Here is a 57,671-nt window from a genome sequence, read left to right as displayed (position 1 = left end):
CTGTGTAACCATTTATTGTAATTTGATTTTCTAAATTAACTGCTGAAACATTGGCATTCTTATAATTCTCATTTATAATTTGAGCAAATCGATTTATATCAACAGTTTCTGTACTCTCGTATCTTGGTGCCACTTCTTCTCCAAGACTTTCTACGCTTCTTAAGTACGGTAATGCAGTAGTAAACACATCTTCTACATTTTCCGTTTTACCACTACTAGTAGAAAAATAATAAGCGCCTTTTACTATTTCATTATTATATGTAAGCACCATTCCCTGTGTTTCATTCACTATAGTTTCTACTAGATTCCACTTGTTTTCTCCCTCTGAACCAAACTGTTTTATCTTCTCATCCTTTTGGGTATATACCTGACAATGAACTGTATCACATAAGTCTGCTCCTTTACCATTAGCACATCCTCTTGAAAATTCTTTTGTATGGGCTATAGTATATGTCCTTGCAGCTATTGCTTGTGCCTTCAATGCTTCTTTATTAAAATTTAATGGCATTTCACTACACACAACCCCTTTGATATACTCTTCTAAAGGTATACTAATAACTTTATTCTCCTTTGTTATATATACTTCTACCTCTTCTATATTTATTTTTAAAGGTATATTATCCCCTGACTTTTCCACTTCATTATTTGTATTTATAGTTGTTATCGTTTCATGTACTTCATTACTTTCAACAATCTCTTTATTACCTCCCAATATTAACTTATATGATAAAATAAGAAACCCCATTAATAATATTGAATATATAGCTACACTCATAATTGGCCTTAGCACTTTGACTACTTTGTCATAATTAATATTCATTCTAACATTTCTATAGTATTTCACTTTACTTCCTCCTTAATAAAATTAACTTATCTATAGTATTTAACATAGTTATATCTATTAGATTAAATACCATAATATTCCTATAATAAAAATAGAAAACTCAGCCCTTTACTTTAGAGCCGAGTTTTCTTATTACCCCTTGTTATATTTAAAATTATATTCTAATTATATCTGCACCTAATGCAGTAAGTTTATCTTCTATTGAAACATATCCTCTATCGATATGGTATATCTCATCTATTATTGTGTCCCCTTTAGCTCCTAATCCTGCTAAAACTAGACCTGCACCTGCTCTTAAATCTGGAGCTATAACCTCCGCACCTGTTAATTGTCCAACCCCATCAATCGTAGCTACTTTTCCATTTATTGAAATATTTGCTCCCATTCTTCTAAGTTGTGATACTTGCATAAATCTATTTTCGAAGACTGTTTCCTTTACGCTACTTTGTCCTTGAGCAATACATAACAAACTTAACATTTGAGATTGCATATCTGTTGGAAATCCTGGATGTGGTAATGTTATAATATTTATTGGTTTCAAATCTACATCTCCATCTACAATAACTTTGTTTCCTATAACCTCTATTTTTACACCCATTTCTCTTAACTTAAATATTGCTGGCCTTAAGTAATTTTCATCTACTCCATTTATTATTATCTTCCCTTTAGTAATAGGTGCTGCAACCATCATAGTTCCAGCTTCTATCCTATCAAATATAGGGCTATGATTTGCTCCATTTAATTTATTTACACCCTTTATACATATAGTGCTAGTACCTGCTCCTATAATTTCAGCTCCCATCTTATTTAAAAAGTTAGCTAAATCTACTATTTCAGGTTCTCTTGCAGCATTTTCTATATAGGTATTTCCTTCCGCAAGCGTGGCTGACATCATTAAATTCTCCGTAGCACCTACTGATGGATAATCTAAGAAAACTGCACTTCCAATAAATTTTTTTGTACTAACTTCTACATATCCACTCTCTTCTTTTATTGTTGCTCCTAATGCCTTTAATCCTTTTAAATATAAATCTATAGGTCTAGCCCCAATCTTACATCCTCCAGGAAGGGAGATTCTTGCTTTTCCAAATCGAGCTACTAAAGGTCCTATAATTAAAAAAGCTGCTCTCATCTTGCCTATTAAATTATTATCTATCCCTTTATCATCTAAGTTCTTAGCATCAATTCTTATTTTGTTATTATCTTTATCTATATTTACCTCTGCCGAAATTGATTTCAATACATCACATAATACATATACATCTTCTAGCATTGGTACATTATTTATTATTGATTCACTATCTGCTAATATAGTTGAAGCGAGTATAGGTAATACAGCATTCTTAGCTGAACTTATGTTTACATCACCTACTAATCTATTGTTACCCTTTATATAAAACTTACACATGTTAATCCTCCATTTAAAATGCTACTGGTTTAGTACGTTACTGTTATTTCAGGGGTTCCCATTATTAAATAGCATCCAGAAGAATATTTAACTATAGCACAGTTAAAATCTATAGCTTTTCCTAATATTATTTTTTCATCATATATATTTGTATTGCTTATAATACTATACCCATTACTAATTTTTACTTTATCAATATTTTGTGCTTTATATAATTTTAGTTGATTTAAAACAGTATCTTTTACTTCTTCTATAGTATTACTTAAGATTTTACTTTTTACACATAGCGAATACTCTACACTACTATTAATCGGAGATAAAATTTCTGAAATTCTACCACTTAACTGTTCTTCTTCATCAATATCTAAATTTAGTCCACAAATAGAAATACTTAATACAACCTCATATCCTTGCTTATATGGAAGTATTATGATTTTACCGTTATAATCTTTATTATTAAAGCTTATTTTAAAGCTATTACTGTCTTCATTTTTAAATTCAACTTGTCCCATAATATTTTCTATATTTTTAATTATATTATTATATATATTCTCTGGCTTTTCCTCACTATAGAAGCTTCCTTCAACCATATATTCTTCAGTAGAAACATCTACATTCTTCAAGACTTCTTTAAACATATCAACATTATCATTCCCATAGGAAATTTTATTATTAAAATTTATAACAGTTAGTGCTAACATAGTGATAATTAATAACTTCTTATATAATTTCATATATACCCCACCTCATTAAAGAATAAATTCAACTATCCTAAATTATTGACTTAATAATTGTTTTTATTCCCTTTTCCCATATTTTGTATTGAGGTTTTGTATACTTATCTTTATCTATATTACTAATATATATTTTTTCCCAAAATATGTTCACGAAAGTGTTATACGAAATTTAAAAAGATGATTTATATATTTCATAAATCACCTTTTTCTTATTATCATATTTAAACTTTATCTTTAAATCCTATATTCCTAGTATCATTAAAGCCCAACAATGATAAAATCTTTATCTTTATATATAATTTCAAACTTATTACAATGATTTATAAGCCACTTTCCATGATCATCTGAGAGATACATATCTTTATCCATTAATTCCTCCTTCACTATTTCTCCTTGTTCATTTTTTATAATCCAATTAAATTTAATATTAAAACATCTCATATCTTCTGATTTTTCTTTTTCAGTTATAGTTATATCCTTTACTTCAGCTCTGCAATTTTCATCACAAAGATATTTTATTCTAGCCCCAAAAGTTCTATTGATTTCATATAAATTATATGCCTCACCTGTCATAAGTTCTGCAATAGTCTTAGCCTTCTTTGAGAGCTTACTTTTGGGATTAACTCCATTAGCATTGTATTCATTCCACATTTCTAAATCTTCAGTATCCACTACATAATGCTTTTCAACAAACCTCTTTATAGTCTCCTCTGCATTATCTTTTGGAGAACTGCACCCACCTAGAACTAATGTAACTAAAATAATACACATAATCAAATAAATCCTATATAATCTTCTATTCATAATTAACCCCTCCTGAATTATTAAAATTTAAAAACTTTTCTTGTATATATTAAGAAGTACAGTGCTAAATCCATCGTAAATATTCCCCAAAAAATTTCATATGATAAATATGACATTGATCCGTAAGCTTGGCTCCTTAATATAACTAAACATATAACGAAATTTAATATGGTAATGATTATAGCTTGAATTTTAAATTTAATTGTTCTAGGAATTAAAATTAAGTTTATAAATGTCCATATAAAAAATATGATGGATGATATAAAGAATATCATATAACTAAATTTAGACATAATTCTAACGTTATACCAATCAATATTTATAATACCTTTATATGAAAGTCTTATTACTATTTCTAAAATAATAAATATTAAATTACATACATAAGTAAGTTTAAGTAAAAATAAATATCTAGTGTTGCTAAAAATACTCGAAAGCTCCTCTTTAAAATCAGAATTATTTCCAACCTCATTTCTTACTATTTCAAAAGCCCTATCTTCTGATTCCCCATTTTCTATTAAGGTGATAACTTCTGTTACAATGTAGTTTTTTAATTCTTCTTTTAACTCCTTAACATCTTTCGTATTTTCAAATGCAGAACTAAAAAGTTTTCTAAGGTGTCTATTTATTCTCCTATTTATTTTAGGGCTTAAACTATTCATCTTTCATCCACCCCTCTCTAAACTTTAAACTAAGCTGAGTTATTTTATCAAAATCACCGTTTAATTTATCTAATTTACTCTTTCCTTCATCAGTAATTGAGTAATGTCTTCTTTTGATACCATTTTCACCTTCAATTACATTTGATAAAATAAGTTTTTGTTTTTCTAATCGTTTTAAAGCAATATACATGGTTCCCGTTTGAAGTTCAAAATCATCTTTAGCAGCTGTATTAACTAGTTTCATAATATTATAACCATAGATATTATTGTTAAATTTAATTATAGATAAAATTAATATATCTATGAAGCCCTTTAACAGCTCTTTATCCATCTCCATTTTTAACCTCCATTTACTTTATATGTATTTTATTATTATATGTAGTATTACTATATGTTGCAACACTATATATGAAATTTCATTGTAACTTTATCCATTTTTTAATTTAATTCCAAATAAACTTCTGTAAAATAAAAAAGCATAGAAAAATGGCCTTGTAAACCATTCTTCTATACTTTTTAAAACTTGTATGTATATTTTTATTCTTACTATGACCACTCTACCGTATCACAAAGTATACTTACATTATTTTTTCTTACTTTTAGTACCCCATTTGAAGTCTTTATCTCATGTTTTTTTCCATCAACTTCTTCAAACATTGTTATAGTTGGTACGAGCCCAGCAATAACAGCACAATGATCTGGAAGAATTCCCATTCTGCCCTCTGTAGTTTCACAATTTAAGCTAACTACATCACCCTTAAAAACTTCACTTTCAGGGGTAATAATTATAAGGTTAAATGTTTTTTTCATAATCTATCACATCCAACTTAGCATTATTTAATAGCCTTAGATTTTTCTATTACGTCTTCTATTGATCCTGCAAATAAAAATGCTGACTCTGGCAATTCGTCATGCTTTCCTTCTAAAATCTCTTTAAAACCTCTTACTGTATCTTTAATTGGTACATATCTACCTTTAAATCCAGTAAACTGCTCTCCAACGGTAAAAGGTTGTGATAAGAATCTTTGCACTCTTCTCGCTCTTTTAACTAATACTTTATCCTCATCTGATAATTCATCTACCCCAAGTATAGCTATTATATCCTGAAGTTCTTTATATCTTTCAAGAATGTATTTTACTTGAGTCGCTACCTGATAATGCTCTTCTCCTACAATTCTAGGGTCAAGCATTCTAGATGATGATTCTAATGGATCTACCGCTGGGTATATACCAAGTTCAACTATAGATCTTGATAGAACTGTAGTTGCATCAAGATGTGAGAATGTAGTAGCTGGTGCTGGGTCTGTAAGATCATCTGCAGGCACATATACGGCCTGAACTGAAGTAATTGATCCACTTCTTGTTGATGTTATACGTTCCTGTAAAGCACCCATTTCTGTTGCTAACGTTGGCTGATATCCTACTGCACTTGGTATTCTTCCAAGTAAAGCTGACACCTCTGAACCCGCCTGAGTAAATCTAAATATATTATCTATAAATAATAATACATCTTGACCTTGATCTCTAAAATACTCAGACATTGTAAGTCCCGTTAACGCAACTCTCATTCTCGCACCTGGAGATTCATTCATCTGCCCAAAAACTAAAGCAGTCTTATTTATAACTCCAGATTCTATCATTTCATTATATAAATCATTTCCTTCTCTTGTACGTTCTCCAACTCCAGTAAATACAGATAATCCACCATGCTCTCTAGCTATATTATTAATAAGCTCTTGTATTAGCACAGTTTTTCCAACTCCTGCTCCCCCAAAAAGACCAATTTTACCACCTTTTTGGTATGGGGCTATTAAATCTATTACCTTTATTCCTGTTTCAAACATCTCAGGTTCTACAGACTGCTCTTCAAAAGTTGGAGCAGATCTATGTATGGTATAATATTTATCTGTTTCAACAGGCCCTTTTTCATCCTTAGTTTGGCCTAACACATTAAAAAGTCTTCCAAGAACTTCTTGTCCTACAGGCACCTCAATAGGTCTACCTGTATCTATAGCCTTAACTCCACGTTTAAGACCTTCTGTAGATTCCATAGATATAGTTCTAACTATGTCATCTCCTATGTGTTGTTCAACTTCAGCTATTATAACTCTTCCATCCATCTTAATTTGAATAGCATTGTAGATATTCGGTAATGAATCTCCATCAAACTTTATATCTATTACGGGTCCAATAATTTGAACTACTTTACCAATACGTTGTGACATATTAACTAGCTACATTAAATTGTACATTTATACAAATTAAATGTAACGCCTCCCCTCTATATATATTTTTATAATATAACCTTTGCGTTGGACATTAGAGACTTTACATTATCTCTGAGCCTCAGATCCTCCAACAATTTCAGAAATTTCTTGTGTGATAGCACCCTGTCTAATCCTATTATATCTCAATTTTAAACCAGCTATTAAATCATCCGCATTTCGAGTTGCACTATTCATAGTTTCCATTCTATTGCTTTGTTCTGATGCTTTAGAATTCATCATTGCATTTAGTATCATTGCATTACAATAAGACGGCACTATGGATTCTATTAACTCTTCTTTATTTCCTTCTATATCAAACTCATCTTCGCTGATACTATTTTCGTTACTAGAACTAAACTCTAGGGGTAGTATTTTATATTCTCTAGGCTCTTTAATTATAGGATTCTTTAACCAGGTATACACTATACTTACTTCTCCAAACTCACCCTTAGAAAACATATCAAATCCATATTGAAATATTTTCTTTGCTTCACTTGTAGTTGGCAAGTCAGATAACTTCACATTGTAATCTACAATGTCAAAACCATACCTTTTACATAATGCCTTACCTTTTTCTCCTAGAACCAATAATTTATAATCACTTAAATTATTCTTAGTTATATCTTTCAACTTACTTATAACATTATTATTATAGGCACCACACATACCCATATCTGAGGTTATAACTATAATTAGCTTTTGTTTGCTTCCATTGACTTGCATATACCTATTTTCTTTGGGTAGCGCTGGGATTATTTCATCCATAATATCTTTATAGCTTTTAAAATAAGTCTTATTTGTATATAGTGCTACCCTTATTTTCTTTAATTTTGATGTTGCTACTAAGGCCATAGCCTTGGTAAGTTTTTTTGTACTTTCTATAGATTTTATTCTCTTCTTAAGTACAACTAATCCTGCAACGCCCATATTTTCACCTCCTATAATTTTAGGTGATTTTCTTAAATCTCAGCTAAAAATACTTTCTTAAATTCATCTATAGCAATATTTAATTTTTCTTCTATTTCTGAATCTAACGCTTCTCGTTCTTTTATTAGATTAGGAATTTCTCTACTATGAGTATATACAAAATCTAAAAACTCTTTTTCAAAAGTTCTAATTTTATTAACTGGGATATCACTTAAGAAATTATTTACTGCACAGTATATTATTATTACCTGTCTATCTACATCCATAGGGACATATTGATCTTGCTTTAATATTTCTATAAGTCTTTTTCCCTTTTCAAGTCTCTTTATAGTTTCCTTATCAAGATCTGACCCAAACTGAGTAAAGTTTACAAGTTCTCTATACTGAGCAAGTTCTATTCTTAGTGTTGAAGCTACTTGTTTCATAGCTTTGATTTGTGCATTTCCACCAACCCTTGATACTGATATTCCTGCATTTACCGCTGGTCTTTGCCCTGCATGGAATAAATCTGCCTCTAAGAAAATTTGACCATCTGTTATAGATATTACATTAGTAGGAATATATGCTGTAACATCGCCTGCCAAAGTTTCTATTATCGGAAGTGCAGTAAGTGATCCTCCACCTAAAGTATCCGAAAGTTTTGCAGCTCTTTCTAAAAGTCTTGAGTGAAGATAGAAAACATCACCTGGATACGCTTCTCTTCCTGGTGGTCTTCGAAGTAATAATGACATTGTTCTATAAGCAACTGCGTGCTTCGACAAGTCATCATACACTATTAATGTATCTCCACCCTTATACATGAAATATTCAGCCATAGAACATCCTGAGAAAGGTGCCAAATACTGAAGTGATGCTGATTGTGATGCTGTTGCAGCTACAACTATTGTATAATCCATAGCTCCTGCTGATGTTAATGTATTAACTATATTCGCAACAGTAGACTGTTTTTGTCCTATAGCTACATAAATACATGTTACATTTTTACCCTTTTGGTTTATAATTGCATCTATGGCTAGGGCACTCTTCCCTGTTTGTCTATCTCCTACAATTAACTCTCTTTGTCCTTTTCCAATTGGTATCATTGAATCTATAGATTTTATACCTGTTTGCATTGGAGTCTTCACCGATTGTCTTTCTATAACACCGGGTGCTTCTACTTCTACAGGTCTATATTCAGATGCAGTTATAACACCTTTTCCATCAATAGGATTCCCTAATGAATCTACAACTCTTCCTATAAGTTCCTCACCAACTGGTACTTCTACAACTCTTCCTGTTCTTTTTACTAAATCGCCTTCTCTTATTCCTTCTTCGGAACCCAGTAGCACACATCCAACATTATCTTGTTCTAGATTTAGAGCGATTCCATATACATTTTTAGGGAACTCTAAAAGTTCTCCTTCTAGACAATTATCTAACCCATAAATTCTAGCTATACCATCACCTATTTGGATAATAGTTCCTGAATCTATTGTGTTGATGTGGCTTTCGTACCTATCTAACTCTCTTTTTATAATAGACGTTATTTCACCTGGTTTAATATGCATGATTCCACCTCTATTTCTATGACAATTTATAGCATATTATTGCATATCGCTTCTAACATATCTTAATTTACCTTTTACTGTTCCATCAGTAATATCATTTCCTATTTGAACTAATACTCCACCTATTATATTTTTATTTATTTCTTCTTTTATTACTATTTTTCTGTTATAGAATTTTTCAAGCCCCTTAATCAATTTAACCTTTTCTTCTTCAGTTAATGGAACTACTGTAGTAATTTTAGCTTCTAAAATCTTATCTTTTTCTTGTAACTCTAAAATATAATTTTCTTGTTTTTTAGATTCACCCACCATTATATAGTCATTTATAAGCTTATCTATAACACTTTTCCCCATTACATCATTTCCTATAGCAATTGTTATATCATCCTTAGCATCAGCTGCTATAACTTGCTTTATAACAATATCTCTATCATAGAAATCCTGTAACCAAACTCTTAATCTTTCTCTTTCTTTTTCTTCTAGTGGCTTATCTACAGTAAGCGTTGCAACTAACTCTTTATTAAGTTCTTTGAAATTGTATCGATTCACAACGTTACCTTCCGATATATCTTTAAACTCCATTAGTTTATTTTTGATACTACCATCAATGACTTCATTCCCAACAGTTAATAGAATTCCACCTAATAAGGACTCATCAATCTGCTCTTCTAAAATTATTGTTTTCTCATATCTTTTTTCTAGTTTCTGCTTTATACCCACTCTTTGATTTTCATCAAGCGGAATTACAGATTTTATTTTAGCTATAACGGTATTATTATTTTCTAAATATATTAACCTGAACTGGGTATATTTTTCTTTCAGATAAAGAATTCTCCCTTTTTCAATGAGCAATAATAAAAAATTTAATAGTTCATCTTCTATACTTCCCTTGAATAGTTCCTTGAAAATTCTCTTTTTATTATACTTATTGATTTGTGGGTTTTTAATGATTTTAATAAGACCTTCATTACTCTCTATCTCATTAACTATTTCTTTTAAATCTTCTAACACAAGTTCTACATTTCCCGCTTCAACACATGTATTGTAAAGAGCAAGAGCATACCGCCTATCTAAAAATTCATACATTTTTAAATACCTACCTTAGTTATAAATTCATCTATTAATTCTTTATGCTTACTTTCATTAATTTCATTTTCCAAGGTTTTCTCTGCAAGTTTCATTGATAAATCTATAATTTCTTGTTTAATTTCTTGACTAGCCTTAGCTCTTTCTCTTGATATGTCTTTCATAGCCTTTTCTTTAATAGTATTTGCTTCTTTATGTGATTCCTCAATTACTTCTGCATAGACCTTATCAGCCTTCTGCTTAAAGTTTTCTACTAATTTCAAGCCATCATTTCTATACCTTATTACATCCTCTTTATATTGCTCTTTTAATAACTTGGCACGCTCTTCTTGTTCCCTAGCCATATTAAAAGATTTTTCAACCTCTTCTTTTCTAGAGTTTATAACTGCTAAAGTTTTATTAAACACAAATTTTCTTAGTATAAAATAAAATATAAAGAAATTGATGGTCGCTGCCAAAATCATAACTGGATTAATATTCATACATTACGTCCCATCCTTCACCTTTTAACTTAATTAATAAATATGAATTTATACTTTTCTTCATAATACCTTTACTAATCAATTAAGATACGGAACTACACCTTCCTTCTCTTATTTTCTACTAAGTAAACTAACCCTTTACTCCAAATAATATTAATAATAGACCTAGTAAAAATCCATAGATAGCTGTAGCCTCTGATAAAGCTCCACCCACTATTAAAGCACTCATTATTTTACTACTAGCCTCTGGTTGTTTTGCTATACCCTCTACTGCCTTTCCTGTGGCATTTCCTGTTCCAATTCCTCCACCTATAACGCCGATAGCTGCAATCCCCGCTCCAATTGCTGACATTCCTGCTACAAAAGCTGCTGAATCCATTTATAATTCCTCCTTATTTTTTTATTTAACTGATTCTTTTATATACTATCTCACTGTTTCCTATATACATCTGTACATCTTACTTTAATATTTCTGTTATTGTTATAACCTTTTTTCAAATGCAAATAACTTTTAATGTTCTGCTGTAATTTTAATATTTATCATAGTTAACATTACAAAAATAACCATCTGTATTGTTCCATCAAATATATCAAAATACAAGTGGAATGGTATTGGTAGCCCTATTGCTGCAATAAAATTAAGTCCAGTAAGCGCCTCATATAAAAGTTCCATAATGATTGTTGCCGCAAATATATTTCCAAAAAGTCTTAGACTTAATGATATTGGAAGCATAACTCTTTCCATTATATTTATAGGAAGTAGTATGGCCACCGGAGATGCATACCCCTTAAAGTAACCCCAGACACCTAATTTCTTAATTGTATATCCTTGAACTACTAAGAAGGTTGTAATTGCAATTCCTAAAGTCACATTGTAATCAGATGTAGGTGGCTTTATTCCAAATAGCCCTACCATGTTTAATAGAAACAGATAAACTGCTAATGACCCAATATAAGGAATAAACCCATTTGTTCCTTTACCCATATTGTCTTCTACTATACGAGTTAAAAACTCTATTCCCAATTCTATGACACTTTGCACTTTCCCTGGTATTTTTTTAACTTTCTTACTGTACAGAAGCGATAATCCTAATGTAATAACTATCAGTACCCATTGAATTAATATACTTGATGTAATATGAAGTTCATATCCAAAAATATTAAGAGCAAACAAAGGTACTAATTCTTCCATATAATCACACCCTTTCATGCTTTCCTAAACTAACCCCGTAGCATAAAACAGCTAATATCTGTGCTGTATATCCTGAAATAAAAATAAAAAAACTCACCTCACTTTTAACAATGATAGCGAGAGATGTTCCACATACAATTACCATCTTACATATATATGATAGAATAACTAGTAACCCTTTAAAACTATTGTCTCTCATGAGTTGCATCTCTATTGTATATGAGTTTATTATAAGGTTAATAAAACCACATATTATTCCCAATAGAAAAAACAATGAACTCACTCCAAATGGCCATAATAAAATTAAAGAAATTATAATACCAATAACTAAATCATAAAAGCCAATAGTTTTTATAAGATTTACACATTCTTTGTTCATCTATACACCCCTCTTTATTTACATATCAGTATTATACTCCTCTAACTAAATCTTCTAAAACTTAATTTTAACCTAAATTTGGGCAAATAAGTTCTAAAAAGATTACTATGAAATATTAGTACAACCTACCTTCGCTTTGCTACATTTTCCTCACAATTATAACAAAAGGAATAATTCCTAAAAGAATTATTCAATTTTCGATTAAAACTGAAAATTTACAATTAATTGTTAAAAGATTTTTAAATTCCTTTTTATAGTGTATCTTAAAAGATTTCTTAGCAGAACAGACTTTAGCAGATGTTATATACCCATTAAATACCTCAAGTTACATTTAATGTGTAAATATGTATATACATACACACCTTTAGACATATTTTTTTTAATTAATTTATGCAAGTAAAACTTACTATGTTATCCAACATTGTCTAATATTGATTAACCTTTTAATCAGTTATTCAAAAGTCTAACTAATAAGAGCCATCACCCTCTATTGAATCATCATTTTTTATCCAATAATCTACGTATACCTCTCTAAACTCAGTCTTAGTATCTCTTATTACAACTTTTTCTATACCAGAATTTATTATGAACCTTTTGCATAATGAACATGGTGCTGTATTCTTAACATATTCACCATTAGTCATTTCCTTTCCTACTAAATATAATGTACTTCCTATCATATCCTGTCTCCTTGCTGATATGATAGCATTTTGCTCAGCATGAACTGATCGACATAATTCATATCTAGTTCCCCTTGGAACATTTAATGTTTCTCTTCTGCAGTTTCCAATATCTGAACAGTTAACTCTTCCTCTAGGTGCTCCAGTATATCCAGTTGCTATAATTTCATCATTTTTAACAATAATAGCAGCAAAATTTCTTCTTAGACATGTACCTCGCCCTAAAACTGTTTCACAAATATCGAGATAATAATTATTTTTATTTATTCTATCCATAATGTATTCCACTCCTTCATTTTTGATACACAATAACTTTATATGTAATTGTAATAAATAATCACTAAAAGTTTTAAGTGTAAACTTAAATATAACTCATATATATAATATATCAACAAGTATTGTTATTTTATATAAACTAGGTTAACTCTGAGCAACTCTTCTATAAATATTATAATATCTTAATTAATCCCGTATTTAAATAGCATATAATTAAGAATGAGTTCTTATTTAATAATTTTTATACAAAATAGTAATTATCTATTGATAATTATTATTTTGTAGTGTATAATAAGTTCATAAGATAAATACAACAAAGACAAAATAAAATAAATATATAAAAGAATATAGGAGGATTTAATTATGAAAAAATTTGTATGTACAGTTTGCGGTTATATTCACGAGGGAGATGCTGCTCCAAATGCTTGCCCAGTATGTAAGGCCGGTGCAGATAAGTTCGTAGAAAAATCAGATGAAAACTTAGCTTGGGCTGATGAACACAGAATAGGTATTGCTAAAGATATTGATGCTGAAGTAATCGAAGGATTAAGAGCTAATTTTACTGGAGAATGTACAGAAGTTGGAATGTACTTAGCGATGAGCCGACAAGCTGACAGAGAAGGATTCCCAGAAATTGCTGAAGCTTACAAGAGAATAGCATTTGAAGAAGCAGAACACGCTGCTAAATTTGCTGAATTATTAGGGGAAGTGGTTTGTGCAGATACAAAAACTAACCTACAAATGAGAGTTGATGCTGAGCATGGTGCTTGTCAAGGTAAAAAAGATCTTGCTACATTAGCTAAAAAATTAAACCTAGATGCAATCCATGATACAGTTCATGAAATGTGCAAAGATGAAGCTAGACACGGCGCTGCTTTTAACGGTTTATTAAAAAGATACTTCACTAAATAATTAATCATAAATATAATAAGTTTTTGCTATACTTATTAAAAAAGGGTCTTAGTTTACACTAAGGCTCTTTTATTTGTTAATTCTTCAATTTATATACATTATAAATTGAAAAAGGTTATGACCGAGATAGTTTACTCAGTCATAACCTAAATATATTTTATATTATACTACTTAGTTCCAAATAAACGATCTCCAGCATCTCCAAGACCAGGAACTATATACCCACTTTCATTTAACTTCTCATCTATTGATGCTAAATATATATCTACATCTGAATGAGCTTCCATAACAGCTTTTATTCCTTCTGGCGCTCCTACAAGACACATAAGTCTTATATTTTTAGCTCCTCTTTTCTTAAGAGCGTTAATTGCATCTATAGCTGAACCTCCAGTTGCAAGCATTGGGTCAGTTACTATAATATCTCTCTCTTCTATATCTTGAGGTAATTTACAGAAATATTCTACCGGCATTAAAGTTTCTTCATCTCTATACATACCGATATGACCAACTTTAGCTGCTGGTATAAGTTTAAGTATTCCATCAACCATTCCAAGTCCAGCTCTTAGTATTGGAACTATAGCTACCTTTTTACCTGCAAGCATCTTGCATTTTGTAACGCATATCGGAGTTTCAATTTCTACATCTTCTACCTGCATATTTCTTGTAACTTCATATGCCATTAACATTGCAACTTCTTCAACTAACTCTCTAAAATATTTAGACCCTGTGTTTTTATCTCTCATGAACGCTAACTTATGTAATATTAATGGATGATTGATTTCTGTAACTTTACTCATATATTTTTCTCCTCCTAAGATTATCTACTATATTTTTCTTCTATTTGTATAATTTTGTTAACTCTATTTTCATGTCTTCCACCTTCAAAGTTTGCCCCTAAAAATGCATCAACTATATCTAATGCAAGTCCTGGCCCCACAACTCTTTCTCCCATAGCTAGGATGTTTGCATCGTTGTGTTCTCTAGTCGCATGTGCACTGAAGGTATCACTACAAAGTGCAGCTCTAACCCCTGGTATTTTATTTGCAGCTATACTGATTCCAATTCCTGTGCCACATATTAAAATCCCAAGATCACATTCTTTAGCAACTACTGCCTCTCCTACCTTTTGTCCATATTCTGGATAATCGCAAGACTCCTCTGTGTATGTACCATAATCTTTAACTTCGATGTTTTTTCCTTCTAAGTGTCTAATTACATCCTTCTTTAATCTTAATCCACCATGGTCGCTTCCTATTGCTATTCTCATTTTTATCCCTCCTGATTATACTTCTAGGATATCAAATCCTGCACTCTTTTTTAATCTATTCATTATTGCCATTCCAACTCCGATTTCTTCGAAGGCCTCACAAAGTATTACGTCAACATCTAAAGTATCAAAACTTCTTAGCACTCTAAATAGATTTTTTCCTACATCATCCATATGACATCTTTCTCCAAGTGAAACTACAGTTCCATCTTTATAGCATTCTTTAGTTTCATCTGTAGCAATAATACCAACATGTTTACCTTGTTTAATATAATTTAATACTATTTCATTAATTTTTGCAACAACTTTATTTATATCACCTTGAACTATTTTCACTGGTGACTTAGGTGCATAGTGTCTATATTTCATACCCGGAGCCTTAGGTTTAAAGTCATCCTTTGGTTTAGATAATATACATGGGTCTATATAAACCTCTTTATCTATTTCTTTTAACATTTCAAGAGTTATTGCTCCCGGTCTTAATATACAAATCGGAGTTGTAGTACAATCTACTATTGTAGATTCCATACCAACCATACTATTTTCTCCCCCTAGTATACAATCAATCTTCCCATACAAATCCTCAACACAACTATCCATATCTGTAGGACTAGGTCTGCCTGAAATATTTGCTGAAGGTGCAGCTATGGGTACTCCTGCAGCTTTTATAAGACTTATTGCAATATTATTTTGTGGCATCCTTATTCCCACCGTATCTAAATTTGCACTAGTTACATCTGGAACTAAATCTGTCTTCTCAAGTATTATTGTTATCGGCCCTGGCCAGAACTTCTTCATTACTTTCCGTGCTACTGATGATACATTTTTAACATAACAATCTATGTCATAATCAGCAACGTGAATTATAAGTGGATTATCTTGAGGTCTACCCTTTGCTATAAATATCTTAGTTACAGCCTTTGAATCTAAAGCATTTGCCCCTAATCCATATACTGTTTCTGTAGGAAATGCTACAAGACCACCCTTTTTTATAATACAGCCTGCTTCATTAATAACATTTTCATCTAAAGTTTTCTCACTTAACATCACAACTTTTGTTTCCATATTGTTCTTCCACCTACTTTAATACTATCTTAAAATAAATTTATCATTACAAATCCAAATATAATCCCAAGTATAATCCACATTGCATTTGTATAACTACTATGCAATTCATTGCTTTCAGGAAGCATTTGTCCAAAGGCTACATAAATCATGATTCCACTAGCAAAAGCAATACTATATCCTAAAAATACTCCAGATATAGAATTAAGAAGTATACCTATCCACGCTCCTATTACTGTAGGAAATGCAACTAAAAAGCTATACCATAAAATCTTTAATGGTTTTTTACCCGCTGCTATTAATGGTGCTGCCATAGCTATTCCTTCCGGAATATCATGAATTGATATAAGTACACTCATCTTTATTCCCAGTCCTGAGCCCTTTACAAATCCAAAACCCATTATAATTCCCTCTGGGAAATTATGCATCATAAGTCCTAACGCCATTAAAATAGCTACTTTTGTATGATTTGCCATACCTGAACTTATACCATTATTATTACCAACTTTAATCATACAATCTATGAAATATATAACCAGTATTCCAACAATTATAACTAAGAGACTTCTAACAAAACCTATCTTATTAATTGATTCCGGTATAAGTTCTAAGAAAATTATAGATATAATTATACCTGTAGCTATAGATAATAAGATTCCTAGTAATCTGTTTGTAGGATTTCTCAATGATACACCAATAAAAGCTCCTACCATAGTTCCTATAAGAGATACCACAGCAGAAAATATCCCTATTACAAATATTGTACTATTCATAACTCCTCCATAAAAATATTACTTCATAGAAATATATTTATGAATTATGTATTTTATTCGATTTTCTATACTCTTTTATATTCTCTATAGCATTTTCTGTAAACACAGCTCCTACACAGTATTTAAAAAGCATATCAAGTAAAAGATACTTTTTAACTCCGCCTCTTTTTACTATAAAATAATAGCAATCTCCATCATTAGGCATTTTTATTTTTGCATAATGTCTACCTATTCCTTGATACTTTTCTATTACTTTATTGGTAACAACCCTCATTCTCTTATTTCTAAACCGAGACTTTGTTATAATAAGTATTTCAAAATATCTTTCTTGTAGTATTGTGTGAACCATTGCTACATTATTATAGGAAATATTATATCTAATTCTTCCACCAACAGTAGCTATGGTTATCTTGTTTTCATTTAGTTCAAACTTAAGATACTCTTCATTATATCTTATCAACACTGCTGATAATATTAATATCTCTATAACACAAAGATATCCAATAAAAAATACATTAAATTTTTTAGTTAAAGATAATACTATGGGCAATAACAGAAAAATAAAGCCCATAGATAGCATAAACCTTTTATAAGATTTTCTCTGCTTCTTTAAGACTTTATCTATATCCATGTAATACCCCTCCACCTTACAACATTTTAACCTTAAATACCATTACCCATTGCCTTCATCTTCTCAGCTTGGTCTGTAGTTATTAATCCATCTAGCATTTCATCTATATCTCCATCTAAAAATGCTTCTAGCTTATAAAGAGTTAATCCTATTCTATGGTCTGAAACTCTTCCTTGTGGATAGTTATATGTTCTTATTCTTTCACTTCTATCTCCAGTACCTACTTGGCTTTTTCTATCGTCAGCTATCCCTTTAGCTCTCTCCGCCTCTGCAGCTTCAAATAGTCTTGATCTTAATATTTTTAGAGCCTTTTCTTTATTTTTAAGCTGTGATTTCTCATCTTGGCATGATACTACAAGTCCTGATGGTAAATGAGTCATTCTTACTGCAGAATCCGTTGTATTAACGCATTGTCCACCGTTTCCTGAAGCTCTAAATACATCTACCTTTATATCATTCATATTTATATCTAAGTCTACATCTTCAACTTCTGGAAGTACTGCAACTGTAGCTGTTGATGTATGAATTCTACCACTAGATTCTGTATCTGGAACTCTTTGAACTCTATGTACACCACTCTCATATTTAAGCTTACTATATGCTTTATCACCTTTAACCATGAATACAACTTCTTTAAATCCACCGATATCAGTTTCATTAGAGCTCATCATTTCAACTTTCCATCTATTACGTTCTGCATATCTTGTATACATTCTAAATAAGTTAGCTGCAAACAGAGCTGCTTCGTCTCCACCTGCTCCACCTCTTATTTCTATAAATACGTTTTTATCATCATTAGGATCTTTCGGTAATAATAATATCCTTATTTCCTCTTTAGCTCTTTCACAAGTTTCTGTTAATGCCTTAATATCTTCTTGAATCATCTCTCTCATTTCTCTATCTGATTCATCATTTAACATTTCTTTATTTTCTGCAAGTGAGTTTTCTGCATCTCTATATTCTCTGTATTTATTAACTATTATCTCAAGTTCAGCATGCTCTTTACAAAGCTTTTGCCATTCTTTCTGATTAGTCATTACACTTGGGTCACCAATCATATTTGATAATTCATCATATTTGTTTTCTAAAAAATCTAATCTCTCTAACATATATATAACACTCTCCGTAATTTAATCGTAAATCTCTATTTTTTAACATCATTCAATTATACCATAAAAATATGATTTATGGTAACTTTCCTATAACTACACGATGATTTTCACTCAAATCTTTTAAGCTGTATATATCTTGAAATCCTTGTTCTTTCATAATAATTTTTACCTCACGCTCTTGGTCATGTCCTATTTCAAAGCACATATAACCATTTTCATTTAGTAATACTTTCCCATCTCTACATATTCTTCTATAAAAATTTAGTCCATCATTTCCACCCGATAGAGCAATGTGTGGTTCATAATCCTTTACATCATCCATGAGAGTTGGAATCACCACTTCCCTAATATATGGTGGATTGGACACTATCATATTAAACTTTAATCCTTCTTGCTTAGCTTTTATAAATAAATCGCTTTTATTTATTTTTACTCTTTCATGTAAACCTAAAGTTTTAGTATTCTTCTCTGTAACTTCTAGTGCTACTGAACTTATATCATATAGCCATAACTTACTATCCTTAACATAACTAGCAATTGAAAGTCCTATGGCTCCACTTCCACAGCACATATCACATATATCACTTAAATTATTTTCTTTTATAATAGAAATGCATTCTTCTACTAAAATTTCTGTATCTGGACGTGGTATTAATACACCTGATTTTACATAAAAATTAATACCCATGAACTCTACTTGATTTAAAATATATGCCATAGGCATTTTCTCTTTTCTTTTACTTATAAGCCAAAAAAACTTTTCTTCAGTTTCTTCATGTAAAACTTCTGTTCTATTCATAATTATATACAATTTTTCTACTTTTAAAACTTTACATAATAATAGTTGTGTATCTATAATGTATGACTCTATATTTGAATTTTTTAATATTTGATAGCCTTTAATTAATGCTTCGTTTATATTCATATTATTCCTCTTTTACTTTAATTCATTCTATACCTTCCGCAGCCTTCAATGATGTTATAGCTACTTCTAGCATAGATTCATCCGGCTCATTAGTAGTTATCTTTTGCAAAAGTAATCCTGGCCATGCAATAAATCTAGATATCTTACTATCACTTTTCCCAAGCCACTTTATAACTTCATATGTTATTCCAGAAACTAATGGTAATAATAGTATTCTTGATATTATTCTCTGTCCTATTGACTGCCACCCTGTAAAAGAAAATATAATTATACTTATAACCATAACTAGGAAAAGAAAATTAGTTCCACACCTTGGATGAAATCTTCCAAATTTCTGTGCATTTTCAGGTGTTAATTCAACTCCACTTTCATAACAAAATATGGTTTTATGTTCAGCTCCATGATATTGATAAACTCTTTTAATATCTTCAAGTTTTCCTACAAAGAAAATGTATGATAAGAATATTATAACCCTTATTACACCTTCTATTATATTTAAAATTAAAGGATTTGAGGTCACAACTTTTTTCATTATACTAGTTAATACTGTTGGTAAAATAAAAAATAGTAATACCGAAAACACTAGGGAAATTACTAATGATATTCCCATTAGTACGCTACTTCCTTTATCTTTAAATTTCTTATCAAACCATTTATCAAATTTAGACTCAGGCTCATCTTCATCTTCAAAAAATGACGCAGAATACTCTAAGCTCTTCATACCTATTATTAAAGATTCTATCAAAGATATAAATCCTCTTATAATAGGAAGTCCCAAAAATTTGTTCTTCTTTACTAAACTTATACTCGCTTCTTTTTTTACCTCAATCACTCCATTTGGCAGTCTCACGGCAGTTGCAAGCCCTTTAGAGCCCCTCATCATTACTCCTTCAATGACCGCCTGACCCCCTACTGTTGTATTTTTTTTCATTTCATCACCTACTTCTCATTTTATTTTTAAAGTCACCACTTCATTACTATCTATTTATCACATATTTCAATTTTTACAGATTACCAAATCCTCGTTCCTTCTATTACAATTTAATTCTTTACCTTTAAATTAAACAATAACTTTAAATACATATACACCCTACATTATGTATGAATTAAAACTCATATTATAATAAAAAATCCCCTTTATATTTAAAGTAACATTGAGGACAAAGTGATTCATACTCCACATTATCTTCTTTATCAATAGCTACTTGATCTCCCTCAAATACAAACTCTCCATTAATTTTTCTTCCATTTAATATAGCCTTTTTACCACATTTACAAATTGTTTTAAGTTCTTCTAAGCTATGAGCTATTAGAAGAAGTCTTTTACTACCTTCAAACCCCTCCATTTGAAAATCTGTTCTTAGTCCATAGCATATTACTGGTATATCTAATATTACTGCAATCTTAAACATTTCATCAATCTGCTGCTTTGTAAAAAATTGAACCTCATCTGCCAATATGCAGTGAACATAACCATTATCTTTTATGAAATCTTGCACAGAAGTAAATATATTTTCACTTTTACCAAAACTTAAATCTACTTCTTTTGTAAATCCTAATCTAGATACAATTTTATTTCCACCTTTTGTATCTGTTTTAGGCTTTATAATTATAGTCTTCATTCCTCTTTCTTCATAATTATAAGCCACTTGAAGAAGATTTGTAGACTTTCCACAATTCATTGCTCCGTATCTAAAATATAATTTACTCATAGTAATATTCCTCCAAAGTCTATTGATTAATTATATACTCCTATTTTATTAGAAAATCTATGATTAATCAAATTAATATTATGTGTAATTTCTTATTTTCTTTATCTAGTCTATTTATATTTAAAATACTAAAGCATCTTCTATTAAAGACTTTTTACATTGACAATTAACTTTACATATTGTATTTATTAAAACTTAATTTTTTTCATTTATATTCCTATTGATTAATATAGATTTTATTATTGACCCATATTATCAACTATGCTATAATCTAGTAGTTGATAATACGGGTATATATGTAATATCGAAAGAGGTGAAATGTAATGCAAGAAGGAATACATCCAAACTTTAACAATGAAGCTGTTGTTAAATGTGCATGTGGAAATACTTTTGTAACTGGTTCTGTTAAATCAGAATTAAAAGTTGATATTTGTTCAAAATGTCATCCATTCTTCACAGGTAAGCAAAAGAATGTTGATGTTGGTGGAAGAGTTGATAAGTTCATGAAAAAATTCAACCTTAAAAGCGAATAATCATATATATTTTTACTTAGGAGAAGTTTACTTCTCCTATTTTTTATGTTAAACATTAGCTTTATAAAAAAGGAAGTACCAGATTAAAATGGTACTTCCTTTTTTATATTCATTTTAACTATAGGGTAGTTTATATATCATATATGCCTACCTTAATAATTCTTGATTCTTTGATACAACCGCATAAAACTCATCATTATTTTCTGTTTTAGATAATAATCCTAAAAGCTTTTCTGTAACTACTTGAGGATTGCCCGCCTTATACATAGTCTTTCTTATGTTGTAACTAACTTCTAACTGAGATTTTGTAATCAATAAATCTTCCCTACGAGTTCCAGATTTATAAATATCTATTGCTGGGAATATCCTTCTCTCTTGTAGTAATCTATCAAGATGAACTTCCATATTACCAGTACCCTTAAATTCTTCAAAAATCATGTCATCCATTCTACTCCCAGTCTCAACTAGTGCTGTAGCAAGAATAGTTAAACTTCCACCCTCTTCAACATTCCTAGCTGCACCAAAGAATTTCTTAGGCATAAGTAATGCACCAGTATCTAATCCTCCTGATAAGGTTCTACCAGTTCTTGTTATTGTTAAATTATACGCCCTTGCAAGTCTTGTCAAACTATCTAAAAGTATTATAACATCTTGTCCTTGTTCCACCATTCTCTTAGCTCTCTCAAGTACCATATAAGCAACCTTAGCATGGTGTTCTGGTTCTTCATCAAAGGTAGAGTAAATCACATCGCCCTCTATAGATCTCTGCATATCAGTAACTTCCTCTGGTCTTTCATCGATTAGAAGTACTATAACCTTAACTTCAGGATGATTTGCCGCAATGCTATGAGCAATTTTTTTTAGGATAGATGTCTTTCCAGCCTTTGGAGGTGCAACTATTACTCCTCTTTGACCCTTACCAATTGGCACTAATATATCCATTATACGAGTTGATAGATCCTTAGAATTCTCAGTTTCAAGCTTTAATCTTTCTGTAGGATATATAGGTGTTAACCTTTCAAAAGGAACTCTTCCTACAGCCTTTTCAGGATTTTCTCCATTAATCTTTATAACCTGTAGTAGAGCTTTATACTTCTCCCCATCCTTAGACATTCTCACTCTACCTTCAACCTCATCACCAGTCTTAAGATTAAATCTCCTAACCTGAGATATAGAAACATATATATCATCATTACCACTCAAGTAATTATTCATTCTCAGTAGTCCAAAATTTGCATTATCACTAAGTTCAAATACACCTTTTGCCGTTTCAGATTCACTTATTAAACTCTTTAACCTTTCACGCTTCTCTTCCATGGCTTCAATTCTTTCTTTCAATGTAAGTTCCTTGCTTACTTCTGTATCTGTAGGTTTATTATCAGATTCATCATATAAAGAATTCTCACGATCTACTATATTATCTTCATCTTTATCTTCATTCTCAGACCATACTACTGTATTCTCTGTTTCTTTCTTAGTAATTTTCTCTTGAAGTATAACCCCTGACTTTTCAATCTGAGCAGGCTCCATTCTCATATCTTTAGACTTCTTATCTATTTCATATGATTCTTCTTCAGTTTTTTCTAGTGATACCCTTTTAATTTCATCAATTAATTCGCTCTTTTTAAATTTTGTAACGTTTTTTATTCCTAATTCCTTTGCAATACCTTTCAATTCTATAACATTCATGCTATGTAAATCTTCATTATTCAAAGGATCACCTCCTAATCAATATCTATGTTGTATTTGTATTTATATATTATGGGAATATTTATAGATGTGTAATTTGACTTGCAATTTTACTATATGAAACTTTTAATGAAACTTTCAACTAAAAAACGACTTAATTCTTTTACATAAGTTACAGTACTTTAATTAGCTTAGGCGAGGATACTATCTTCTACCTTTTACTGATATAAGTATACACTAAATAATAGAAAAATCTATGATAAAGCTTAAAAATGTTTCGCTTACTCTAGTTAATGATATATAATATTCAAATGGTAAATTTAAATAACTTTTGTTATTATTACCATATTATTCGAATTATATACTAACCTATAAGGCTTTATCTAATTTATATTTACGTATTTTATATTGAAGAGTTTGTCTTGGTACATCTAAAAACCTACTTGCACTACTTACATTGTAATTATAAATTAATAATGCTTCCTTTATATATTCAATTTCCATCATTTCCATCTTTTTTCTTAAAGATGTATTTTCTTTCACACCATCTAAACCTAAATTATCTACTTCAACAAACCCTTCTCTTTTAAAGTTTAAAGCTCCTTCAATTATATGTTCAAGCTCTCTTACATTTCCATCGTAATTTTTTTTCATTAATACGTTAAGAGCTTCATTACTTATTCCTTTAACCATTGTCCCAAGTTTATAATTTAGCCTATCTATAAAACTTGTTATTAGCAATGGTATATCTTCCCTACGAGAATTTAACACAGGCATATTAACTCTTATTACATTAAGTCTATAATATAAATCCTTTCTTAATCTATTACTCTTCACTAAAAAATCTGGTTCTTCATTAACCGATGCTACTATCCTTACATCTGTTTTTCTAGTATTAGTTTCTCCAACCCGCCTAAATTCTCCTTCCTGAAGCACTCTAAGAATTTTACTTTGGAACGCTATGTCCATAGAATTAAGTTCATCTAAATAAAGAGTTCCACCCTTTGCAAGTTCAAACAATCCCTCTGATTCTATAGCTCCCGTAAATCCACCTTTTCCTACGCCAAAAAATATACTTTCCAATAGATTTTCAGGAATTGCAGCACAGTTTTGAGCTATAAAAGGTTTTTTTCTTCTTATGGACCCATTGTGTATCGATTGTACTACTAACTCCTTACCTGTACCTGTAGCTCCATATATAAAAATTGGAGATGCAGAGTTACAAATCTTCATTCCCAACTCTTTAACTCTCTTTATTTCGTCACTACACCCAATAATATCCTCAAAGCTATACACACATCTTCCCCTCCTAAACTTTAATAAAAGCTATGCACCATATAACTTGTGCATAGCTTTTATGTTAGCAATATATATTTTTACTTCATCTTATAATTTACTATACTAGTTAAAAACAAATCACTACTTATTATTATTCCTTTACCACTATATTGGCTATAAGTTTGGTATTTATAATATGATCTTTTGCTACAATCACATCATAATCAACATTTATTTTCCCACCATTATCATTTACATCTATATGCACCTTATTTGTTTTAACCCTAAGACACAATCCACCATGAGGTGTATTATACAGAATAGATGAACTACTTCCATTCTTAAACTCCATATTAGTATTTACGTCTCCCTCTCTAATAAGATTAAAATAATTTTTTCCTATTTTAAAAGTTGTTAATGTATCTCCCAATCCTGAAAGTTCTGTTTCTTCATATGTCGCAATATACTCATCATCTTCTTTAGAAAATGTTCCTGGACTAACAATTTCTATACACTCATTTTCATCATGATTTTGTATGCTACTTACACTAATTATAGCGTCTCGCTCCATAACACATACCCCTATTCCACCTTAAAATATATCATTAATTATATGTAACATTTATTATTTTAAGGTTATAATCTAAAAATTACATCCTATATGTAGGCTTAAACTTATCTCACATAAACCTTGTAGATTATATGACTCTATTATAAAGTTATCCTACAATATACTTATTTATTTCATCATCAGTTGCGCAAGTTTCTTCTATTACACCATGGTCTTGACTTCCAAATGTTGAGTACTTTACGATAGCCTTAGGTTCATCTTTTCCTTTGCTGTATCTTATAGCAATCTTCCCGGCAATAGAAATAACTTCATCTGTAGCTTCTCCTACAATTACAACCATAGATCCATTAAAGTCCTGCACTAAAAATATTGTATCGTTTTTTCTAAGAAGATCTTTAATTGTTTCTCCTTCATCTTGAGTTCTTGTAGAAATAACCTTAGCATTAGGAGTAACCCTAAAATGACGTCCAACTTTAAGTAATTCAAGTTCTCTCTCTTCTGGTTGTTGGTTATGGTCTAAAAGTTCCTTCAGTCTAATGGAGTAATTTGGTTCTGTTAATTTACATCCACCCGCTGGCGATGGATATTCTGTTATCCCCCATTCCTTAGCAAGTTCCATTTGAACCTTTCTAGATCTTCCTTGGATATTTAAAAGTTTTTCTCTGTCTACAAGTCCATTTTCCTCCATCTCTGTTGGAACAAGGTTCTTAGCACAAAGAGGACGAAGTACTTTATGTCCAATTCCACTTTCATTCTTCACTCTATCTAAAGCACTTCTATTCTGAGACATAGGTCTTTGATTTAAAACTTCTCCCGTAATTATAAAGTCTGCATTTAACTTCTCTAAAAGTTCTCCACAATATTTCATCATCATAGCGTGACAATCTATACATGGGTTCATATTCTTTCCATAACCATTTTTAGGATTCTTAACCATTTCAAAGTGGTCTATACTAAAATCTATAACCTCTAAAGGAACATCTATTTGTTTTGTCATTCTTTTTGCATTTTCTTCGTTAAAAAAGTGAGATTTAAAGCATATTGCAATAACCTCTATCCCTTGATCTTTAACTAACTTTGCTGCAAGAATACTATCTAATCCACCTGAAACCATGGCTAACGCTCTTGTCATAAAATTTCTCCACCTAACTTTTTAGTATTTATATTATAATCTTTTGTATACATGATCTAATTATATTCTCTTGATTCCATTATCCCGATTTTCAATATAACGCACACTTAATTTTACTCTTTTTTTGAATCAGTATCAACTTGTAATCAATGGTTAATAATAATCGTTATATACTAACCTCTCTCAATAGCAAACTCAATCAAGTTATCAATTAATTCATTATATGGTAGACCTGTAGCTTCCCACATCTTAGGATACATACTTATACTTGTAAATCCCGGAATAGTATTAACCTCATTTAAGTATACCTCACCAGTTTCCTTGTCTACAAGAAAATCTACTCTAGCCATGCCTGCACAATCTAATTTTTTATAAATCTTAACTGCTAGTTCTCTAATTGTATTCATTTCTTTGTCTCTTAGATTTGCTGGTATTAAAAGCTTAGATGTTGCATCTTTATATTTAGCTTCATAATCATAGAATTCTTTAGTCGGAATTATCTCCCCAGCAATAGAAGCCTTAGGATCATCATTTCCTAGTACTGCAACCTCAATCTCTCTAGCATTTAATCCTTCTTCTACAAGAACCTTTCTATCATGCTTTAATGCTTCTATGAGTCCATCTTTAAGATTCTGTCTATCATGAGCCTTTGTTATTCCGACAGATGAACCACTATTAGCTGGCTTTACAAAACAAGGATATCCAAGATTATCCTCAATTTCTTTTATAAATCCTTCTGGTTTTATACCATATTCAAAAGTGTTAACTACTACATAAGGAGCTTGCTTTATTCCCTCATGCTCAAGTAAATATTTTGTATATACCTTATCCATACAAACAGCTGAACTCATTACAGAAGGTCCAACGCATGGCAACTTTAAGAGTTTACAGAATCCTTGCATAGTTCCATCTTCACCATACATACCATGAAGAACCGGAAATACTACGTCTACCTGCTTGTTTAAAAGTATATCTATTCCACCATCTACTTTATTTTCAACATCTTGTTCCCATTTTCCACTAGCTATATTATCAAAGTTTCCCTTGTACTGAAACCAATTGCCATCCTTAGTTATCCCAATTGGAAATATATTGTATTTATCTTTGTTTATATGATTTAAAACAGATGTGGCAGATACCCTAGACACTTCATGTTCTGTTGATTGTCCACCAAATAGTATTGCTATATTCTTTTTCATTATTATCACTCCTAACAATAATTTTATCCTTTGTACAATCTATTCATCTTTAAAATGAATAGTGAACATAAATAAATTATACTCTTTATATTTTATCTATGTTCACTACTATATTCAATATTAATTTAATATTTTAAATAAATTTCATTATATCTATATCCATAACCATATTCTACCGTAGTTTTCAATAACTTAACACATCTACAAAAGTATATATTCCTATTTAAATAAAGTTTTTAATACATCTACTATTTTAAACTTAATAACTATATTGTCATCTTCGCTATTATCAACTATATTACTATCATCTTTTTTATCGACTTCTTTATTTGTATCATGTTCAATCTCTTCACTCTCTTCACTCTCTTCAACCTCTTCAACCTCTTCAACCTCATTATTTATATCATTATCAACCATATTATATTCGTCATCATCAAGCACTCTCTTCATTTCCTCTTCAGTCTCTTCATAGGCAACATCACCTCTAGTAATATCTACAAAACATATAGGTGGAAACATTACACACCACCAGTTTTGACCTTCTCCAGTTCCTATTATTATTCTATAAGCTTCATACTCACCTTGTGGTAATGTTATATTTCCATAAGTCTTAACGGGAAAATATTCTTTAGTTAAAGTAGACTCTATACAGTAATTATAACTATTGTCTTCTACAACTTTGTTTGCTATTTCTATAATTTTTTTATCTTCCCTTTTTAATATCCTTCTAGATTCTTCTATATCTTTACTATCCTTTAGTAAAGGTTGTACATACTTTAAAACAGCATCTCTCACCTTAAGCTTTAGGGCTTGATCCTCTTCACTATCACTGTTTGCAATGACATGAAATCTAATTAACTTACTTGAAATTTCTTCTATGGTAATTTCCTTTTCATTGCTCTGAGCGGTTGCAGTATTAGTCACTCCCACTACCCCTACTTCAAAAACAAGTATAAACATAATAAAAATGGTAACAACAATAGATATAAATCTCTTCATGTTTTCTTCCTCCTAAAACTTAAATTTGAATCATATCTTAATTGTTACCACTTGGACAAGTTCTATTCACTTTTTAAAATATATTTTTGTTAAATTTATATTATTAACATTTATCTAATATAAATTTAACTCCCACTCCTAATTTGTAATTCTGCACAATTTATGTTTAAATCCAAGATTACATAATTGCTAAATTGTTTTCAACCTACTAATTAGAGATTCCAACTGTTCTTATATTATTATTCACGCTAATAGATATTTCAGCATCATTAAGAACCTCCATCCAATTATCTTCTACCTCCTTCCATATTCCTCTATGGTATCTCCTAACATTACTCCCTACTTGTAATAAATCTATATTCAATTCATCTATAACAAACCTATATGTTTCCTCCAGCTCCTTCTCCATAGATATATTAAACTCTTCTTCAATTTTATTTATAGCATCACTATCTAACACCTCTGAATCTGTATAATACCCTTTTAAGGAACCTTCTGCATCTACTTTATAATTTAAGTGTAGCTTATTGTTTTCATAACTTATATCTAAATCTGTATTTACACTTTTTATATAATAGTCTACAGGATGACCATTTTCATTTATTGACTTTCTACAAGATCCAATATCTCCTTTTAATATTTGAATATCCGTAACCTGATTATTATTTAAATAATCCTTAATAGAAGAATCTTCAATTATTGCAACTCCTGTAAGCTCTATATCATCTTCACCCTTTAATGAAAACACTGGTAAAACACCTGCATTATATGTCTTTATCATATCAATATACTTAGTCAATGTTACCGGTGAAACAACTCCATTTTTACTACTATTACCCATAAGAGCCGTTATATAACTATCTATATTCGCTTCCATAGTAGGTTTTAACTGAATATAATCTTTTGATTTTCCTTTTACTACCGCCATTATAATAGTTCTATTGAGGTTTGGCTCTCTTTGAATATAATCAGTTATTTCCTGTATTAACGTTGGATACTTAAATAATTCCTCACTAAGAAGTAATAGCTTACTATGGCCAAAATGTAGGCTCCTACTACTTTTAGCTAAAGCCTTAAAGTAAGTATCTGTCATAGAATATCCATTAACAGTTATAGAAAGTTCTTCTGCTGAACCGTTTTGTTTTTCCATATTCCTTATATCCGGAAATCCATAGGTTACCTGTAGAATATTAAACTCTTTATAGTTTCCTTTTATATCAGAGTTTTCATTCTGTGAACCTATTAACTCATTCTTATGTTCAATATCAGCTCCTACATCTATCCCTATAGTTGATACAAAAGCCTTTCTATCAATCTCTACGTTATCCCAACATCCAGTAAGGAGTAATGAAAATAGTAATACTGGAATAAGTTTCACTATCTTATTCTTCATTCCTACCCCTCCTATTTCTTCTAATAAAACTTATGACTAAAGTCATTGCTATAACTACTATAATTGTTCCAATGAATCCACTCCTTAAATAGCTAAATTTTAAATTCCTAACCTCTAAAATATTCTCAGGAAACATAGTTGCTAAATATACTATAGGTACGTATATCATAGATGCTGTTCTAATGTCACCTATTTTAAATACATCCTTCAGTATAGAGGATGCAAAGTAATAAATATTTGCGAAGGATGTAAAGTAAAATATAACCCATAATGCCATAACAAGACTATCCCACTTTTCTAAAATTCCACTTCTTGAACTTATGGATTGAAGCATAGTTATTGTTGGAAATATACTATCTGAAGTTTGTGTTGGTGACAAGGTTGCAGATACTAAAACAAAAATTATACAATAAAATACCCCCACAAAACTGCTACTTATCTTTAATATTTTACCCACCTTATTTCTCTCTCTAACATAAGGAATTAATATAAAAGCAATTGAGAATCCATTAAATAAAAACAACATTTCAAAACTAGACATAACATAGTTTTTAAATGATGATGTACCTATTGGTAATAAATTTTTGAAATCTGCTTCTGGTAAAGTTAGTAATAGTATTATAGCTAGAGGTATAAACATTACCCAAAATGCAATTTCATTAAAATGTACTACATTAGCTAGACCGCCTCGACTTAGATACATTCCTATAAATATAAATGTTATTATAATAACTTCAGTTGGTGTATTCACCAAAAGATACATGGTTATAACTTCACAAAAAACCCTAAGTGAAAGGGAGAGTACAACTATTATAACCATTGAATATACGAAAGAAATCACTCTTCCTAGAATCCCTCCATAAATATCTGTAAGTATAAATGTTACATCTTTATAGTTATTCAATTTTATTAATTTGTGTATACAAAGAAGAATAATACAAATTGCAATGCCTGTAATAATCGCAGATATCCACCCATCTGGTCCAACATATGTGGATACTATAGCCGGTGCATAAAAAATCCCTACCCCGATCATTGAAACAGAAAGACTTGCAAACAATGCAAATTCTTCGATAAAACCTTTTTTTTCCATAATATACCCTCCGCTAGGATAATTCTTTCTACTTCTGTCTTACATTATTTCTTGGCTTTAAAAACTTAGGTCTTTCCTTGAAGTTCTTAAGAGGCATTCTCACATATAAATCTTTCAAGTCACTGGAAATTAAATCTACCGCAGGTGCAAGGTATGGTATTCCAAAGCTTTTTATTCTAGTTAAGTGAATTAATAAGAATATTACGCCTAACATTATTCCATATAACCCAAATACGGCAGAAAGAATAATAATCATTATTCTAAAGTAACTAAATGCCGATGTTATTGTATAGTTTGGCATTAAGAATGTAGTTATAGCTGTAACCCCTAAAACAATAATCATTATAGGACTTACAAGTCCCGCGGTAACTGCAGATTGCCCCATAATAAGACCTCCTACGATACCAATTGTCGAGCCTACAGGCTTAGGAAGTTTAATAATAGCTTCAATTAAAAATATTAAACTAGCCTCCATAAGCAATACTTCTACATAAGCAGCAAATGGTACACCTTCCCTAGATGCAGCTATAGCATATGCAAGCTTTGTCGGTATAAGATCCGAATGAAACGTAGTCACCGCCACATATAAAGCAGGTAAAATTAAAGATGTCATTACTCCAATCACTCTAATAAACCTTACAATTGTTCCACTTATCCAACTTGTATAATAATCATCTGGTGATTGAAAAAAGTCCACAAGTACTGATGGAACAATTAAAACAAAAGGTGATCCATCTACTATTATTCCTACTCTCCCCTCATATAAAGCTGCTGCTACTACATCTGGTCTTTCAGTGCTCTGAACCTGGGGAAATGGAGTTTTTTCATTATCTTCTATAAGCTGTTCTATATATCCACTATCTAAAATAGCATCTATATTTATTCTATCTAATCTAGTTTTAAGTTCTTCTAAAACATTAGTATTTACAATATCATCTATATAAACTATTGCCATATCAGTTTTTGACCTAACCCCACATTGTCTTGCTTCAATTTTTAGACCAACATCTCTAACTCTTCTTCTAATAAGAGCAGTATTAAACCTTATGGTCTCTGTAAACCCTTCTCTTGAACCTCTTATTACAGTCTCTCCTGAAGGTTCACTTACTCCACGATTTGGCCAGCTTCTATTTGCTACCGTTAACGCTCCTGATAGATTATCTATTAAAACCAAGCTTTCTCCAGACAAAATCGAGTTAACACCATCACTTAGCTTATCAATTTCTTTCATATCAGATATAGCTATAATCTTATCCTTTATTTCTTTAGGGTTAGTAACCTTTCCTCCCATATTCATCATAGGTTCAAGTAGGAAATCATTTAATAGTTCTTTATCTGCCATCCCATCTATATAAACTACACCACAAAGAATTTCACCAAATTTAAATTCTCTAAATACTATATCTGATGTGTCATTAAATAGTTCTTTAAGGTAATTCATGTTTTCTTTTGTGCTATGGGAAATATTTTCACGTACTTTTCCCTTCATATAATCAGCTCCTTCCCTCATATTTTCCACTAGGCTAAAGCCATATCCATCTTACAATATACATACCTACGGTAATTACCATCATAGCTATGCCTATACCTAAACTTTGCTTTTTCGCTTTTTTCTTATCTTCTCTTGAAAAATACCTAACATCTCCAATTACAAGCATATACCCTGTTATTAAAACTAGAATGATCAAGTAAATATCAAATCTCTCTATTAAAGTTTTTAGCATAATTATCCCCCTTAAATCTTAATTTAGAAATCAATGTAGCTTTTACACCTTAACTCCAATTTAGTTTTACCTTCTAATATGAATTATATGCATTGAAGAGTTTTGCCCATACAGATTAAATAAACCGACTTTATCAAAAAATAAGAACACGAACCAATTCGGCTCGTGCTCTTATTAAATATTTTAAATAGTCTTCGTAACAAAAACTTCTCTATAATTTGCCTTTAACTTTTCTGCACAACTTTCTGCTACATTTATATTTTGAAAGAAACCAAATACTGTAGGTCCACTTCCACTCATCATAGCTCCTATTGCACCCTCACTACGCATAAACTTCTTTATATCCTTAATTTCTTTATGCTCTTTTATTGTAACAAGTTCAAGTAAATTCATCATATTATTAGCTACATATTTTAAATCAGCCCTCTTCATTGCTTGTATAAGTTCATCGACATCAGGGTGTTCATCGACCTTATCTAACTTAAAGTTTTTATAAGTCTGAACTGTAGATACTCCAAAATTGGGTTTAACTACAACTAATATCTTATCATTAAAAGGCTCCAATGCAGTTATAACTTCTCCAATTCCTTCACAGAGAGCTGTTCCCCCCTTAATACAATAAGGTACATCTGCTCCAATTTTAACTCCTAATTCCATAAGCTCTTCATCTGCAACCTCTTTTTTGTATAAATCCCTCATAGCCTTTAGCGCTGCTGCTGCATCTGTACTTCCACCTGCCATACCAGCTTCTACAGGAATATTCTTTTCTATATGAACCCTTATAGCCTTCTCTACATTATAGGTATCACAAAATAAATCTATAGCTTTATAAACTAAATTCCTACTATCTGTTGGCACAAATTCCTTATTACTAGTAATATGTATACCCTGATCTTCAGGTTCAAAAGTCAACTCATCATATATATCAACGGTTTGCATAATCATTCTTAAAAGATGGTATCCATCTTCTCTTTTTCCTATTACATCAAGAGCTATATTTATCTTTCCATAAGCCTTTATCTTCATAATTCATACACCTCACTACAAATGAGAATAATCCTTTTAATAATCTTCGTCAAGAAATTTATCCTATCAATATTAAAAAATAATAAAAAGGACCGTCTCAAATTTGATTTAAAACATAACCAAATTTGAGACAATCCCATTAAACTACAGCTCTACCTGGTATAATTAATTTTTGTGATGGCTTAACATCTTCACCATCACTTAGTTCATTAATAGCCACAATTTCATCCATTGTGGTTAGATATTTCTTTGCAATACTCCAAAGTGTGTCCTCAGGTTGAACTGCATATATTATTATACTTGCTTTTTTAGCTGGTATTTGCCCTTCATTGATAGACATATTAACTACAAATTTATTTTTAATAGTATAATATACCTTGCAGTGAACTTTAACAACAGCCCTTATTGAAATATTTCCAGCCTCCAAGCTTCCTTCTATCATCTCCAAAGAAACACTAGTAGAAGCGTGCATATTTGGTTTTGTACCTGCTATATCAACTTTACAACTAAATGGAATATCTTCATCCAAAGTAACTAAATATCTTTCTTCATCCTCAGTTGAATATAATACACAAACCTTTAATAATCCTTCCACTTCTACTTTATCATCCTTAACACTCTTATCTGTTATACATACAGTTCCTGTAGTCATTATAACCTTACTAGCTTTTAATTCATCATCTTTAACATCTATATCACCTTTTACTAGACACTCATTATATCCATGACCTTGTATAACATTGATGTTATTTTCCTTAACATCCATATTTAATAATTTTGTAGGACAATAGCCATCTTGTATTACTTCTACTTCCTCTTTATACATTACATGAGTTGTAGCCTTTAAAATAAACTCTACATCTATTATTCTATTCTCACCCATATCATCTTGTCTAACATCATACTCAAAGGATTGAACACAAAAATCAGTAAAGTATTCCATGTTTGGCTTCAACTCATCAACAGTAACCTCTTTATATAGAGGTACATTTTCTGAAACACAGAATAAATCTCTTCCATTCTTACCCTTATATAAAATAGAAACATTAGCCATTGCCTCTATCTTAAGACCACCATCATATACTCTAACATCTTTTTTACCAATTGATATATTATATTTTACAACCTTTAAACATTCATTTTTATCCATATCAATTTTAACTTCAGTTTTTCCAAGTAACTCAGTCTCAATTGGCTCCATAACCTTATCTACGGTCATTGGATTTTTTAAGAATTGAATATCCTTACCTTCATGTACATCCTTAACTATCTCAAAAGAGTTTATGTTGTATCCATTACATTTACAAACAATAAACCCTTGAATAGCGATCTTCCTTTCATTGATAATAACACAATCCATATGTTCAATGCTTAATTCTACATCACAGTACATATTGGGTTGAGCACCAATCATATCAATAGACTCAGACATATTGCCATTATATATAACAGAATGGGCTTCAGTAGCTCCTCCATCCTTCGCCATATAAAGAATTGTATATTGAAGTTGACCTTCTAAATTAACTTTATCTGTTCCAACTTCTTTGTTAGTTATCATAGGTTTCACATCTAACATTAGTATATCATCAACATCCGGTAGCGTATCAGGTATAACATACTCTTCCTTTACAAACATCTTTGTGTCATTTTGAGCAATAGATTGTTCATATTCTATATAGTCCTTTATTAAATCCAAATCCATAACTTTCCCTCCTAAAAATACCTACTAATAATTTATATATGAGAAGGTCATGAAATATAACTATTTATTTTATTTTATTTTTATTTTTCTTTTATACTTTGTCATACTTGGCTACAACTTAAGATATCTAAATTAGAATTAAATATTAGTCTCACTTAACTCTAATCTAAGTTTTCTACTTTAAATAAAATAAAAGAGACATCCTTATTAAGAATGTCTCTTTATATTATCCGGCAAAAACTAGTTGCACAGTCTTTGTTAGTACATCACTATAGCTATAACTAACAGTCCGTTGCGAACTACTATCTAACCTAATCACAAATATGCTGTCATAAGTTTTTTCCAAAACTCCATCATTTACTACAATTTTACGTCTTCCACCATTTGCCTTTAATGTCACTTTTTCGCCAACATGACCTTCGATATCTTTTTTTATCGTCGTCAATACATTTCCTATTTTCACAGTAGACACCCTCTTTCTAATATTCCCATAAAGGCTTCCAACTATATTTTAACAGGAAGAAGCATTTATGTCAAGCAAACCAACTATTTTACAATATTTTATTAACCTTTGTCAATGTTAAATATTCATTAATTTTTTATGTATTTATTTGATTGAGTGATATTATGTCAGTTATTCGTATATAATGAATGTAACACAACTTGACATTAGTATGTGTATTAATTTTTAGAATATTCACATATACCCCCTAATTCTATAATTTTATTATAGCTTTTTCTTTAAACAACTAAAAAAGCTAAATAAACTTTATCTAGCCTTTTTATCTTACATTAAATTATTATTTTACATACTGTGACTTAGGATACCCCTTTCTATACTTACCTCTAGTTTGTAATCCTCCAACACCTTTTATTCCTGTAATTGTATTTTGTATTGCATCTTCTATATTTACTATATCATCTATATTTGTGTATGCTACCTTCTCACAAATCAAAACTGGATCTAAACAATGAATAAGTACTCTATTTGGAGAAGATGCAAAATTAGCACCCGCGTCTAGTAGTGCCTCATAATTAGATTGACATGCTCCAGCAAAAATAACTAAATCATCATAATTAGATTTATAATTTCTAAGCAAAGATACACACTCAACAAAATATTTTGAATTTCTATAATTATTTAAATCCATATAATTAGAAATATCTTTTGACATACCATCATGTCCTGTAATAACCACAATATCAGGATTAAGCTCCTTTACTAAATCCAAGATTACTAATGGTTGTTCTTTCTCAGCTACTACCCTTCCAACTGCTTCAATTGATAGTTGTTTATAAGTTTTTAAACATATTTCTAGGTATTGAGGATCTCCATCTATGTGAAGTATCTTACCTGGCCTACCAAAAAATAATTCATTGTTCTTTAAGGAATTGCCCTTTCTATCCTTTGGGGATATATCTATATCTACTAGCCTCAACGCTCCTGCACTAGATCCCACTGTCGTTCTAGATAAAAGAACCTTCTTTAGTGCTGTATTTACCTTCTTATTAAACACCTTATCTTTTTCACCTACAGAGCCTTCATCTATTATCTCTAAATCCTCTTCTACACTATCAGCTTCAATTCTTATATTTAAACCTTTCAATAAATATTTTTTAACACCATTCTCATCTATTTCTATTTGTGTAATTTTAAATATAATATCTTTATCGTATGACTTTCTAACTACTTTATCTCCTATATTCATTTTCTTCTCTCCTTAAAGACTTCGTATTATATACTATGAAGAAATATAAGTAATTGTGAAATGTACATAATAAATCTCATCATCGTAATTAGTAGATATTATTTAATCCCTCACTTAACACTTTGATTTTTATATTACATTTACATATTAAAACTAAAATAAATATTATTGATATTTTTTTAACAATTTCTATTGCATTTAATTAATATTGTACTATAATATAATTAGTTAAATAAATAACAAACTTTAGGGGGAGTATATACAATGACTATGAAAACTAATAATGTAGAAAATATGGATAAAACTAATACTACATCAGAATTAACCGAGGTTATTTACACACCTATTAAAGCAAATTCAATGGATACAGAAATTAACTGCCTAGTTGAAAACGCCAGAAAATCTTACGATAGTTTTATTATGTTTGATCAAAACTCCATAGACAATATCGTTAAAAAAATGACAATGTCAGCCTTAAATAACCATAGAGAGTTAGCAAAAATGGCTATAGAAGAAACCAACATGGGCGTATATGAAGATAAAATAACTAAAAACATCTTTGCTTCTGAATATGTATATAACAGCATTAAAGACTTAAAAACTGTTGGGATCATAAACGAAGAGGAAAATTACATGGAAGTTGCAGAGCCAATTGGTGTTGTTGCTGGAGTAACTCCAACTACAAACCCTACCTCTACTACAATATTTAAAGCATTAATTGCAATAAAAACAAAGAATCCTATAATATTTAGCTTTCATCCTAAAGCACAAAAATGTAGCATAGCTGCTGCAAAACTTCTTTTAGATGCAGCTATAGAAGCTGGAGCACCAAATCACTGCATACAATGGATAAGTAATCCATCTGTTGAAGCTTCTCAAAAGCTTATGTTCCACCCTGGAGTTGATATGATTCTCGCTACTGGTGGTCCTGGCATGGTAAAATCTGCTTACTCTACAGGTAAACCAGCTCTTGGAGTTGGTGCTGGTAATGTACCTTGTTACATTGAAAAAACTGCTAATATAAAAAGATCTGTAAATGATCTAGTACTTTCAAAATCCTTTGATAATGGAACCATATGTGCTTCTGAGCAAGCTGTAATCATTGACAAAGAAATCAGTGATGAAGTTATCTCTCTTTTAAAAATTCATAATTGCTACTTTTTAAATAAAGAGGAAATGACTAAACTTCAAAAAGTTGCCATAGATGAAAAAAGACAAACTATGAATCCAGAAATAGTTGGTCAAAATGCAGAAAAGATTGCTACTATGGCTGGAATTACTGTACCTAAAGGCACAAAAATTCTTATATGTGAGCCAGGTGGAATAGGTCCTAATTATCCCCTTTCAAGAGAAAAATTAAGTCCCATTCTTTCTATGTTCATAGTAGGTAGTACAGATGATGGAATTAAATGTGCAGAAAATATGATTTCTTTTGGAGGTCTTGGACATTCTGCAGTGCTTCACTCCACTGATGAAAATGTCATTAAAGAATTTTCTAAAAAAGTTAAGGTCGGTAGAATAATAATTAATTCCCCTTCCTCCCAAGGTGCTATAGGTGATATTTATAACGTTAATATGCCATCCCTAACCCTTGGTTGTGGAACTATGGGTAGAAACTCAACTACTCAAAATGTTAGTGCAAATAATTTAATAAATATAAAAAGAGTAGCCAAGAGGAGGGTTAATATGCAATGGTTTAGGGTTCCAGAAAGAATCTTTTTTGAACCAGGCTCCCTATGCTACCTTGAAAAACTTCACGGAAAAAAAGCCTTTATCGTAGCTGATAAGTTTATGGATAAACTCGGATATGTATCTAAGGTAATGAACTACCTTAAAAAAGCTAATTTTGACATCAATGTATTTCTTGATGTAGAACCAGATCCATCCACTGAAACTATTATGAATGGAACTGAACAAATGCGAAGATTTGAGCCTGATGTTATAATCGCTCTGGGTGGTGGTTCAGTCATTGACGCTGCTAAAGGAATGTGGCTCTTCTATGAAAATTCTGATATAGACTTCAATGGACTAAAACTAAGATTTATGGATATCAGAAAGAGAGCCTTTAAATTCCCTCACCTTGGAAAGAAATCTAAACTTGTAGCTATTCCAACTACATCAGGTACTGGTTCAGAGGTTACTGCCTTTGCAGTTATAACTGATAAGGAAAATAATATAAAGTATCCTCTAGCCGACTATGAACTAACACCAGACATCGCAATAATAGATCCTAATCTAGTAATGACAGTTCCACCATCTGTTACAGCAGATACAGGTCTTGATGTGTTAACTCACGCAATTGAAGCTTATGTGTCTGTAATGGCATCAGATTATACAGATGCTCTAGCTCTTAAATCTATGGAGCTTGTATTCAATTATCTCCCACTTGCCTACAAGGATGGAAGTAATTCCTTGGCAAGAGAAAAGATGCATAATGCCTCTTGCATGGCTGGTATGGCATTTACTAATGCTTTCTTAGGTATTAATCATAGTATAGCTCATAAACTGGGGTCAGAGTTTCACATTCCTCATGGAAGAGCAAATGCTATAATGCTACCACATGTCATAAAATATAATGGAAGCACTCCTAGCAAGCTAGTTGCCTTTCCTAAATATGACCATTATAAAGCACCTGAAAAATTCATGGAAATAGCTAAATTTTTAGGTTTAGATTACTCAAGCTGTGAGGCATCTGTAGATAGTCTAATTGAAGCTGTTAGAAATCTTATGGTTGAAGTTAATATTCCAACTACCCTAAGTGAGTGTGGTGTTACTAAGGATCATTTAGACTCTGTATTATACGAATTGGCTGATGAAGCATTTGAGGATCAATGTACCACTGCTAATCCACGCCTTCCACTGGTTTCTGAAATAGCTGACTTGATAAAAGGTGCATTCTAACATTTAAATAACTTCAAAATAAAAAGTTGTGGATAATAGTACTTCCACAACTTTTATTTAATGTATTCTTAATTTAATACATCCTCTCTTAAATCAATAACTTTTCTATAAAATAAGCATACCATTTATTAGAATTTATGTTTATTAAATATTGTAAAATTCCTTAAACTTATCCATAAACTCTTCAAACTTACGCTGTTCCTCTATTAGCTCTTCTATCTTCTTATTAAACGTATTTTGCAACCAATTAACCTCATTATAATAATACCTGTTGCATATTCTCCAATAGCGTTGAGGAAACATAAGAAATGCATATAATACGTTATACTCATCGTCTTTAAGATTAGAAACTTTATTATAATTATCAATAATAAGTTTAGCTACTTCAAAATTCCAATCCCGTCTTTTTAATACTTTTATCATAAAATTGGATAAATCAAAAGCTCTAACTTCTCGTTTACAATAATCGAAATCTATTACACTAACATTATCCTCATCTTCAATTATTATGTTGTGATAAGTAAAGTCATGGTGACAAAAGCTCTTTTCATCTTCTGTCTGCTTACAAATTTCATAGTAATTTGATTTATTTAATGTATCTAATGCCCTTTTCCCTAGTGTTTTATAATAATCCATAGATTTTATATAATTTAAATCAAACTCTGTTTTATGATTCTTCTTTTTTCTAACCATTTCTTTCATCTTATCAAACGACTTTATACGCTTCTCCATCAAATGTGGCCATCTTCCCAAATCTGACTTTAACTTGCTATTCTCAGATGGTTCATATCCCTTTGATGCAACATGGAACTTCGCTAATGTTTTAGCTGCTAGTATTAAATCATCGTCTTCATGAAAATCGCATTCTCTTCCATCTATCCATTCTGATAATGTATATATGTCCTCATTAACTAAAGCATACGGCTTTTCCTCTGTATTTAGATAATATCTATCTATATTCTCGAAGCCATTATTATACAGATGTTCTTTAGCCCCACACACAAAGAGTAACTTTTGAGTGCCATAGCTTATTTTTTTCAAACACCTAACGCCTTTATTTGTTTTCAACTGATATACACCTTTATTAGGTTTAATACTTTCAATTTTGATATCAAATTGGCGTTCAATTTCAAACTCTCTCATCATAATTTCGCACCCCCTCTATAACTTATATGTATTTACAGTATAATTTAGAATACTTCATAACATATTTGAGTTTAGCTGAATAGTATAAATTAGAATAATCTATTTAGAAGGAGTATTAATATGAAAATAGGTATTGATATTAGAGCGGCTAAATGGTATAGAGGTACTGGAATCGGCACCTATACCTATGAGCTCATAGATGCTATTAATAATCTCGATCAGCTTAATCAATATACTTTATTTAATGATGATAATCAAAGCAACATAAATTTTAACTCCAATTTTAAAATAAGTTATATAAACAGCAATCCCACTAATAACTTTTGGGAAAATGTGAATCTTCCTAATATATTACAGGATAAAAGCTTAGACATATACCACGTTCCTCAAAATGGTGTAGGCTTACCCACAAAGCATACTATGCCCTTTGTCATTACTCTTCATGATACCATTCCACTTCATATGCCTGAAACAGTAGGCGAAACTTATCTTAATATCTTTAATCATCAAATGGAATCTATTATAGATCGATGTGATGGTATAATTACAGTTTCCGAATTTTCAAAAAAAGATATTGCTAGAGATTTTAACTTTCCTGAAGAGAAAATATATGTTACTTATTTGGCTAGTGAAAGTATTTATAAGCCCTTAAATAAAATGTCCTGTAGTACTATATTAAAAAAATATTACTCATTACCTGATAATTATATTTTATATGTAGGAGGCTTTAGTCCTAGGAAAAATATCTCAGGTCTTATTCAAGCCTTTAGCAAAGTTCATACTAAACTACCTTCCGATATAAAACTAGTAATTGCAGGTACTAAAGGTAAATCATTCAGTATTTATAAATCTTTATCTGAAAAACTAAATATAGCTGAAAAAGTTATCTTTCCTGGATTTATATTAATGGAACACATGCCCTATTTATATAATAATGCTTCATTACTAGTTTACCCGTCATTTTATGAAGGTTTCGGACTACCACCTCTTGAAGCCATGGCCTGTGGTACTCCTGTAGTTTCATCTAATGCTACATCTATTCCTGAAATTTTAGGGGATAGCGCCTTGCTTTGTTCTCCATATAATATTGATGAACTTACTGAAAGCATCTTAACCGCCCTGTTAGATAGCAATGTTAGATCTACTCTTATAGAAAAAGGATTCGAAAAGTGCAATTCCTTGACATGGGAGAACACTGCAATAGAAACCTTAAAAAGTTACAATGATATTGTGTTATAAAAAGTTAAATCTTTATATCCTAAATAAAAAGGAAGATACTCAAAGCGACTTTAAGTATCTTCCTTTTGCTACTTACTAGGGGGGACTAGAAAATAGCACCTACATAAACGTTTCTGAAATTTTCTATCATTTCTTCTCTTTCTTCTATATCTTTAACCTTTTTCTCTATTTTATACAGGTAACTTTCATATTTCCAAAGTTTTTTTCTATAAAAATAATCTTTTGAAATAGAATAGAATCCTTCTGGAAAACATAACATACCGTAAAGTATTTTATACTCGTCCTGCGATAAAGGAATTTTCCTATTATACTCATCTACTATTCCCTTCAACACTTGAAAATCATAGCAACTATATTTTGTAACCTTATTTATAAAGTTGCAAATATCATGAACTCTTAAATCTATTATTGAATAATCAAAATCTATGAAATAAGAATTAGAGTCATTTATAATGATATTGTGATATGCTAAATCATGATGACAAAGAATAAAGTTATCTTTATCATTACATAACTGTAAATATGGAGATTTCTCTATTATACTTATACTCTTTTCCATAGCCTTAAGAAAATAATCTACATATTTAAGGAACACTTCCTGAAACTCACTTCTATTTTCATAGCTTAATGCTCTTTCTTTAAAGATTTCTAGTTCCTTTAGCTTACCTTTATAGTTATCAATAAGGCTAAACCCCTTATATCTTTCGCATTTATCTGAAAAACTTATACCCTTCGATGCTTTATGCATGTCTGCTAGCCCATTAACTGCTATAGCTATATCTAAAGAATTATTGTACTCACATTCTCGCCCTTCTATTAAGTCCATAACTACATAGGTACTTTTTTTCCACTGTGTTATGATATGTCCATCCTTATTCAAAACAAAATCCATTATTCTATTAAATCCATTATTTTTCAAATAATCTATTCCACTTCTTATAAAATTTATATCTTCATCGGTATAATTCACTTTCTTTAAAATCTTATTTCCCTTATCTGTTACTAGCACAAATACCTTTCTTAGAGGTATGACATCCATTACTATGAAATGATAATTATCCAATAAATTTATATCTAAATCATATCTACTTAGCCATTCTTTGTGAGAAAATCTTGTTTCCATACCAAGTCACCTCCTTATATCAAGGATTTCTCATCTTCTCTAATTCCGTTTAATAGTCTTCTTATATATTCTTCTTCATTCCAATTTTTTTTACTTTTCTTGTATTTGTCATATATCTTCATAAATTCATAAGGATATGATAAAAGTGCCTTAATGAATATTTTACTATTTTCACCTAAATTCTCTATACTACAAAATGTATCTATACATCTTTCAAAATCAACATAAAATCCCTTTCGCTTGAGCTTTGATAAGAAATGATAACAATCCATTTCAACCATGTTATAAGCTACATCGTCAAAATTTACAATCTCTATAGTTTCGCCTTTTCCTAAATTATCAAAATCTACATCAATTAAACATATCTCCACATTTCTCATACTTCTTGCAACTAAATCCATATATCCATTGCTCATTATTATATCAATAACTTTTTCTCCTCTAGCTAAGATTTCATCACCCTTTTCCAGAATAATTTCCTCCACTCTATCTACAGGTCCATTTTCTTTTATCTTTTCTAAACTTCTTTTAAATTTTTTTATTTGAATTTTATCATCTTCAACAATCTTACAGGTATGATTATTTATTCTTTTCCTCAAATACCCATTAAATCCACAAGACAATTCATGAACTTTTCTTATTGTATGAATCTGCTCTATAACTTTTTCTTCTAAAATCCTTCTGTTTAAAGTCTCATTGCTCTTTAACATAAAATCAACTTTCTTTACACCCATAGTACTTAAATACTGCTGAAAACTATCATAAAAAAATCTATTCATTTTTCCACCTCTACTTATGTTTGCTTTTTTCTGACTTATTCATTTTCTTAAGTATCTCTTCTCTCTCCATTTCTAATTCCATCATTTTTTTTCTTCTTTTTTTAATTTTCTTTAACTCTTTAATCTGAACCTCCATATCCTCAAGTTTTTTATCATAATCACCTAAAGTTTTTAAATCATCATTATTATCCATATAATCCATATCCTTTTGATTTTCATTCTTATTCACACAATCCCCTCCTTAGAGATTATTTAACTTAAAACTTCTAAATTTATTTATAAACTCTTGTCTATCATCTATGTCATCTGCATATAACTTTAACTTTTTAAGGAAAAATTCATCTCCCCATGATTTCTCTTCCCAATAATATTGAATACCCCGTTGCCAATAATCTTGAGGAAACTCCATAAACCCTGCCATAATTTCAATGTCATCTTGCTCTAGTTCATGAACTGAAATATATGACTTTAATATAATTCTCATCCTATCCTCACCCCATCTGCCATATTTCATAGACCTAACTAGTAGACTAGCTAAGTCATGCAAATGAGTATCTAATATGCAATAATCGAAATCAATAACATCAACAGTTTGATTATCACACATCAGAACATTATGATGAGCATAGTCATGGTGGCAAAAGCCTCCATGATTTATCTCTTTTAACATTTGATTTTCATAATTACTATTACAAAGATTTTCAATTGCTCTATCACATCTTTTAAGCTCTTCATCCATAAGCCCTAAATAATATATATCTACTTCATTCTTGTGAACCTTTATTGCTATTCTATCCTTAAAATCTAATATTTCACCTCGTCTAGTTCTATATACCTCTATCCATTTAAACCAACCTACCCTTGGCTTCATATCACCTGTTACTAGAAACCCTTCACTGGCTTTGTGAAGTTCCCCTAATTTTCTTGCTGCAATGGCTAGTTCAATTGGATTATCGTAAGAACACTCTCTACCTTTAATCCATAGTGTTAAATATCCAAAACATTTACCAATTTTTACATAATCTCTGCCCTCTGTTGTTTTTATTATGTTTAGTACATATTCAAATCCATTACTATTTAGATGCTTAATAGCTCCTAATATAAATAGGAAATGTGGAAGTTCATATTTAACTATTTTTAAACAATATATCTGTTCACTTGTCTCTATTCTGTAGACTCCTTTTATTTTTTCGACTGAAGTTGCTATAATATTATACTCTCGTCCTAAAATACCTATTATTTCTAAATCTTTCAAAAAAACCTCCTCCAAGAACCTTCTATATGTAATATATGATAATTACAATAAATGTGTGTTTAGTTTTCAACTATTTGTAACACTTATTTATCCGTTGATTAATATGTAATATATACCTTTTAAAGGAGTTGAAATTATGAATATTGCCATAGATGGTAGAGGTATAAATTGGTACAATGGGAGTGGCATTGGAACATATACAGAAAATCTTTTAAAAAACTTACTTAACATAGACAAAGATAATTTCTATCAATTATATTGGTCTGGTGAAAATTATCAAAACTACCAAAAAGAAAATACAAATATAGTTATGTGTTCAAAAAAATATCAAAGATTCTTTCAAGATAATTTCTTTCCTCAAAATCTAAAGGGTGAAAATATAGATTTATATCATATTCCTCAAAATGGTATAGGATTAAGCAATGAAATTACTTGTAAAACAGTAGTTACTATTCACGATTTAATCCCCTATATCATGCCTGAAACAGTAGGCCGTGGCTATCTTCTTAAATTTTTAAAAGAACTGCCAATTATAACTGAACTAAGCAGCGGTATACTTACAGTTTCTGAGTATTCTAAACAAGATATATTAAGATTTTTTCCTATGGATGAAAATAAAATTTTTGTAACTCCACTTGCCGCGGATAAAAAATATATGCCTCTAGACAAAGCGAAGTGCAAATCTATAATAAAAGAAAAGTATGGAATTGATAAACCTTTCATTTTGTATATTGGAGGCTTTAGTAAGCGTAAAAATGTTTATTCTTTAATAACTTCTTTCGCTAAGTTAAAAAATCATATGAACAAAGAATATAATCTAGTCATCGTCGGTTCCTATAGAGATGAGTCACAAGAACTAGTTAAACTAGTTGATAAATTAAATATGAATAAATATATAAAGTTCACAGGATTTGCTCCAGATGAAGATCTCCCAATATACTATAATGCCTGTGAATGCTTTGCATATCCTTCATTATATGAGGGTTTTGGCCTTCCACCTCTTGAAGCAATGAGTTGTGGAACACCTGTAATTTCATCCAATACAACATCTATACCGGAAGTTGTTGGAGATAGTGGTATACTAATCGACCCATATCAAGATAATTCATTATTAAAGGCTATGGAGCTTATGTTAGGAAGCGAAACTCTTCGTAATGAGTTAAGCAAACTATCCCTATCTAGATCAAAACTTTTTTCTTGGGAAAATACCGCAAGAAAAACTTTAGCAGCTTACAAAACTGTATATGAAACTGTAATAACAGAAGTCTAACTTAAAAAGAGTAGTTACCTCTCTAGTAACTACTCTATATTTATTTTATAAGAATTCTTCAAGTTCTTTTTCTTTCTTCATTTCATTAAGTAGATGTTTAATTTCTTGATCTTTGCTCTTATCCATAACAAGTATAACGTCTCCCGCATCTACAATTACTAAATCCTTAATGCCAAAACCTATGATGAGATTTTTCTTACCAAATACTGCACAGTTTTCGCTTGAGTCTAAGTATGCAGACCCTACTATTCTATTACCTTTAGATTCTTCTAAAAATCGTGTTAGAGATGCAAAGCTTCCGATGTCATCCCATTGAAATTCGCTCTTAATTACATATCCCTTTCTAGTCTTTTGCATTATTCCAAAATCTACAGATATGCCATCTATTATTTTATATTCATTTTCTATAACTTCCTCTTCATCCTCCTCTCCTACATGTTTATAAATCTCACTAATTGAGTTATGCATTTTAGGTAAATATTTTTGCATTTCTCTTAAGAAAACATCAGCTCTCCAAACAAACATACCTGAATTCCATAAATAAGTTCCCTTCAATATGAAGTCTTTAGCTACATCTATATTAGGCTTTTCAGTAAATCTCGCCACCCTATAGGTCTTCATTGAACTTACTATAGGATCTCCCATCTCAATATATCCATAGCCTGTTTCAGGTCTACTAGGTTCAATTCCGATAGTTATAAGCCCTCTCCTTTTCTCTGCTAACTCAACTGCATTTTTTAGAGTATCTAAAAAAGCCTTTTCACCTTCTATATAATGGTCAGATGGTAATACTATCATCACTGCATCCTTATCCTTCTTTAGAAGTTTAGCGGCTGCAAGACCTATACATGTAGCAGTCTCCTTATTGCTAGGCTCCACAAATATATTTTCTTTGCTTATTTGTGATAACTCATCTTGAATTTTATCTATATATTCCTTATTTGTAACTACAAATGTATTTTCTTTTTTTATTAATGGTTCAATTCTACGAACAGTATTTCTTAAAAAGCTTTCTTCATTAAAAACTTTTAGAAACTGTTTTGGATTATTAGATCGTGACAGTGGATAGAGTCTTGTACCTTTTCCGCCTGCCAAAATTAATGCATATAACACCCGCATCACCTTTTACATTGCTTATTTTTATAATATGATATTAAAAACAATTGTGTGAGGAATAAAAAAAGATTCTTTTACTAATACCCTTAAATAAAAATTTATCGTATAATTATAGAATAATCAATGTAGTAATTTTGTATGAATAATTATGATATTGGTAATACATTTAGAAAGGGTGATTTCATCTTGAGCACTAACCATAATAATAAAAACAATAAAACCTCTGTAAATAGAATGACTACAGATATAAAAACTAAACCCTCTGTTTCTAAAAAAAATGAGTTAAGAAGAAAAAAATTAAAACAGCGAAAGCGAAGGAGAATAATCTCAATTATAGTAATTTCATTATTCGTACTTGTAATTATTTTTTCAAGTTCTATTTTATTAACTATGGGTAAGGTAAAACGTACTGACCTTGATAATGACAATTTAGGAATTAGTGATAAATTTATAAATGACTTAAATTACTCAGATTCCTTCGGAGATATTGTTAATATAGCTATGTTTGGGGTTGACCAAGAGGTTGATAACATCCAACGTTCTGATGCTATAATGATTGGAACCTTGGATACCGTTAATAAAAAGATTAAAATAACCTCTATAATGAGAGATACATATGTTAACATTCCTGATTATGGTTATGACAAACTTAACCATGCTTATGCTTATGGTGGTCCAGAACTTGCTATTAAAACCATAAATAAAAACTTTGATCTTAACATTACTGATTATGTGGCTGTAGACTTTACAGAACTTGAAGATATTATTGATGCCATAGGGGGCATTGATATGGAAATGACTTCAACTGAATTAGAGCATGTAAATGCATATCTTGATACAGTATATATAGCTTCTAATAAAACTCCTAAGCATGTATCCTTTAACCATGATGGAAAAGTTCATATGACAGGCTATGAAGCCCTTGGATATACAAGAATAAGAGGAACTGCTGGTGGTGATTTTGATAGAACTGAAAGACAGAGAAAAATAACCAATGAAATGTTTAATAATATTTCAAGTGCTGGAGTTGGTAAACTAGCTCTTATGATGAACAAACTTCTCCCTTATGTAGAAACAAGTCTATCAAATACTGAAATCTTAAATTTAGGTACCCAAGTTGTATCCATGGGATCAAGTGATTTAGAACAAGCTAGATTTCCTAGAGATGAATATAGTGAAAATGCCTTAATTAATAGTATTTTCTATCTAACATATGATGAAGATATTGCTAGAGAAGAAATTCATGAATATCTATTTAAAGACATTAAATTATGGAATAACTCAATCGAAGAATAAATTATTAATTTACTAACATTCATGTAAACATAACTAATTGAGTAAATTTCACAATTATGTATTTTTGTTTCATAATCTTTTTGATCTTTCAAATGTTTTTTGCGTACATCAAAGCTAATCAATAAGGTTGCCTGTGGATAACTATACAATTTTTAAGAAAATGATATAACCTTAAGCCGAAGGCTTATTTAGAGAAAGTGTCCCAGAAATTAAAGCAATACATCTCAACAAACAGGTTGATATAACTTTTTTTATACCAACTGATCGCTGATTATTTATATTAAGATGTTCTTTTAGCTTAGAATTTGTTCTGTATATCAAAAGTGCGTTTGTTGTATAACTTTTGATATACAGAACTGTTTCTAGGAGGATATGAACAGAGCCTACTATTTTCCTTATAATTGAGTTTAAGAGTGTACCCATAACTAGAATTACTACACCAACAAGATCCTTGTGGGCAATTAACTTTGTTTCAAACATGAGGACATCTATATTTAAAGTAGTCGCCATCTTTGCCCCAATATACTAAAGTATAACCCATTGGGCAAATAGGATTTAGATTTTCATCAAAGCCTTGAGCTGGAGCATATTTACCTCTTTTGTTTAATGCAATAATTAGATTTGCTTGTAGTCGTTGAACTAATTGTTTCCTATACTTTATTTTTTTAACTTGCATAGCAACCAAAGCATAAAGCATAGGTAAAATATCATGACCTTTCGGTCCACGCGTAGTGTTTGGTTTAGATAACTTTATAACTAATGGAGAAAAATCAATTTCTGATAGTATTAATTCTAATCTAGTTTTAGGTTGAAATTTTATTATTTCATCAAAGGATAAAAGCATTCTTATCGAATACACATAGTGTTCACCTCGTTGATTTGTATTTGGACACACTGTATATATTCAACATTTGGGGTGAATTTTCATTTTCGGATTAATAGAATATAGAAAAATTAACGTTTGAAAAATATGCAATTTACTCAATTAATATACTATTTTCTTTTGTTGTGTTGTATAATGGATAAATGTGATATACCTCTTTTGGATGTTTTACTAGCTTAGTACTATATATCCAAAAATATTTATAGGGATGTGATTAAAAATTGGCAAACAAAAATGTAACAAGCAATCAAAGCATTAAAAAAAGGCGTATGATAAAAATTATTCTTATATGTTCTGTTGTTCTAGTTATGTTAATCTCCTCAGTTTTTCTCTTTACAAACAATTTATTATCTAAAATTAAAAGAGTTGAGTTAGATAATACCGACTTAGGAATTAGAGAAGATGTTACTGAAAAGATTGAGATGGATGAAATAACTAATATCGTGAATATAGCTATATTAGGTGTTGATGAGACCGGTAACGATGTTGGACGTTCTGATGCTATGATGATAGCAACTTTCGATCCCGTCCACAAAAAACTTAAAATTACATCTGTTATGAGAGACACCTATGTAGAAATCTCGGGGTATGGTAAAGATAAACTTAACCATTCCTTTGCCTATGGAGGTCCACAGCTTACTATTAAAACTTTAAACCAAAACTTTGGACTTAATATAACTGACTATGTGAAAATCAACTTTGAAGAATTAGAAGGTCTCATAGATGCAATTGGTGGTATTGATATGGAATTGTCTGATGAGGAAATTAAAGAACTTGATGATTACATAGAACTTGTTTCAACTGCATACAAGATTCCAGTAAACTTTCTTGTTAAAGATGAATCTGAAAAAGTACATTTAGACGGATTTCAAACTCTAGGATATTGTAGAATTAGAAGTACTGCAAATGGTGATTTTGACAGAACTGAAAGACATCGTAAAATCATGACTGAAATGTTCAATAAAATTTCAAGTGCAGGTACAGCAAAGTTGACATCAATGGCAGCTAAACTTTTACCTTATGTAGAAACCAGTCTATCTAATAAAGAAATAATAAATTTAGGAGCTAATGTCCTAAACTTAGGAACTGCTAACATAGAGCAAGAAAGATTTCCTAGAGATGAATATTCTCACAACTCAGAAATTTGGACTCCATCGGTTGGTCTTAATATATTCTATTTATGTTACGATGAAGCATATACTGAAAAACAAATGCATGAATATATTTTTAATGACCGAAAACTATGGCTAGAGGATAATCAAAAAGTTTACATTCATGACAACGAACATTATCATGAGAACTCAGAACCAAAAATGACTGTTCCAACCACAAATAACAATAATACCAATAATAATACCAATAATACCAATAATAATAACAATACTAAAGATGAAAACACTAAAAATAATGATACCAGTGGAGATAATACTCAAGATGACAATACTGGAAATGGTACCGGTGAAGACAATACTCAAACTCCGTCTACCGGAGAAGATACTAATGGAGATGTAGAAACACCTAATCCTAGTGTACCAAAACCACCAAATCCATAATTTTAGGAGGATTCTATGAGTAAAGATGTTAACCCAAATAAAAGGTCACAAAGTAAAAAAAAGAAATCCAAAGGTTTAAGTACCAGTAAAAAGATTCTCCTTGTAATTGCAACACTTTTAATATTTTGTATTGCAGCTGCAGGTAGTTATGGACTATCTATGATAGGTAAATTAAACACTGTAGACTTTGATGATAAAAATTTAGGTATTGATGAATCTATATCAAAATCAAAAAAAATAAAAAATATAGTACTCTTTGGAATAGATCAGAGTGAAGGTGATGTAGGTCGTTCTGATGCTATAGTTATTGCAACTTTAGATTCCGAACATAAAAAACTTAAATTAACTTCTATTTCAAGAGATAGCTATGTAAATATCGAAGATCATGGATACGATAAAATTAATCATGCCTATGCTTTTGGACAAGAGGAACTTGCCATAAAAACTATTAATCAAACCTTTGGCCTTGATATTACAGACTATGCTAAGGTTAACTTTACTAATCTTAAAGATATTATAGATACTATAGGTGGTATAGATCTTACTATAGAAGATTATGAGCTAAGTGATTTAAGCGGTACCATCTCAAGTTCTGGAAGGCAGCACGTTAACGGAGATCAAGCACTGGCATATTGTAGAATAAGATATAACAGTGGTGGAGATGATAAGAGAACTGAAAGACATAGAATCGTCCTTACTGAGATTTTTAATAAGATATCCACGGTAGGAACTCTTCAGCTACCATCTATGGTTAGCGATATTCTACCTCATGTTCAAACAAGTCTTTCAACCTCTGAAATACTAAGTCTAGGAACAAGTGTGTTAGGTTCTGGAATCACAAACATAGAACAACTAAAGTTTCCACTTCCTAGTTATAGTAAAGGCGATAAGATAGACGAAATTTGGTATACAATCTTCGATGAAGCTGTTACTAAAGAACAAATTCAAAAATATATATACGAGGATATAAAACCTGAATAATAAAAAACATGTTACAGTAATGTAACATGTTTTTTGTTATAATTAACTAGGTAAAAATTGCTTTACACTATTTAAAACTTGTTCTTCTAAATAAGCTATATTTCTTTCTGCATCTTTATTATTTTCTCCAGTAACACCTAGATATACCTTCATCTTTGGCTCTGTACCTGAAGGACGTACTACGAAATAGCACCCATTGGAGAAAATGAACTTAATAACATTAGATTTTGGAAGATTTATTACTTCTTCGCTAGAGTCTACAAAACTCTTTATAGTACTTAGCTTATAATCTTCTTTAAATTCAACATTATATTCTCCAAAGTTTCTTATATCTTCATTTCTAAAGTACTCTATTATCTCACCAATCTTTTCTTGACCATCTTTTCCTTTTAGTTCAATAGAGATTAGCTTCTCTTTATAATATCCATATTCATTATATAAATCAACTAACCCTTCATATAACGTCTTTCCTATAGACTTATAGTAAAGTGTCATCTCACATATTAAAGTAGCTGCTATGACTGCATCCTTATCTCTCACAAAGTCTCCTGCTAGATATCCATAGCTCTCTTCAAATCCAAGTAGAAATTGATTTTTCTCTTGATTCTCTTCAAAATTTCCAATCATCTCTCCAATATATTTGAATCCCGTTAAAACTTCTTTAAGCTCAACCCCAAAATTCTTGCAGATTGGCTTTATCATATCCGTTGATACTATAGTTTTTATTATAGTACCTTGGTCTGGAAGTTCATTAACCGCTTTCAAGGATGATACTATATAGTGTGATAATAAAACCCCAACTTGATTTCCTGTTAATACAGTATAGTCTCCTTTATCATCTTTAACCACAGCTCCTATTCTATCGCAATCTGGATCTGTTCCAAGAATAATATCTGGATTAAACTCCTTAGCCATTTCCAAGGCTAATTTAAACACCTTACTATCCTCTGGATTTGGATAAGGTGCTGTTGGAAAATCTCCATCAGGGAGTTCCTGTTCCTTAACAACTTCTAGATTCTTGTAAAAAAGTTCCCCTAGTACTCTTCTAACTGGAATATTTCCTGATCCATGAATAGGTGTATATATTATCTTTAAATCCTTAGATGAGTTTTTAACAAGGTCTTTTCTTATTGTAATTCCTTTAACCCTTTCGATATATGTAGAATATATCTCTTCACCTATATAATTAATAAGTCCCTTTGATATGGCTTCTTCCTTATCCATAACTAAGATTTCTTCAAAGGAACCTACCTTATTTACAAAGTTAATAATCTCATTAGCTGCAATATCTGTTACTTGACACCCATCACTTCCATAAACCTTATATCCATTATATTCTTTAGGATTGTGTGATGCTGTAAGCACAATTCCACCTTGACATTTTAACTCTCTAACTGCATATGAAAGCATTGGGGTTGGAGTAAGTCTATCATATAAATATACCTCTATACCATTCCCAGCTAAAACCCTTGATGTGTATTCTGAAAACTCCACAGACATATGTCTAGAATCATAAGCTATAGCAACTTTAGGATTATCATAATGACTATTTAAATAATTTGCAAAGCCCTGAGTAGCTTTTCCAACGGTGTATATATTAAGCCTATTACTTCCTGCTCCTATTACACCTCTAAGTCCACCTGTACCAAACTCTAAATCCTTATAGAATCTATCTTCTAAATCAGCCTCTTCTTTAATGTTTTTTAACTCTTCCTTTGTATCCACATCTATAAACGAAGAGTTAATCCATAAGTTATATTTATCTTTGTAGTTCATATTATCCCCCCCCATTTCAAGTACCTTATTACTTATTTCTATTATATTCTTATTGTACTAATAACAATTAAGACATCCTTCTGCCATATAATATTGATTAACAACTTATGTCTTTTATGATTATTATATATCATCCCTTGTTAAGTGTAAAATTTATACATTGGTTTTCAATACTTTATTTATTATATCCTTAATTGCATCTTTGTATAACAATAAAGTTATGACAATATTTATAACGGCTAATCCCACTGTAATTATTGAGAAATCATTAAAACTTGAGTATAAGGCAAGAACCGCCATAGATGCTATTATAATAGTTGTCCTACCTATATGATAATCTACATTGTAAAGTTTTCTAGATATTAAAGTTCTAGAATAGTAAAGTATCATATATGCAATTCCTGTAGAAATAGCTGCTCCCTTTGCTCCAAGCTTAGGTACTAGAATATAATTTCCAATAATGTTAAATACACATGCAATAGACGCTATTATTATATGATACTTAGGTTTTTTCTTGAAATTTATACCTACAACAGAGACTTCAGACATAGTATATAACACTGGCATAAATACTAAAAATGGCATAATATATGATGCCATTCTATACTTCTCACCTAATAATAATACAATTAAATCTTTAAATGTTATTAATCCAATACCTATTAAAAACATTGAAAAACTTAGTATATCATTCATATCAGAGAAAAACTTAGTATCCTCTGGATTTTCCTCATACTTTTCAAATGATACAGGTGTCCAAAATGTAACAAATGATGACTGAAGTATATTTAGTATTGCTATTATGTTCATTGCAGATCCATATATACCTACATCTGCATAACTTCCATATGCTTTAATTGCCACCTTGTCGGCAGATTGAAATACCCAAGCTACCATAAATGTAAATATTAATGGTACTCCATACTTTATAATATCCTTTTGGGAATTTTTTAATACCTTATGCTTAACCCCTTTAAACTTCCAAGTATCTCTTTCTGAAAATATAGATATTCCTACAATTGTTATATTCGATATCAACGTTGCATATGCAAGGGTCATAAAATCGCATTCAAACATCATTATAAATAGCCCTATAGATATCAAATAAGTAATTTTTTGTGCTACCTGTAAAAATGAATACAGCTTTCCTTTTTGCTTCATTCTTACGGTTAAAAGTGAAAATCTACTTATTGATGCTAATGTTATATTAATTAAAAGTAGTATTATGAAGCTAAAACTATATTCTCCTATGATGCTCTCAGATATAGGTACTTTAAATATAATTACTACAATTATTAGTGCTAAGTTAAGAATCATTGGAATCTTTATACTTTCAAATAAAAGCCTGTTTCTATTTGTTTCATCTTCCTCATAAAAGAACCTTACATAAGCTTGATCTAATCCACATGTTATAACCAACATAAATATATTGGCATACATTATAAACATGCTATATTTACCGTATTCTGTAGGCTCTATTATCCTAGTTATTAATGGTGTTGATATAAGCCCAATAATTAGAACTATCCAATTACCTATAGAAAATGACAAAAATTTTCTAAGAAGAACGTTATGTCCACTCCTTACTAGTACACTTTTAAGCCCCGACTTCAATCTCCTCATAATATTACACTAATCCTATTGATTTTCTAAAAGTTGATCTACTGGTACATCTCTTAGAACTTTAGCTGGACTTCCAATTGCAACCTTCTTACTTGGCACATCCTTTGTCACTAAAGCACCTGCTGCTGCAAATCCTTCTTCTTCTATAATTTTACCAGGAAGCACTACAGTACCTGCCCCAATTCTTCCACCTTTTTTAACAGTAATGCCCTTGAATTTTCCGAACCTTTCTTTTGAACGAGCTGCGTAGTTATCATTAGACGTAACAACACAAGGTGCAATAAACACATAGTCTTCTACCGTAGAATATGCAGTTAAGTATACATTTGTTTGTATCTTACAGTTAGAACCTACTGTGCAGAAATTCTCTATAGTAGAGCCTCTTCCTATAACTGTTCTATCTCCAATAGTAACATTTTCTCTAATAGTTGCCATATCAGCAATTAAAGTTTTATCTCCAATAGTTGCCCCTCTATAAATAATAGTAGTAGCACCAATTAGACAACCTTCTCCAATAGTACATGGTGGAAGTTTATCCTCGTCTTTAAATATACTATTTACCCCTCTCATAGGAGTTTTACCTACAACTGTATTGTCATCTATTCTTACATTTGATTTTATTACAGTATCCTCACGAATAACTACATTATGTCCTATAATACAATTGTCTCCTATAACTACATTATCCTCGATGACTGTGAATCTCCCAACCTTAACATTCTCTCCTATAGTTGATTTCTCTGATATATAATTCATATGTTACACTTCCTTATCATATTTAAATTAATACATCCTATAGGTTATTATTTCTTTATAAACTTATTTAAATAACAACCAGTAAGATATATATCAAATTACGGTACCCCAAATACCATTAATTCACTTTCAAACTATATTATATCTTATTTAAAGTTTATGTTCTACACAATGTATTCTTTATGTTTGAGTCAAGTAAAAGTTGGCAAGTCTTCTTTTTCAAAATATACCTATATAA

At 30.5% G+C, this 57,671-nt stretch carries 57 protein-coding genes (1 of these 57 running past the window's edge); 8 read left to right on the top strand and 49 right to left on the bottom strand.

Annotated elements, in window-relative coordinates; genetic code table 11:
• From spoIID to RSD37_RS11765, 16 genes are all read right to left on the bottom strand, one after another.
• Positions 1 to 844, bottom strand: partial view of a stage II sporulation protein D gene (gene spoIID, locus RSD37_RS11840; protein ID WP_346946951.1) — the 5' portion only. The gene continues 263 nt to the left of window position 1, outside the view; 844 of the gene's 1,107 nt are visible here — the first part of the coding sequence; the start codon lies at positions 842 to 844; its stop codon lies off the left edge, out of view.
• 154 nt (positions 845 to 998) lie between these two features.
• Positions 999 to 2,252 carry a UDP-N-acetylglucosamine 1-carboxyvinyltransferase gene (gene murA, locus RSD37_RS11835; protein WP_346946950.1) on the bottom strand — a complete coding sequence of 418 codons (1,254 nt, stop codon included), beginning with the start codon at positions 2,250 to 2,252 and terminating at the stop codon, positions 999 to 1,001.
• A 29-nt stretch (positions 2,253 to 2,281) separates the two neighbouring features.
• On the bottom strand, positions 2,282 to 2,986 hold the full coding sequence (locus tag RSD37_RS11830) for a hypothetical protein (RefSeq protein WP_346946949.1): 705 nt from the start codon (positions 2,984 to 2,986) through the stop codon (positions 2,282 to 2,284).
• Positions 2,987 to 3,247: 261 nt separating this feature from the next.
• Positions 3,248 to 3,793 (bottom strand): hypothetical protein, encoded by a 546-nt coding sequence (locus RSD37_RS11825; protein WP_346946948.1) that lies wholly within the window; start codon positions 3,791 to 3,793, stop codon positions 3,248 to 3,250.
• A gap of 20 nt (positions 3,794 to 3,813) precedes the next feature.
• On the bottom strand, positions 3,814 to 4,455 hold the full coding sequence (locus RSD37_RS11820; protein ID WP_346946947.1) for a hypothetical protein: 642 nt from the start codon (positions 4,453 to 4,455) through the stop codon (positions 3,814 to 3,816).
• On the bottom strand, positions 4,448 to 4,792 hold the full coding sequence (locus RSD37_RS11815; protein ID WP_346946946.1) for a PadR family transcriptional regulator: 345 nt from the start codon (positions 4,790 to 4,792) through the stop codon (positions 4,448 to 4,450). The genes RSD37_RS11820 and RSD37_RS11815 overlap by 8 nt, the downstream gene beginning before the upstream one ends.
• 209 nt (positions 4,793 to 5,001) lie before the next feature.
• Complete coding sequence (locus RSD37_RS11810) at positions 5,002 to 5,265, bottom strand: hypothetical protein (RefSeq protein ID WP_346946945.1); 264 nt, start codon at positions 5,263 to 5,265, stop codon at positions 5,002 to 5,004.
• Positions 5,266 to 5,288: 23 nt separating this feature from the next.
• A complete protein-coding gene (gene atpD / locus RSD37_RS11805) occupies positions 5,289 to 6,680 on the bottom strand; it encodes a F0F1 ATP synthase subunit beta (protein ID WP_346946944.1) in 1,392 nt (463 codons plus the stop codon).
• 108 nt (positions 6,681 to 6,788) lie between these two features.
• The gene (gene atpG / locus RSD37_RS11800; protein WP_346946943.1) at positions 6,789 to 7,649 is read right to left on the bottom strand and encodes an ATP synthase F1 subunit gamma; all 861 of its coding nucleotides are present in this window, start codon (positions 7,647 to 7,649) and stop codon (positions 6,789 to 6,791) included.
• A 32-nt stretch (positions 7,650 to 7,681) separates the two neighbouring features.
• Positions 7,682 to 9,196 (bottom strand): F0F1 ATP synthase subunit alpha, encoded by a 1,515-nt coding sequence (atpA, locus tag RSD37_RS11795; protein WP_346946942.1) that lies wholly within the window; start codon positions 9,194 to 9,196, stop codon positions 7,682 to 7,684.
• A gap of 36 nt (positions 9,197 to 9,232) precedes the next feature.
• Positions 9,233 to 10,282, bottom strand: coding sequence for a F0F1 ATP synthase subunit delta (locus tag RSD37_RS11790; protein WP_346946941.1), 1,050 nt, complete (start codon positions 10,280 to 10,282; stop codon positions 9,233 to 9,235).
• 2 nt (positions 10,283 to 10,284) lie between these two features.
• A complete protein-coding gene (locus RSD37_RS11785; protein ID WP_346946940.1) occupies positions 10,285 to 10,764 on the bottom strand; it encodes a F0F1 ATP synthase subunit B in 480 nt (159 codons plus the stop codon).
• A gap of 130 nt (positions 10,765 to 10,894) precedes the next feature.
• Entirely contained in the window at positions 10,895 to 11,143 is a 249-nt protein-coding gene (gene atpE / locus RSD37_RS11780; protein WP_346946939.1) for an ATP synthase F0 subunit C, read from the bottom strand.
• 132 nt (positions 11,144 to 11,275) lie between these two features.
• The gene (locus RSD37_RS11775) at positions 11,276 to 11,956 is read right to left on the bottom strand and encodes a F0F1 ATP synthase subunit A (protein ID WP_346946938.1); all 681 of its coding nucleotides are present in this window, start codon (positions 11,954 to 11,956) and stop codon (positions 11,276 to 11,278) included.
• A gap of 4 nt (positions 11,957 to 11,960) precedes the next feature.
• Positions 11,961 to 12,335, bottom strand: coding sequence for a hypothetical protein (locus tag RSD37_RS11770; RefSeq protein ID WP_346946937.1), 375 nt, complete (start codon positions 12,333 to 12,335; stop codon positions 11,961 to 11,963).
• Positions 12,336 to 12,802: 467 nt separating this feature from the next.
• Complete coding sequence (locus RSD37_RS11765; protein WP_346946936.1) at positions 12,803 to 13,291, bottom strand: deaminase; 489 nt, start codon at positions 13,289 to 13,291, stop codon at positions 12,803 to 12,805.
• 363 nt (positions 13,292 to 13,654) lie between these two features.
• Here RSD37_RS11765 and RSD37_RS11760 point away from each other — a divergent pair, with 363 nt between their 5' ends.
• Positions 13,655 to 14,203: an NADH peroxidase gene (locus RSD37_RS11760; protein WP_346946935.1), complete on the top strand. Its 549-nt coding sequence runs from the start codon at positions 13,655 to 13,657 to the stop codon at positions 14,201 to 14,203.
• Positions 14,204 to 14,370: 167 nt separating this feature from the next.
• Here RSD37_RS11760 and upp read toward each other — a convergent pair whose 3' ends face one another.
• The 9 genes from upp to RSD37_RS11715 all read right to left on the bottom strand — a co-directional run bounded on the left by upp (position 14,371) and on the right by RSD37_RS11715 (position 21,688).
• Positions 14,371 to 15,000: a uracil phosphoribosyltransferase gene (upp, locus tag RSD37_RS11755; RefSeq protein WP_346946934.1), complete on the bottom strand. Its 630-nt coding sequence runs from the start codon at positions 14,998 to 15,000 to the stop codon at positions 14,371 to 14,373.
• A 20-nt stretch (positions 15,001 to 15,020) separates the two neighbouring features.
• On the bottom strand, positions 15,021 to 15,470 hold the full coding sequence (gene rpiB, locus RSD37_RS11750) for a ribose 5-phosphate isomerase B (protein ID WP_346946933.1): 450 nt from the start codon (positions 15,468 to 15,470) through the stop codon (positions 15,021 to 15,023).
• Positions 15,471 to 15,485: 15 nt separating this feature from the next.
• Positions 15,486 to 16,535: an L-threonylcarbamoyladenylate synthase gene (locus RSD37_RS11745; RefSeq protein ID WP_346946932.1), complete on the bottom strand. Its 1,050-nt coding sequence runs from the start codon at positions 16,533 to 16,535 to the stop codon at positions 15,486 to 15,488.
• Between the two features lie 29 nt (positions 16,536 to 16,564).
• Complete coding sequence (locus tag RSD37_RS11740) at positions 16,565 to 17,308, bottom strand: ZIP family metal transporter (protein WP_346946931.1); 744 nt, start codon at positions 17,306 to 17,308, stop codon at positions 16,565 to 16,567.
• A gap of 37 nt (positions 17,309 to 17,345) precedes the next feature.
• Positions 17,346 to 17,939 carry a hypothetical protein gene (locus RSD37_RS11735; RefSeq protein WP_346946930.1) on the bottom strand — a complete coding sequence of 198 codons (594 nt, stop codon included), beginning with the start codon at positions 17,937 to 17,939 and terminating at the stop codon, positions 17,346 to 17,348.
• Positions 17,940 to 17,971: 32 nt separating this feature from the next.
• On the bottom strand, positions 17,972 to 19,048 hold the full coding sequence (gene prfA, locus RSD37_RS11730; protein ID WP_346946929.1) for a peptide chain release factor 1: 1,077 nt from the start codon (positions 19,046 to 19,048) through the stop codon (positions 17,972 to 17,974).
• Between the two features lie 76 nt (positions 19,049 to 19,124).
• Positions 19,125 to 19,976, bottom strand: coding sequence for a peptide chain release factor N(5)-glutamine methyltransferase (prmC, locus tag RSD37_RS11725; protein ID WP_346946928.1), 852 nt, complete (start codon positions 19,974 to 19,976; stop codon positions 19,125 to 19,127).
• A 22-nt stretch (positions 19,977 to 19,998) separates the two neighbouring features.
• Complete coding sequence (locus tag RSD37_RS11720; RefSeq protein WP_346946927.1) at positions 19,999 to 20,907, bottom strand: DUF1385 domain-containing protein; 909 nt, start codon at positions 20,905 to 20,907, stop codon at positions 19,999 to 20,001.
• A 187-nt stretch (positions 20,908 to 21,094) separates the two neighbouring features.
• Positions 21,095 to 21,688, bottom strand: a complete 594-nt coding sequence (locus RSD37_RS11715; protein ID WP_346946926.1) for a thymidine kinase — start codon at positions 21,686 to 21,688, stop codon at positions 21,095 to 21,097.
• Positions 21,689 to 22,011: 323 nt separating this feature from the next.
• Here RSD37_RS11715 and rpmE point away from each other — a divergent pair, with 323 nt between their 5' ends.
• Positions 22,012 to 22,221, top strand: coding sequence for a 50S ribosomal protein L31 (gene rpmE, locus RSD37_RS11710; RefSeq protein ID WP_346946925.1), 210 nt, complete (start codon positions 22,012 to 22,014; stop codon positions 22,219 to 22,221).
• Positions 22,222 to 22,368: 147 nt separating this feature from the next.
• On the opposite strand, the gene rho is transcribed toward rpmE, so the two are convergent.
• From rho to yabG, 14 genes are all read right to left on the bottom strand, one after another.
• Entirely contained in the window at positions 22,369 to 23,934 is a 1,566-nt protein-coding gene (gene rho / locus RSD37_RS11705) for a transcription termination factor Rho (protein WP_346946924.1), read from the bottom strand.
• 345 nt (positions 23,935 to 24,279) lie between these two features.
• Complete coding sequence (locus RSD37_RS11700; RefSeq protein ID WP_346946923.1) at positions 24,280 to 25,206, bottom strand: sigma 54-interacting transcriptional regulator; 927 nt, start codon at positions 25,204 to 25,206, stop codon at positions 24,280 to 24,282.
• A gap of 133 nt (positions 25,207 to 25,339) precedes the next feature.
• A complete protein-coding gene (locus RSD37_RS11695; protein ID WP_346946922.1) occupies positions 25,340 to 25,759 on the bottom strand; it encodes a DUF1934 domain-containing protein in 420 nt (139 codons plus the stop codon).
• 148 nt (positions 25,760 to 25,907) lie between these two features.
• On the bottom strand, positions 25,908 to 26,891 hold the full coding sequence (locus RSD37_RS11690; RefSeq protein WP_346946921.1) for a tRNA 4-thiouridine(8) synthase ThiI: 984 nt from the start codon (positions 26,889 to 26,891) through the stop codon (positions 25,908 to 25,910).
• Between the two features lie 173 nt (positions 26,892 to 27,064).
• Entirely contained in the window at positions 27,065 to 28,090 is a 1,026-nt protein-coding gene (locus RSD37_RS11685; RefSeq protein ID WP_346946920.1) for a D-alanine--D-alanine ligase family protein, read from the bottom strand.
• Positions 28,091 to 28,309: 219 nt separating this feature from the next.
• Positions 28,310 to 29,089 (bottom strand): stage II sporulation protein R, encoded by a 780-nt coding sequence (spoIIR, locus tag RSD37_RS11680; protein ID WP_346946919.1) that lies wholly within the window; start codon positions 29,087 to 29,089, stop codon positions 28,310 to 28,312.
• Positions 29,090 to 29,297: 208 nt separating this feature from the next.
• Positions 29,298 to 30,482 carry a Ger(x)C family spore germination protein gene (locus RSD37_RS11675; RefSeq protein ID WP_346946918.1) on the bottom strand — a complete coding sequence of 395 codons (1,185 nt, stop codon included), beginning with the start codon at positions 30,480 to 30,482 and terminating at the stop codon, positions 29,298 to 29,300.
• Positions 30,472 to 31,575, bottom strand: a complete 1,104-nt coding sequence (locus RSD37_RS11670) for a GerAB/ArcD/ProY family transporter (RefSeq protein WP_346946917.1) — start codon at positions 31,573 to 31,575, stop codon at positions 30,472 to 30,474. Before RSD37_RS11670 ends, RSD37_RS11675 begins: the two co-directional genes overlap by 11 nt.
• A 28-nt stretch (positions 31,576 to 31,603) precedes the next feature.
• On the bottom strand, positions 31,604 to 33,064 hold the full coding sequence (locus RSD37_RS11665) for a spore germination protein (RefSeq protein ID WP_346946916.1): 1,461 nt from the start codon (positions 33,062 to 33,064) through the stop codon (positions 31,604 to 31,606).
• A gap of 34 nt (positions 33,065 to 33,098) precedes the next feature.
• Positions 33,099 to 33,299: a CLC_0170 family protein gene (locus RSD37_RS11660; RefSeq protein ID WP_346946915.1), complete on the bottom strand. Its 201-nt coding sequence runs from the start codon at positions 33,297 to 33,299 to the stop codon at positions 33,099 to 33,101.
• A gap of 183 nt (positions 33,300 to 33,482) precedes the next feature.
• Entirely contained in the window at positions 33,483 to 34,325 is an 843-nt protein-coding gene (ispE, locus tag RSD37_RS11655) for a 4-(cytidine 5'-diphospho)-2-C-methyl-D-erythritol kinase (RefSeq protein ID WP_346946914.1), read from the bottom strand.
• A gap of 139 nt (positions 34,326 to 34,464) precedes the next feature.
• Entirely contained in the window at positions 34,465 to 36,027 is a 1,563-nt protein-coding gene (locus RSD37_RS11650) for an SPOCS domain-containing protein (protein ID WP_346946913.1), read from the bottom strand.
• Positions 36,028 to 36,253: 226 nt separating this feature from the next.
• Positions 36,254 to 36,490, bottom strand: a complete 237-nt coding sequence (locus RSD37_RS11645; protein ID WP_346933334.1) for a Veg family protein — start codon at positions 36,488 to 36,490, stop codon at positions 36,254 to 36,256.
• Positions 36,491 to 36,827: 337 nt separating this feature from the next.
• On the bottom strand, positions 36,828 to 37,736 hold the full coding sequence (yabG, locus tag RSD37_RS11640; protein WP_346946912.1) for a sporulation peptidase YabG: 909 nt from the start codon (positions 37,734 to 37,736) through the stop codon (positions 36,828 to 36,830).
• A gap of 360 nt (positions 37,737 to 38,096) precedes the next feature.
• On the opposite strand from yabG, the gene adhE reads away from it, so the two are divergent.
• A complete protein-coding gene (gene adhE / locus RSD37_RS11635; protein ID WP_346946956.1) occupies positions 38,097 to 40,637 on the top strand; it encodes a bifunctional acetaldehyde-CoA/alcohol dehydrogenase in 2,541 nt (846 codons plus the stop codon).
• Positions 40,638 to 40,781: 144 nt separating this feature from the next.
• Here the strand turns inward: adhE and RSD37_RS11630 are convergent, their stop codons facing one another.
• Positions 40,782 to 41,783 carry a CotS family spore coat protein gene (locus RSD37_RS11630; RefSeq protein ID WP_346946911.1) on the bottom strand — a complete coding sequence of 334 codons (1,002 nt, stop codon included), beginning with the start codon at positions 41,781 to 41,783 and terminating at the stop codon, positions 40,782 to 40,784.
• Between the two features lie 120 nt (positions 41,784 to 41,903).
• Here RSD37_RS11630 and RSD37_RS11625 point away from each other — a divergent pair, with 120 nt between their 5' ends.
• Positions 41,904 to 43,022, top strand: a complete 1,119-nt coding sequence (locus tag RSD37_RS11625; RefSeq protein WP_346946910.1) for a glycosyltransferase family 1 protein — start codon at positions 41,904 to 41,906, stop codon at positions 43,020 to 43,022.
• Positions 43,023 to 43,107: 85 nt separating this feature from the next.
• On the opposite strand, the gene RSD37_RS11620 is transcribed toward RSD37_RS11625, so the two are convergent.
• From RSD37_RS11620 to RSD37_RS11605, 4 genes are read right to left on the bottom strand one after another with little or no spacing between them, the layout of a single operon-like run.
• Entirely contained in the window at positions 43,108 to 44,145 is a 1,038-nt protein-coding gene (locus RSD37_RS11620; RefSeq protein WP_346946909.1) for a CotS family spore coat protein, read from the bottom strand.
• Between the two features lie 14 nt (positions 44,146 to 44,159).
• The gene (locus tag RSD37_RS11615; protein WP_346946908.1) at positions 44,160 to 44,924 is read right to left on the bottom strand and encodes a hypothetical protein; all 765 of its coding nucleotides are present in this window, start codon (positions 44,922 to 44,924) and stop codon (positions 44,160 to 44,162) included.
• Between the two features lie 10 nt (positions 44,925 to 44,934).
• A complete protein-coding gene (locus RSD37_RS11610; protein WP_346946907.1) occupies positions 44,935 to 45,153 on the bottom strand; it encodes a hypothetical protein in 219 nt (72 codons plus the stop codon).
• Between the two features lie 12 nt (positions 45,154 to 45,165).
• On the bottom strand, positions 45,166 to 46,179 hold the full coding sequence (locus RSD37_RS11605) for a CotS family spore coat protein (protein ID WP_346946906.1): 1,014 nt from the start codon (positions 46,177 to 46,179) through the stop codon (positions 45,166 to 45,168).
• Positions 46,180 to 46,315: 136 nt separating this feature from the next.
• On the opposite strand from RSD37_RS11605, the gene RSD37_RS11600 reads away from it, so the two are divergent.
• Positions 46,316 to 47,449, top strand: coding sequence for a glycosyltransferase family 1 protein (locus tag RSD37_RS11600; protein ID WP_346946905.1), 1,134 nt, complete (start codon positions 46,316 to 46,318; stop codon positions 47,447 to 47,449).
• A 45-nt stretch (positions 47,450 to 47,494) separates the two neighbouring features.
• On the opposite strand, the gene RSD37_RS11595 is transcribed toward RSD37_RS11600, so the two are convergent.
• Positions 47,495 to 48,562, bottom strand: coding sequence for a mannose-1-phosphate guanylyltransferase (locus RSD37_RS11595; protein WP_346946904.1), 1,068 nt, complete (start codon positions 48,560 to 48,562; stop codon positions 47,495 to 47,497).
• A 189-nt stretch (positions 48,563 to 48,751) separates the two neighbouring features.
• Between RSD37_RS11595 and RSD37_RS11590 the strand changes: the two genes are divergently transcribed.
• The gene (locus RSD37_RS11590) at positions 48,752 to 49,861 is read left to right on the top strand and encodes an LCP family protein (RefSeq protein WP_346946903.1); all 1,110 of its coding nucleotides are present in this window, start codon (positions 48,752 to 48,754) and stop codon (positions 49,859 to 49,861) included.
• Positions 49,862 to 50,333: 472 nt separating this feature from the next.
• Here RSD37_RS11590 and RSD37_RS11585 read toward each other — a convergent pair whose 3' ends face one another.
• Positions 50,334 to 50,720 carry a hypothetical protein gene (locus RSD37_RS11585; protein ID WP_346946902.1) on the bottom strand — a complete coding sequence of 129 codons (387 nt, stop codon included), beginning with the start codon at positions 50,718 to 50,720 and terminating at the stop codon, positions 50,334 to 50,336.
• A gap of 245 nt (positions 50,721 to 50,965) precedes the next feature.
• Here RSD37_RS11585 and RSD37_RS11580 point away from each other — a divergent pair, with 245 nt between their 5' ends.
• The gene (locus tag RSD37_RS11580) at positions 50,966 to 52,297 is read left to right on the top strand and encodes an LCP family protein (protein WP_346946901.1); all 1,332 of its coding nucleotides are present in this window, start codon (positions 50,966 to 50,968) and stop codon (positions 52,295 to 52,297) included.
• 15 nt (positions 52,298 to 52,312) lie between these two features.
• Positions 52,313 to 53,278 (top strand): LCP family protein, encoded by a 966-nt coding sequence (locus RSD37_RS11575; RefSeq protein WP_346946900.1) that lies wholly within the window; start codon positions 52,313 to 52,315, stop codon positions 53,276 to 53,278.
• 42 nt (positions 53,279 to 53,320) lie between these two features.
• Here RSD37_RS11575 and RSD37_RS11570 read toward each other — a convergent pair whose 3' ends face one another.
• The 3 genes from RSD37_RS11570 to RSD37_RS11560 all read right to left on the bottom strand — a co-directional run bounded on the left by RSD37_RS11570 (position 53,321) and on the right by RSD37_RS11560 (position 57,433).
• Positions 53,321 to 55,054, bottom strand: a complete 1,734-nt coding sequence (locus tag RSD37_RS11570) for a phospho-sugar mutase (RefSeq protein ID WP_346946899.1) — start codon at positions 55,052 to 55,054, stop codon at positions 53,321 to 53,323.
• Between the two features lie 153 nt (positions 55,055 to 55,207).
• Positions 55,208 to 56,677: an oligosaccharide flippase family protein gene (locus tag RSD37_RS11565; RefSeq protein ID WP_346946898.1), complete on the bottom strand. Its 1,470-nt coding sequence runs from the start codon at positions 56,675 to 56,677 to the stop codon at positions 55,208 to 55,210.
• A gap of 15 nt (positions 56,678 to 56,692) precedes the next feature.
• The gene (locus RSD37_RS11560; protein ID WP_346946897.1) at positions 56,693 to 57,433 is read right to left on the bottom strand and encodes a DapH/DapD/GlmU-related protein; all 741 of its coding nucleotides are present in this window, start codon (positions 57,431 to 57,433) and stop codon (positions 56,693 to 56,695) included.
• Positions 57,434 to 57,671: the final 238 nt, after the last annotated feature.

Source organism: Clostridium sp., assembly GCF_036646415.1.
In the GTDB taxonomy this organism is placed as follows: domain Bacteria; phylum Bacillota; class Clostridia; order Clostridiales; family Clostridiaceae; genus Clostridium_J.
Note: the sequence above shows the minus strand (reverse complement) of the source record. Positions and strands in the feature narration are given on the sequence as shown.

Coding starts and splice junctions, on each gene's coding strand:
- murA (WP_346946950.1), bottom strand. CDS start 2,252: ATGTGTAAGTTTTATATAAAGGGTAACAATAGATTAGTAGGTGATGTA.
- RSD37_RS11830 (WP_346946949.1), bottom strand. CDS start 2,986: ATGAAATTATATAAGAAGTTATTAATTATCACTATGTTAGCACTAACT.
- RSD37_RS11825 (WP_346946948.1), bottom strand. CDS start 3,793: ATGAATAGAAGATTATATAGGATTTATTTGATTATGTGTATTATTTTA.
- RSD37_RS11820 (WP_346946947.1), bottom strand. CDS start 4,455: ATGAATAGTTTAAGCCCTAAAATAAATAGGAGAATAAATAGACACCTT.
- RSD37_RS11815 (WP_346946946.1), bottom strand. CDS start 4,792: ATGGAGATGGATAAAGAGCTGTTAAAGGGCTTCATAGATATATTAATT.
- RSD37_RS11810 (WP_346946945.1), bottom strand. CDS start 5,265: ATGAAAAAAACATTTAACCTTATAATTATTACCCCTGAAAGTGAAGTT.
- atpD (WP_346946944.1), bottom strand. CDS start 6,680: ATGTCACAACGTATTGGTAAAGTAGTTCAAATTATTGGACCCGTAATA.
- atpG (WP_346946943.1), bottom strand. CDS start 7,649: ATGGGCGTTGCAGGATTAGTTGTACTTAAGAAGAGAATAAAATCTATA.
- atpA (WP_346946942.1), bottom strand. CDS start 9,196: ATGCATATTAAACCAGGTGAAATAACGTCTATTATAAAAAGAGAGTTA.
- RSD37_RS11790 (WP_346946941.1), bottom strand. CDS start 10,282: ATGTATGAATTTTTAGATAGGCGGTATGCTCTTGCTCTTTACAATACA.
- RSD37_RS11785 (WP_346946940.1), bottom strand. CDS start 10,764: ATGAATATTAATCCAGTTATGATTTTGGCAGCGACCATCAATTTCTTT.
- atpE (WP_346946939.1), bottom strand. CDS start 11,143: ATGGATTCAGCAGCTTTTGTAGCAGGAATGTCAGCAATTGGAGCGGGG.
- RSD37_RS11775 (WP_346946938.1), bottom strand. CDS start 11,956: ATGGAAGAATTAGTACCTTTGTTTGCTCTTAATATTTTTGGATATGAA.
- RSD37_RS11770 (WP_346946937.1), bottom strand. CDS start 12,335: ATGAACAAAGAATGTGTAAATCTTATAAAAACTATTGGCTTTTATGAT.
- RSD37_RS11765 (WP_346946936.1), bottom strand. CDS start 13,291: ATGGATAGAATAAATAAAAATAATTATTATCTCGATATTTGTGAAACA.
- RSD37_RS11760 (WP_346946935.1), top strand. CDS start 13,655: ATGAAAAAATTTGTATGTACAGTTTGCGGTTATATTCACGAGGGAGAT.
- upp (WP_346946934.1), bottom strand. CDS start 15,000: ATGAGTAAAGTTACAGAAATCAATCATCCATTAATATTACATAAGTTA.
- rpiB (WP_346946933.1), bottom strand. CDS start 15,470: ATGAGAATAGCAATAGGAAGCGACCATGGTGGATTAAGATTAAAGAAG.
- RSD37_RS11745 (WP_346946932.1), bottom strand. CDS start 16,535: ATGGAAACAAAAGTTGTGATGTTAAGTGAGAAAACTTTAGATGAAAAT.
- RSD37_RS11740 (WP_346946931.1), bottom strand. CDS start 17,308: ATGAATAGTACAATATTTGTAATAGGGATATTTTCTGCTGTGGTATCT.
- RSD37_RS11735 (WP_346946930.1), bottom strand. CDS start 17,939: ATGGATATAGATAAAGTCTTAAAGAAGCAGAGAAAATCTTATAAAAGG.
- prfA (WP_346946929.1), bottom strand. CDS start 19,048: ATGTTAGAGAGATTAGATTTTTTAGAAAACAAATATGATGAATTATCA.
- prmC (WP_346946928.1), bottom strand. CDS start 19,976: ATGAATATAAACGAAGCATTAATTAAAGGCTATCAAATATTAAAAAAT.
- RSD37_RS11720 (WP_346946927.1), bottom strand. CDS start 20,907: ATGAAAAAAAATACAACAGTAGGGGGTCAGGCGGTCATTGAAGGAGTA.
- RSD37_RS11715 (WP_346946926.1), bottom strand. CDS start 21,688: ATGAGTAAATTATATTTTAGATACGGAGCAATGAATTGTGGAAAGTCT.
- rpmE (WP_346946925.1), top strand. CDS start 22,012: ATGCAAGAAGGAATACATCCAAACTTTAACAATGAAGCTGTTGTTAAA.
- RSD37_RS11695 (WP_346946922.1), bottom strand. CDS start 25,759: ATGGAGCGAGACGCTATAATTAGTGTAAGTAGCATACAAAATCATGAT.
- RSD37_RS11690 (WP_346946921.1), bottom strand. CDS start 26,891: ATGACAAGAGCGTTAGCCATGGTTTCAGGTGGATTAGATAGTATTCTT.
- RSD37_RS11685 (WP_346946920.1), bottom strand. CDS start 28,090: ATGAAAAAGAATATAGCAATACTATTTGGTGGACAATCAACAGAACAT.
- spoIIR (WP_346946919.1), bottom strand. CDS start 29,089: ATGAAGAGATTTATATCTATTGTTGTTACCATTTTTATTATGTTTATA.
- RSD37_RS11675 (WP_346946918.1), bottom strand. CDS start 30,482: ATGAAGAATAAGATAGTGAAACTTATTCCAGTATTACTATTTTCATTA.
- RSD37_RS11670 (WP_346946917.1), bottom strand. CDS start 31,575: ATGGAAAAAAAAGGTTTTATCGAAGAATTTGCATTGTTTGCAAGTCTT.
- RSD37_RS11665 (WP_346946916.1), bottom strand. CDS start 33,064: ATGAAGGGAAAAGTACGTGAAAATATTTCCCATAGCACAAAAGAAAAC.
- RSD37_RS11660 (WP_346946915.1), bottom strand. CDS start 33,299: ATGCTAAAAACTTTAATAGAGAGATTTGATATTTACTTGATCATTCTA.
- ispE (WP_346946914.1), bottom strand. CDS start 34,325: ATGAAGATAAAGGCTTATGGAAAGATAAATATAGCTCTTGATGTAATA.
- RSD37_RS11650 (WP_346946913.1), bottom strand. CDS start 36,027: ATGGATTTGGATTTAATAAAGGACTATATAGAATATGAACAATCTATT.
- yabG (WP_346946912.1), bottom strand. CDS start 37,736: ATGAATATAGGAGATAAAGTAGTTAGAAAGTCATACGATAAAGATATT.
- adhE (WP_346946956.1), top strand. CDS start 38,097: ATGGATACAGAAATTAACTGCCTAGTTGAAAACGCCAGAAAATCTTAC.
- RSD37_RS11630 (WP_346946911.1), bottom strand. CDS start 41,783: ATGATGAGAGAGTTTGAAATTGAACGCCAATTTGATATCAAAATTGAA.
- RSD37_RS11625 (WP_346946910.1), top strand. CDS start 41,904: ATGAAAATAGGTATTGATATTAGAGCGGCTAAATGGTATAGAGGTACT.
- RSD37_RS11620 (WP_346946909.1), bottom strand. CDS start 44,145: ATGGAAACAAGATTTTCTCACAAAGAATGGCTAAGTAGATATGATTTA.
- RSD37_RS11615 (WP_346946908.1), bottom strand. CDS start 44,924: ATGAATAGATTTTTTTATGATAGTTTTCAGCAGTATTTAAGTACTATG.
- RSD37_RS11600 (WP_346946905.1), top strand. CDS start 46,316: ATGAATATTGCCATAGATGGTAGAGGTATAAATTGGTACAATGGGAGT.
- RSD37_RS11575 (WP_346946900.1), top strand. CDS start 52,313: ATGAGTAAAGATGTTAACCCAAATAAAAGGTCACAAAGTAAAAAAAAG.
- RSD37_RS11570 (WP_346946899.1), bottom strand. CDS start 55,054: ATGAACTACAAAGATAAATATAACTTATGGATTAACTCTTCGTTTATA.
- RSD37_RS11565 (WP_346946898.1), bottom strand. CDS start 56,677: ATGAGGAGATTGAAGTCGGGGCTTAAAAGTGTACTAGTAAGGAGTGGA.
- RSD37_RS11560 (WP_346946897.1), bottom strand. CDS start 57,433: ATGAATTATATATCAGAGAAATCAACTATAGGAGAGAATGTTAAGGTT.